Genomic DNA, 55801 nt, shown 5'->3' on the forward strand with positions numbered 1-55801 from the left:
GGTCGGCGCGGTCGTCGAAGCGCCGGACTTCTCGGGTTGGAGCTGCCCGCTCCCGCTGCGCGACTACCCGCGGGTGGTGATGGGCCACGGCGGGGGCGGTGCGATGTCCGCCGAACTGGTGGAGAACGTCTTCGTGCCGGCCTTCGGCAACCGGATCCTCGCGGGCCTCGGCGACTCCGCCGTGCTCACCCTCGGCGGCGCCCGGCTCGCCTTCTCGACCGACTCCTACGTCGTCCGACCGCTGTTCTTCCCCGGTGGCAGCATCGGCGACCTCGCGGTCAACGGAACCGTCAACGACCTTGCCATGAGCGGTGCCCGGGCCGCCTACCTGAGCTGCGGGTTCATCCTGGAGGAGGGCGTCGAGACGGCGGTACTCGGCCGGGTCGCCCAGGCGGTCGGGCGCGCGGCCAAGGCGGCGGGGGTCCAGATCGCGACCGGTGACACCAAGGTCGTCGAGGCCGGACACGGGGACGGGATCTACCTCAACACCGCCGGGATCGGCATCGTCCCGGACGGCGTGGACATCCGCCCCCAGCGTGCCGAGCCCGGGGACGTGGTGATCGTCAGCGGGAACATCGGACTGCACGGGGTCGCCATCATGAGCGTCCGGGAGGGCCTGGAGTTCGGCGTGGAGATCGAGAGCGACTGCGCGCCGCTGGGCGGGCTGGTCGAGGCCATGCTCGCCGTCACCCCGGACCTGCACGTCCTGCGCGACCCCACCCGGGGCGGACTGGCCGCGGCCCTCAACGAGATCGCCGCGGCGGCCGGGGTCGGCGTCGTCGTCCAGGAGCGGCGGGTGCCGATCCCGGACCAGGTCGCCAACGCCTGCGCGATTCTCGGACTGGACCCGATGTACGTGGCCAACGAGGGCAAGCTCGTGGCGTTCGTGCCGCGGGACGCGGCCGAGGAGGTGCTCGCCGCGATGCGCGCGCACCCGATGGGCGCCGGGGCGGCCGTGATCGGCGAGTGCGTGGCCGACCACCCGGGCATGGTCGTCGCCCGGACGCCGCTCGGCGGGACCCGGGTCGTGGACCTTCCGTTGGGGGAGCAGCTGCCCCGGATCTGCTGAGCCGTCGCTGTCCTCCGTGGCGTCCGTGGCGTCTCCGGTGGCCCCGGCCGCGCGCCGGGCCGATCCGGGGGAGTGAATTCCACGCCCTTTCGGGTGAGGCGGGCGTGCGGCGGCAGGAACTGGCGGTTGGCTGGACAGGGATGTCGTCGGAGGGTTCCGCATGGGGCGTACGGCTCGGCTCGGTGGCACCGCGATCCGCTGCGCGCTCGCGGTGCTGCTGGCCGCCGTCCTCGCCCTGCTGACCGGGGCCGGCACCGCCGACTCCCTGCACCGGCTCGCCCTCGACCGCTGCACCACGACCGGGGAGCTCCCCGGCGCTCCCGCCGTGCCCTTCGACGGGGACGACTGCCCGGAGCCCGGCGAACGCCGGCGTGACCACGGGAACGCCCCGGCCGGCGCCTCCACCGACCGGGTCGGGCACTCCCGCGGGCCGCTGCCGGGCCTACTCCCTCCGGGGCCCCGTCCGGCGGCGGGCCCCGCGCCCGGGGCCTCGCCCGGCCCCGCCGCGGACCGGCAGGCCGAGCGCGCCCGCCCCGATGCCGGACGCGGAGTCGTCCTGCGCTGCTGACAGGCCCCGGGCCGCGATCCGGGGGTCCAACCCCGCGGATCGCGGCCCTGTGCGCCCACCGTCAGGTTCACACCGCAGGAGTTCCGTCATGCCCTTCGACGTCTACACGGCCATGGGTGCGCTGGTGCGCGCCGAGGCCAGCCGCAGTGCGGCGCCGCCCGCCGGCCGGTCTGCCGGTCCGTCCGTCGGCGCGTCCGCCGACCCGCCCGCCGGTCAGGCCGGGTTCGAGGGCCCGCCCGCGGGCCGGGTCGACGCCCGCGAGGGCCGCCGGCCGGGTGCGCTGCCGGCCGCGCTCCGCCGGCTGACCGCACGGCTGGGCTGAGCCCCGCCGTCGGCCCGGGTGGCGGTCGAAGCGGCCGCCACCCGGTGGGGGATCGACGGGTGGGGAAGTGCCTTGGCACCTGATCGCACGGGGTGCGCAGGCTCCGGTCCGCAGGATGCGGTGCGGTGGTGGCACCGGTGATTTCCGCCCCGGGCCGGAGGAGGCGTCCGGTCGGCACGGCAGGTGAGGCGCCCGCTCCCGTACCCGCGTGCAACCGGGCCGCCGCGATCTGGCCCTGTCCGGTCCAGTGCCACCCGGCCTCCGCGCGCAGGACGAGCGGCGGTAGCGGTCGGCCGTCAGCCGCGTCGGTGCCGAGGCAGGAGTATGCCGACCACCGCGATGGCCAGGCCGACCCCGGCTGCGATGAGGAAGACGAGGTCGTACCCGGCGGCGAGGGCGGCGGCCGGGGAGCTCCCGTCGGCCCTGGTGGCGGCTCTGGCGTCGGCGGCTGTGGCGAGCACTGCCAGGCCCACCGACCCGCCCACCTGGCCGGCGGTGTTGGCCAGGCCGCCGATGATCCCCGCGTCGCCCCCGGGAACGTCAGCGGTCGACGCGGCCATGAGGGTCGGGAACGTCAGTCCGATGCCGGCCGCAATGAGCAGGGTGGGGAGGAGAACGCCGGTGACGTAGCCACTGTTTGCGTCGGCCAGGGAGAGCCAGCCGAATCCGGCCAGGAGGGCGGCGCTGCCGGCCAGCACCAGGGGACGCACCCCGGTGCGCGGCAGCAGGCCGGAGGCCCACCGTGCGATCGCCATGAACATCACCGCCGCGGGCGTCTGCCCGAGCCCGGCCTGAAGCGCACTGAAGCCGAGGACGTTCTGCAGGAAGAGCGAGGTGAAGTACCACATCGCGATGCCGATCCCGCCGAACAGCAGCAGCATGGCGTTGCCGACGGCGACCCCCCGGATCCTGAACAGCCGCAGGGGCACCATCGGCGGGTTGGCGAAGCGCGCCTCCACCGCGGTGAAGACGGCGAGCAGGAGCAGGCCCGCCGCCACCGGCCCGGCGACCGGCCCGGACGACCAGCCGTGATCGGCGCTCTGCATGACCCCGTAGACCAGCGCGGCCAGGCCCGCCGTCCCCGTGACCGCGCCGGTGAGGTCGAGCGATTCCCGCCGGCCGGTCCGCGCGTCGGCCGGCGATGTCAGGGCCGCCGCGATCAGCGCGGCGCCGATCGGCACGTTGATGAGGAGGACCCACCGCCACGACAGGCCGGTGGTGAGGGCCCCGCCCGCGACCGCGCCGGCCATCCCGCCCACCCCGCCGGAGGCGGCCCATGCGCCGAACGCCTTGGCACGCGCATCCGGCCCGGTGAACGAGGTGTTGATCGCGGCCAGTGTTGCCGGGGCCATCATGGCGGCTCCGGCTCCCTGCGCGGTGCGGGCCGCCACCAGGACCTCCGGAGCGGATGCCAGGCCGCCGACCAGACTTGAGGCGGAGAACAGGAGGAGCCCGGCGACCAGCATCCGGCGTGGGCCGAACAGGTCGGCGGCCCGGCCGCCCGGCAGCATGAGGCCGGCGAAGGTGAGCAGGTAGCCGTTCACCACCCAGGCCAGGCCGGCGGGTGCAAAGCCGAGATCGTCGCGGATCGAGGGCAGGGCGACGTTCACGATGGCCGAGTCCAGGATCACCATGAACTGGCAGGCGCACACCAGCGCCAGGACCATCCGGTTGCGTCCGCTCGATGGTCCCGCGTGGCTGTGCGTCAGGGTCTTCTGGGATGGTTCGGTTGTCACAAGCGCCTCCCGAATGCTGTATGCGAATCCTGCGGATCCGTGGGTGTCGTGCTTCCTGCCGGTTCCGTGCCGCCCCGGCGGGGGCGGGTGGGAACGCGGGCGACGCCGCCGCTCACACGGCCTGCGGGGTTGTTCCGGCCCTGATTCCGCGGGTGGTCCCGTCGGCGTCGGTCTGCGCGAGCGGGTGGACGGCGCCGGCCGTGCGGTAGTGGAGGACGGGGACTCCCACGGTCGTGTCCGGCTCCCCGGCGCCGCGCAGGATTAGTTATGCGCATAATGTTATCCGCGTAACTAACCTGTCAAGGAGAGACCCGTGGACTTCGAGCAAGCCGACGCCGTCAACCAGGCCATCCGCCTGCTGAGCCTGCGCCACCGGGCCAGGACCGCAGCCCTGCTCGCCCCGCTCGGTCTGCACCCCGGCCAGGAGGCGCTCCTGCTCGAACTCGCCCGGACCGGCCCGATGATCCAGGCCCAGCTCAGCGAGGCGCTCGGATGCGAGCCGCCCAGCGTCACGCTCATGGCCCGCAAGCTCGAAGCCTCCGGCCACGTCCGCCGCACACCCGCGCCCTCCGACAAGCGGGCCAGCATCGTCGAACTCACCGACACGGGCAGGGCGCTGACCGAGCAGGTCAAGCAGCTGTGGTGCGCTCTGGCGGAGGAAACCGTGGCTGGACTGCCCGCTCGGACGGTGGCGGAGCTGCCCGGCGTCCTCAAGGCCCTGACCGGCAACGTCGACACCAGGCGACCCGCCACCCGCAGGCAGCCGTAGGGACCACCCCGCGACGCCCGGCGGCCGCCGCCCGGTGACGCCCGGGGCCGGGTTTCCGTGCGCTCGGGCGATGGCGTCCGACCGGACGCGATCGCCGGCGTCCACTGTGGTGCCTGAACGGCCGGGCGGGCCACCGGCCCTGACGTGGGAGCACCCGAACCCGCGCGCTAGTGTGCCGGGGTGAGTCTTAATGTCGTTGTGGGATTCGGGCCCGCCGGGGCGGCCACCGCCAGGCTGCTGGCCGAGCAGGGCCATGCCGTACGGGTCGTCACCAGGTCGGGCCGGAGTCCGGAGCCGGGCATCGAGCACATCGCGGCGGACGCGACCCGGAGCGGCGCACTGGCCGAGGCGGCGCAGGGCGCGGCCGCGATCTACAACTGTGCCGCACCGCCCTACCACCGCTGGGCGGCCGAGTGGCCGGCGCTGGCCTCGGCGGTCGGCGCGGCGGCCGAGGCGACCGGGGCCGTCCTGGTCATGCTGGGCAACCTCTACGGCTACGGTCCGGCGGCCGGCCCGTTGACCGAGGACCTGCCGCTCGCGGCGACCGGTCCCAAGGGGCGGGTGCGCGCCGCCGTCTGGGAGCAGGCGAGGTCACTGCACGAGCAGGGCCGGATCAGGGCGGTCGAGGTACGGGCCTCGGACTTCTTCGGTCCGGGCGTGACCGACGGCGGGTACCTGGCCGGGCGGGTCGTGCCGCGGCTGCTGCGCGGCAAGCCGGTCTCCACGCTCGGGGATCCGGACGCCCCGCACAGTTGGAGCTACCTCCCCGACGTGGCCAGGGCGCTGGTCGAGGTCGCGGGGGAGGAGCGGGCGTGGGGGCGGGCCTGGCACGTTCCGACGGAACCGGCGCGGTCCGTCCGGGAGATGGTCGACCTGCTGGCCGCCGAGTCGGGGACGGGGCCGGTCGCGGTGCGCAGGCTCTCGCCGGCGGTGCTGGGGGTGGCCGCGCTCTTCTCGCCGCTGATCCGCGAGCTGAAGGAGGTCCGCTACCAGTTCGACCGTCCGTTCGTCGTGGACTCCAGCGCCTACCGGGCCGCCTTCGCCCTCCGGGCCACCCCCGTCGAGGAGCAGGTCAAGGCGACGGTGGACTGGTGGCGTGGCCGGGTGGCCGCGGCGGGGTGACAGGCGCGGGGCTCTCCTCGGGGGGATAAGGGGGACGAGGATGGACTTGGGTCCGTCCGGGCCGGGAGGGGAATCGTTTCTCCCAGGCCCGGCCCGGACGGACTCCCGCGGGATCAGCCGTTGGCGAGGGCCTGGATGCGGTCGAAGGCGCCGTTGAAGACGTTCTGGTCGCCCGGGAAGGTGCCGGAGTCGGCGTACTGCCAGATGGTCTGGTAGCTCCAGCCGTTCGGGAGGGTGCCGACCGAGGAGGCGTAGCGGGCTATCCAGAGCGGGTTGGTGGTGCCGAAGCCGCCGTTGTTGCCGGTGCAGGTCGACCACCAGTTGGTGGTGGTGTAGATGGTGGGGTAGCGGCCGGTGCGGGTGTGGACGGTGTTGCTGAAGGAGCGGATCCAGCTGACCATGGCGCTCTGGCTGAGGCCGAAGCAGGTGGCGCCGTAGGGGTTGTACTCGATGTCGAGGGCGGGCGGCAGGGTCTTGCCGTCACGGGACCAGCCGCCGCCGTGGTCGACGAACCAGTTGGCCTGGGCGGTGCCGGAGGACCGGTCCGGCAGGGCGAAGTGGTAGGCGCCGCGGATCAGGCCGGCGTTGTACGAGCCGTTGTACTGCTGGGTGAAGTACGGGTTGGTGTAGGTGGTGCCCTCGGTGGCCTTGACGTAGGCGAACCGGGCGCCGTTGGCCCGGACCGAGGACCAGTTGACGTTGCCCTGGTAGCTGGCGACGTCCAGGCCCGGGGTCTGGGTGACGCTGAGGGCGAGGGAGCCCGGGGTGCCGGCTCTGCCTTCGTGTGCCGCGACGGTGGAGCCGGCGAAGTCGAGGTCGGGGTGCAGGACGGGGCGCTGCGCGCTCTGTTCGGCCTGGGCGGCCGAAGCGGCGGGCTCGGGCTCGGCGGCGGATGCGGGGGCGGCGAGGCCGGTGACCAGCGCGACGGCGGCGGCGAGGGAGCCGAGGGCCGTCAGGTGGCGTCGGGCGGGGTACCGGGGGTGGAGCCTGGCGGAGCGGGAAGTGCTGGGCATGAACACTCCTCTGGTCCGGTGCTGGTGGCCCGTGAGGGCTTGCGGACGGCCGGGTAGTGCGGCCGCTGAGAGAGTAGCCATGTACTCGCCACGACCGCCAGATCTCGCGCGTCACTTCCTGAACCGCCGTCACGTCAGCGCCGCTCAAGGGGACTTGGGAGGTCGAGGTGAAGGCAGAGTTCGCCGTCCGGTCGGGCGGTGGTCGGTCTGTGGCCGCCTCGTGGTCGCGTCCGGTTCGCCCGCGGGGCGCGGTGGGTCCGGGCCGGGCGAGGGCGGCCCTGCCGGGGGGTGTGGTCGGGTCGTGGTCGGGGTGCGGTCGGGGTGCGGTCGGGTCGCTCCCGGGTTGGCGGACCGGGTCGGCGGACCGGGCCGGTGGACCGGGCCGGTGGGGTGTGCCGGGCCCTGTGGCACGATGCCTGGGGGCCGTGCCCCTCGCGTGCCCGCACCACCGCTGTACGGAAAGGACCGCACCACCGATGCCCGAGACGCCCTACGAGACCCGGACCACCACCGAGGACCTCGACTTCCGGACCGCGACCACCGCCGACGTCCCCGCCCTGGTCGAGCTGGTCGAGTCCGCCTACCGCGGCGACTCCAGCAGGGCCGGCTGGACCACCGAGGCCGACCTGCTGGAGGGGCAGCGCACCGACGCCGAGGGCGTCACCGCGGCCGTCACCCACTCCGACGGCGTGGTGCTGCTGGCCGAGCGGGCCGGCGAGCTGCTCGCCTGCTGCCAGCTGGAACGCCGCGGCGAGCGCGCCTACTTCGGCATGTTCTCGGTGCGTCCCGGTCGCCAGGGCGGCGGTGTCGGGCGGCTGGTGCTGGCGGAGGCCGAGCGGGTCGCGGCCGAGGAGTGGGGCGTGGCCGAGCTGGAGATGACGGTGATCGAGCAGCGGTCCGACCTGATCGCCTGGTACGAGCGCCGCGGGTTCCGCCGAACCGGCGTGTACACGCCCTTCCCGTACGGGGACGAGCGGTTCGGGGTCCCGCTGCGGCCGGACCTGCGGTTCGAGACGCTCACCAAGGGGTTCTCGAAGGAGTCGGTCGAGTAGGGGCCGGGGTCCGTCCCCGGGAGAACCGCCGGGTGGCCGTTCAGGAGAACGGACGGTGGGCCTTCAGGAGAACCGGACGGTGGACCTTCAGGAGAACCGCCAGGTGGCCGTGATCCCGCCGTCCACCGGGAGCGTGACACCGGCGACGTAGGAAGCCCGGTCGCTGAGCAGCCAGGCCGCCGCCTCGGCGATCTCGGTGTCCCGGGCGGTCCGGCCGAGCGGGGTGGAACGGGCCACCGTCTCCTCGAACTCCGGCCCCGCGGCGAAGAACCCCTCCGTCGCGGGGGTCCGGACCACGCCCGGCGCGACCGCGTTGACCCGGATCCCGTGGCCCGCGTAGTCGGCGGTGGCCGCCTTCACCAGCCCGGTCAGGCCGTGCTTGGCGGCCTGCTGGACGCCGTCGCCGAAGCCGCCGACCAGCGCCCCCACGCCGCTGTTCAGCACCACCGCCCCGCCGCGCCCGCCCGCTGCCATCACCCGCAGCTGGGCGCGCAGGCAGAGCCAGCTGCCGCGCAGGTTGAGCGCGTGCACCTCGTCCCAGTCGTCCTCGCCGCGCTCGGCGAGCGGCGCGGGAACGGGCCCCGAACCGGCGTTGTCGAAGGCCGCGTCGAGCCGCCCGAACGCGCTCAGTGCGGCCGCCACGGTACGTTCGGCGCCGACCGCGGTCGTGAGGTCGGCGGTCACCGCCACCGCGGGGGCGCCGTCCGCGCGCAGCTCGGCTGCCAGCGCCTCCACCTCGGGCCCGGTGCGGGCGGCCAGCACCAGCAGGGCGCCCTCCCGGGCGAAGAGCCGTGCGGCGGCGGCGCCGATACCGCGCCCGGCGCCGGTGATGATCGTGACCTTGTCGTCGAGAAGTCCCATGCCCCGAGCCTGCCGCCCGTGGGGGCGGTGTACCAGCGGCCGGTCCTTCCGCGGCCGCCCCAGCCTGGGACTGCCAGGTCCTGGTTGCGGGCGCGCGGTTGTGGCAGCGTGGGCGCATGTCCGAGACCCCGCTGGGTGCGTTCCTGCGCGCCCGCCGCCGTCGCCTCGCGCCCGCCGAGGCGGGCCTGTCCGCTGTGGGCCGCCGCCGCACCCCCGGCCTGCGCCGGGAGGAGGTGGCCGTCCGGGCGGGCATCTCGGCGGACTACTACGCACGGTTGGAGCAGGGCCGCCAGCGTGTGCCCACCGGTCAGGTGCTGGACGGCATCGCCGGAGCGCTGAACCTGGCCGCCCCCGAACGGGCCTATCTGCACCGGCTGGCGGAGCACCAGAGGCAGCGGACGGCGGCCGGGCCGGTGACGCCCGCCGAGGAGGCGCCCGTACTCTCCGCGGCCACCCTGGCCCTGCTGGAAACCCTGGACGCCGCACCGGCGTTCGTCACCGGTCCCAGCTTCGACCTGCTCGCCTGGAACCGCCCGGCCGGCCTGCTGATGGCCTGGCCCGAGCAGCGCCCGCCGCACGAACGGAACCTGCTCTGGCAGGTGTTCTGCTGCCCGTACGGGGACGAGACGCCCGCCAACCGGGAGTTGGAGGGTTCGATCGGCGCCGACCTGGTGGCGGGCCTGCGCGCGCACCACGCGGACCGACCCGGTGACCGGGCGCTGGAAGTCCTGGTGCGGCGGCTGTCCGCGCAGAGCCCGGCGTTCGCGGCGCTCTGGGACCGCCACCGGGCCGGTCCGCCCCGGCAGGGCCGACTGCACGTCCGCCACCCCGAGTTGGACGCCGAGGTGCTGGAGTACACCGTGCTCGCCCTGCCCGAGGAGGGCCGACACGTGTTCGTCTGCCTCGCCCCGCCGGGCAGCCGGGCCCGGCGGGTCTTCCGTGCGGCGCTCGCGGACCCCTCCACAAGCGCTCGAGTATGACGCTTCGTCAAAGTCCTGACCTGCGGCAATGCGAAGATGTCATACCTCGTTAACGATTGGTCTAGGCCAATGTGAGAGGCTGGGACGCGAACGGCCACGTTCCGTCCAAGCCCAGGGGGGCTATCTCCGCATGCCCGTACTCCATGGCACCGCCATGCCCGCAGTCGACACCGGTCCACGCCGGATACCCGTCGACGCGTCCCTCCGACTGCCCAGCCCGCCCGACGACCAGGAGCTCTACTGGTACTTCGGCCCGCAGCGCCGCTGGGTCCTGCTCTGCGCCACCCTCTCCTACGCCGGCGCCACCGCGACGCTCGGCCTGTTCGCGCTCAGCCGGCCGCTGCTCTGGCCCTTCCTGGTGATGACCGTGCTCAACGCCGTCACCTGGCTGCTCTCCATCACCGACGGCCAGCGCGTCCGCCGCTTCACCCGCGACTCGCACGACCTGCTGCTGCGCGCCTGGCGGCCCGCCCGGTACCCCGGCGTGGACCTGCTGCTGCCGACCGCCGGCGAGCCGCTCGCCGTCCTCGACAACGCCTACCGCCACTCGGTCGCCGTCCGCTGGCCCGGCGCGCTGACCGTCATCGTCCTCGACGACGCCGCCCGACCCGAGGTGCGCGAACTCGCCGAGTCCTACGGCTTCCAGTACCGCGCCCGCCCCGACCGGGGCCGGTTCAAGAAGGCCGGCAACCTCAACCACGGCCTGGCCGAGGGCAACGGCGACATCATCGCCGTCCTGGACGCCGACTTCTGCCCGCGCCCCGACTTCCTGCACCACCTGGTGCCCTACCTCGACAACCCCGAGGTCGGCATCGTGCAGAGCCCGCAGTGCTTCGACACCGACCCGGACATGTCCTGGCTGGAGCGGGCCGCCGGCGCGACGCAGGAGATCTTCTACCGCTGGATCCAGCCCTCCCGGGACGCCCAGGACGGCACCGTCTGCTGCGGGACCAACGCCCTCTACCGGCGGGCGGCCCTGGAGCGGGTCGGCGGCTTCGCGGAGATCGACCACAGCGAGGACCTCTACACCGGCCTCTCGCTGGCCCGCGCCGGGTGGACCACCCGGTACGTGCCCGCGCTGGTCGCCAAGGGCATGTCCCCCACCGGACTGCCCGCCTTCATCAGCCAGCAGTACCGCTGGTGCCTCGGCTCGCTCGCCCTGGTGAGCGACCCGGGCTTCCGGCGCGGCCCGCTCTCCCGCTCGGCCCGGCTCTGCTTCTGGAACGGCATCCTCGGCTACCTCACCAGCGCGGTGAACGTCTTCGCCATCCCGCTGCCGGCGCTGATCATGCTGTTCTTCGCACCCGAGGAGATCGAGCCCTGGCAGGTCCTGCCCTTCCTGCCGCCGATCTGGGTCGCCCTCGTGCTGCTGCCCGCAATGTCCCGCACCCGCTGGCGGTTCGAGGTCACCCGGGTCCAACTCCTGGGCGGACTCTGCCATGTGGTCGCCATCGCGCACGCGGTGCGCCGCCGAAGTGCCGACTGGGTGCCCACCGGTGCGGTCTCCGGCGGGAGTTCGCTGGGCCGGACGGTCGCCCGGATCGGGGTCGGCTGGCTCGGACTCGTCATCCTCGCCGGTGTCGCCGGGCTCGTCCGCGCCATCGCGCTGCACGGCTGGCAGCCGTACTGGGCGCTGACGGCCCTGCTCTCGCTGACCGCCTACACCATGATCCCGCTCATCCGGTCCCTGTGGCCGCTGCTGCGCGGTGGCAACGGCGCCACCGTCGCCGTCCCCGACGTGTCCCCGCCCGTCCGGCGCGGCTCCGACCTGCGCTTCGGTCACGCGGAGGCGGTCGCGGTCACCGCCGTGCTCCTCCTCTGCGGTGTGCTCGCCTCCGGGTGGGCGGACCCGCTGATGTTCTGACGGACGGCCACGAGCCGACCGGGACGGCCGGACCGGCCGCCGGTTGAGCCGGCCCCCGTGCGGCTGCCCGACCCCTGCCGGCCGCCCGGGCCCCTGCTCGTCCTGCCTTCCTTGCGCGTCGCCCCACCGGCGCGGACTCCGCCGCCCGGCCGCCCCATCGGCCCGGCGGCCCCACCACCGCTGCCAGCCCCCTGCAAGGAGCTCCGCCGTGTCAACGGCCGAACCACCCAGCGCCTCGACGTCAGGCGCCGCCACACCCCCGACCGCCGCGCTGTCACCGACTGCCGCGCTGCCGCCGACCGGTGAGCCGGTCGCCACGGGCCTCGCCGTCGGGGACCTCGTCGCCGGGGACCTCGTTTCCGGCGCGCTCGTCTCGCCGGCGGTCCGCGCCGACCGGGCGCCCGCCGAAGCCCTGCCCGCTTCGGGTGCGACCCTGGTGACCGCTCAGGGCGCCGCGTTGGCGCCCGCTCAGGGCGCCGCCCTGGAGACCGCCACCGAGGAGCCGCGCAAGCGGGCGTCCTTCCGCCCCGACATCGAGGGCCTGCGCGGCGTCGCCGTGCTGTCCGTCCTCGCCTTCCACGCCGCCGTCCCTGCCTTCACCGGCGGCTACGTCGGCGTCGACGTCTTCTTCGTCATCTCCGGGTTCCTGATCACCGGCGTGCTGATCGGCCGGCCCATCGGCCTGTGGGACTTCGCCGCCCGCCGGGCCCGCCGCATCCTGCCCGCCGCCGCCGTCGTCCTGGTCGCCACCGCCGCCGCCGGCGGCGCACTGCTCGACCCGCTGCGCGGCACCGACCTCGCCCGCGACCTGATCGCCGCCGCCGGCCAGTTCGCCAACTGGCGGTTCGTCGGCCAGCAGACCGACTACCTCGCCGCCGAACGCGACCCGAGCCCCCTGCAGCACTTCTGGTCGCTCGGCGTGGAGAACCAGTTCTACCTGCTCTGGGGCGTGCTGCTGCTCGGCCTCGCCCGCTACCTGCGCGGGCGCCACCGCACCGCGGCGATCTCGCTCGCCACCGTCGCCATCGGCGGCGTCTCGCTGCTGCTGTGCGTGCGCTGGACGGCCGGCTCCGCGCCGCTCGGCTACTTCTCCACCGCCAGTCGGCTCTGGGAGTTCGCCGCCGGAGCCTGCGCCGCCCTGCTCGGCTCGGCGCTGGCCGGATGGCTGCCCCACGCGGGCGGCGCGGGCCGGGCCACCGGCTGGGCGCTGCGCCTGGTCGGCTGGGCCGGCGCGACGGCCGTACTGGTCGCCGTCTTCCACTACGACCGCAACACGCCCTTCCCCGGCAGCGCCGCCCTGCTCCCCGTCCTCGGCACCGCCGCCGTCCTGCTGGCCGGCCCCGTGCACCGCGCGCTCGGCCGCACCGACGTCGGCCGGCTGCTCGACACCCGCCCGCTGCGCGCGGCCGGCCGCCTCTCGTACGCCTGGTACCTGTGGCACTGGCCGGTCCTGACGATCGCCCAGGCCCGGTACGGCAGCCTGCCGTGGACGACCCTGGTCGCGCTCACCGCGGCCAGCGCCCTGCCGGCCTGGCTCACCATGCGGCTGGTCGAACAGCCGCTGCGCTACGGCAGCAGCCCCGCCCCGCGCCGGGGCCTCGCGGTCGGCGCCAGCGCCCTGGTCATCCCGCTGATCGCCGGGCTGACCCTCGGCGGCGGCACGGTCCGCGCCCTCGGCAGCGCCGACGCACCCGTCAGCGTCCCGGTCGGCGCGGCGGACGGCCCGGCCCTGCTGGCCCCCGGCACGCGGGTGCTCACCCTGACGCCCTCGCTGGCCCGTGCCCGGGAGGACTTCCCGCCCGGCAAGGGCTGCGAGATCCCGCTCGGCGCCGAGAACAGCCCGCGCTGCCTGTTCGGCAACGAGGCCAGCCCCGACCGGATCGTCCTGATCGGCGACTCGCACGCCGGCCAGTGGATCTCGGGCGCGCTGGGCATGGCCGAGCGGCGGAACTGGGCCCTGGAGGTACTGGTCAAGCCCGGCTGCCCGCTGGCCACGCTGACCGTGCGCAACAACGTCCTCGGCCGCACCTTCGACGAGTGCGACCACTGGCGCGAGAACACCCTGACCCGGCTGGCCACCGGCCCCCGGCCGCGTCTGATCCTGATGGCGGGCCTCAACCGGTACGGCGCCCAGGGGGAGCGGGCCGACGGCTGGACCCGGACGCTGGACCGGCTCTCCGCCGTCGGCGCGCCGCTCGCCTATCTGGGCGACACGCCGATGCCCGGCAAGGACATCCCGACCTGCCTGGCCGCCTCGGACGGCCGGTCCGACGCCTGCTTCTTCCCGCGGGAGTCGGCCTTCGAGCCGGACCCGCTGATCGACGGCGGGCTCGCCGCGCGGTACGGCGTCCGGGTGCTCGACCTGGGCCCGCTGCTGTGCCCGGGGACCGGACCGGACTGCCCGGCGGTCCTGGAGGGGGTGGTGCTGTACCGCGACACCGGGCACATCACCAACACGGTGGCCCAGGTGCTGGTGCCCCGTCTGGACCTGGGGCTGCTGCCGGAGGGATGAGCGGCGCGCGGCTGCGCGTTTCGGTGGCGGGGGCCCGCGTCCGGTGATGCACCGGGGGCGGGCCCCCGCGTTTGTGTGTGGGGCCTGAGTCTTCTTGGGCCTGGGGTTTTGGGGCCGGGGGGGCTTTGAGGCTATGGGGCCTGGGGCCTGGGGTTTCGGGGTCAGCCGTAGATGCTGTGGCAGAGGCGGGCCTGTTCGGAACCGGCCGACCAGCGGCCGAAGTGTTCCGCCTGGTCGCAGATCGAGCCCGGTAGGGCGGTCGCCGCCGCGGGACCGCCGGGGGCCGCGCCGGGTGGCGGGGCCGGCGGCGGCGCGGGTGCGGGCGCCGGCGTTCTGGCGGGTGTGCCCGGGGCGGCGGGGGCGGTGGTTCGAGCGGGCAGCGGGCGGGCCGTCCGGCCGGGTTTCGGCCGGGTGGGGGTGGCTCCGGCGGCCGCACCCGGGTCGGCGCCGGCGGTCTCGGTCCCGGCGGTCCCGGCCTCCGGCGGCTCGGCCGGCCCGCCGTCCGGAGGTACGGGCGCGGACGCCACGGCGTCGGCGACTGTCGGGGGAGCCTCCGGCGACGGGGCGGGCGTCACCCGAAGGGGTGGCGGGGCGGGCAGCAGGCCCGGGGCGGTCGGGGACGGCGAGGACTCCGGCAGGGCCGTCAGCCCGGACAGCTCCGGCTTCGACCCCGGCCCGCACGTCACCAGGACGGAGGCCAGGACCACCGCCGTCCCGATCGCGGCGGCCACCGCCACCCGGCGCGAGCGGCGCCGCCTGGCGGGTGCGGCGGCCGCTCCGGCCGCGGACGGTGGAAGGTACGGGGGCAGCTTGGCCCCGGAAGGCGGCGCCGCGGGGGCCGGGGGCGGCGCGCCGGTCGCTCCGGCCGGAGGCAGGGGCGGCTGCCAGGTCTGCTGCGGCCACTGCCACGGTGTGGCGGTCGACCGGCCGGGGTTCGGCGGTCCGCCGTGTGGGCGTCCGCTATCCGGTCGTCCGGTGCCTGGCTGTCCGCCGCTCGGCTGTCCGCCGCTCGGCCGTGCGCCCGAGGGTTGCCCGTCCATGCCGTTGTCCTCCTGCCGCCGAACCCGTCGCCGTGCTCAACGAGCTGGCCGACGCCGGGACATGACCCGTAAGAGGGTTCCGGCGCATCGCCGTCGGCCGGTCGGTACGCCGTGCGGGCGTCTCCGTCCGCTGCCTGCCACGGCCCGCGTGCGGAGCCAGGAGGGGCGTCACATGCTGGGGGAATGGAAACCAACAGCACGGCAGAGCCCCTGGTCGACATCGCCGAGTTCCGCACCGACAGCCGGTACCGGCTGGTCCACTTCGAGGGCCACGGTTGGGAGCCCCTGGCCCCGGAGGAGCTGGAACCCCGGATCCACCAGCTCTTCCCCGACCTGGACCCGCGCGACCCCGTCCGGGTCCACTGGACCGACCGGCCCTGGGAGTGGCCCGCCTGGCATCCGGGCGAGGCGTGACCCCGGTCCGGCCGGGAGCCTACGAACCAGCCGTGAGGTGATCTTGGAGGTGTGAGCGCCAGGGCAGGGCCCGGCGTTCAGCGCGGAATCACCCAGCCCGGCACCCACGTCCCGGCGGCGTCGTGGCCGGCCGCCGTGGCGGCGAGGTGGGCGCGGAGGGTGGCCAGCGCCGGGTGGGGGTTGTCGCGGTGCCAGAGCAGGGAGTGCGGGTAGACGGGGGACGGGTCGGTCACCGGTATGCGGCGCAGGCCGTGGCCGGTGGGCCAGACAAGGCGGGTGTGCTCGCTCATGAAGGTGGCCAGGGCCGGGGTGTCGGCGATGGTGTCGAGGAGGGCGTCCGAGCCGAAGTTGGGCCCGGTCGCCTCGATGGTGAGGCCGAACTCGGCGACGAGGTCGTCGTAGTAGGCGGTCCACTCGGTGCCGGGGAGGAGGCCGGGCATCCAGATCCGGTGCCCGGCGAGCCGGGCGAGGGTCACCGAGCGGGCGGCGGCCAGCGCGTGGGCGGGGCCGGTGAGCAGCTGAAGCGGTTCGTCGAGCACCCGGACGGACTCGATGTCCTCGGGAAGGGGCCGGCCGGGCGCCGCGACGGCCCGGAAGGACGCGTCGATCGCACCCGACCGGATGGAGTCGACGGCCGTCTCGATGTCGAGCAGCATCAGCACGTCGAGTTCGATCTCGGGGTGCGCGTGGTGGAATCCGCGCATCAGGCCCGACGCCGCGCCGCGCGAGTTGATCACGTCGACGCGCAGGGGACGGCGGCCGGCCCGGACGGACGCGACCGCGCGCTCGGCGGCGCGCAGCAGATCGCGTGCGTGCGGCAGGAACGCCTGCCCGTCGATGGTGAGCTCGGCTCCGCGCGGCGTGCGGGTGAACAGCCGTACACCGAGGTCGCGCTCCAGCGCGGCGATGCGTTTGGAGACGGCCTGCTGGGTGATCGACAGGTCGGCCGCGGCCTTCTGGAACTGGCCCGCTTCCGCGACGGCGGCGAACGTGCGTACGGCTTCGAGGTCCATGCCGACCCACCTTAGTGAACAACTCCTGGTTGTGGAGACACGGTAGGACGGTTGTTTGACGTGCGGTTGTGCTGCCCGCTTGGCTCTCACCGGTCAACGAGGGTTTGTCCGGGTGGGATGTCGAGGGGCGCGCTGAGCATGATGGGCAGAAGAGCGTTGGGCCGACGGTTCGGCTGGCTGTGGGCGGCGTACGCGGTGAGTGCGTACGGGTCCGGGTTGGGGTTCGGGGCACTGCCGCTGGTCGCCGTGCTGGTGTTGCGGGCCGGCCCCGCGGAGGTGTCCACGTTGTCCGCGGTGGGGCCGGCGGTGGGCGCGCTGATCGCGGTGCCGTTCGCGCCGTGGGTGGAGTTCCGGCGCAAGCGCCCGGTCATGATCGCGATGGACCTGGCCCGATTCGCGGCCATGGCGACGATCCCGGTCGCGTACGCGTTCGGCCGGCTCGGTTTCGCCCAGCTGCTCGTGGTCTCGGCCGTGGTCGCCGCGGCCAGGATCGCGTTCGGCGCGGCCTCCGGCGCCTACCTCAAGGCCCTCGTCCGGCCGGAGGACCTGATCATCGCCAACGCGCGGTTCGAGTCCACGAACTGGAGCTCCATCGCGGTCGGACCACCGCTGGGCGGGGCGGCGATCGCCCTGTTCGGGCCGGTCGCCACCGTGGTGGCCGACGCGCTCAGCTACCTGCTCTCCGCGCTGGGCCTCACCGCCATCCGCGGCCGGGAGGAGGCGCCGCAGGCAGGCGAGAGGAGCCCCGTCCGGGCGCGCGGACTGCTCGACGGGTGGCGGCACATCATGGGCGATGCCGCTCTGCGGGCGCTCTACCTCAACAACATGCTCGTCTCCGGCCTGATCATGGCCACCGAGCCGCTGCTCGCCGTGCTCCTGCTGCGCCAGCTCGGCTTCCCGCCCTGGCAGTACGCCCTCGCCTTCGCCGCCCCATGCCTCGGCGGACTCGTCGGCTCCCGGCTGGCCCACCGCGTCGTGGCCCGCTACGGCCGGCACCTGGTCTTCCGGACCGTCGGCACCCTGCGAGCGGTCTGGCTGATCGGCCTGGTCCTCGTCCGCCCAGGCGTCGTCGGCCTCGTCACCGTGATGGCCGTCGAGCTGGCGATCATCGTCAACATGAGCCTGTACACCCCGGTGCTCGCCGCCTACCGGCTCGAACGCACGCCCAAGCACCTCGTCGCCCGCACCCTGACGGCCTGGTCGATCGGCCAGCAGGCGTCCATCGCCCTCTGTACCGCGCTCGGCGGGCTGCTCGCCGGCGTCACCAGCCCGCGCACCGCCATCACGGCGGCGGGACTGCTCATCCTGGCCACCCCGCTCCTGCTTCCCCGCCAGGACCGGACGCCGCGGCCCGAGTCGTCGCTCAGCCGCGCATGACACACCGTGACAGTCCGCCCCGGAGCCGGCAGGCGGGTGCGCCAGTGCGCGCGTCCGACCCGATCGGGCACAGCACCATCAAGATCGGGCACACCATCAACAAGGAGGACACCCGTATGAGCGCCGCCCCCGCACTCGGCCCCGCGCACACCGCTCTTCTCGTCCTGGACTGCCAGCCCGCGATCCTGGCCGCCCTCCCCGCAGACGTGGACCGCGAGGCCCTGCTCGACCGGACAGCCGGAGCCATCGCCGACGTCCGGGCGGTGGGCGGCACCGTCGCCTACGTACGAGTCGGATTCACCGAGGCCGACTGGGACGCGATCCCGGCCGCCAACAGGTCCTTCGGCCCGCTCGCCCAGCACCGTGTCCTGCACCACGAGGATCCCGCCGCTGCCGTCCACGAGCGCCTGGCCCCCCGGGACGGCGACATCACCGTGCGCAAGACCCGCCACAGCGGGATGTCCACCACCGACCTCGACCAGCGGCTGCGCGAACGCGGCATCACCTCTCTGGTCGTCTGCGGCGTCAGCACCAGCGGCGCCGTCCTGTCCACCGTCCTCGACGCGGCCGACCGCGACTACCGGCTCTACGTCCTGTCCGACGGCATCGCAGACCCGGCCCCGGAGGCCCACCACGCCCTGCTCCGCCACGTCCTCCCCGCACGGGCCCACATCATCGACACCGGTGAACTGCCCGACCTGCTCCGGGCCGACTGACCCGAACCCCACATCCCGACCCCACCCACGGCCGCCGCACCCGCTTTGGGCGCGGCGGCCGCCCGGTGGTGTGGGCTCCATCCAGGACGCCGCGCGGGGTGAGGTGGGTGAACACCGCGAGGTGGGGTGTCGGCGATTTCGCACGGCACCAGAGCTCATCCTGCGAGCAGGACTCGCTTCCTCATCAGCCGGCGGCCAGCCGGCCGTACATCCGGCGCTTGATCATCCTGATCCGGTTGGCGTGCCCTTCGACGACGCCGGAACTCCAGGGCGGAGTGAGGCCGCCCGACCGGCGTACGGTCGGGACTTACGGTCAGAACTCCAGCACCTCGCGGTCGAGCGGATACCGCGCGCGGTGCGGGCCATCGTACGGCGAGGGCGTGATCGGCAGGACGCCCGTCGGCTGCAGGCCCAGGTTGTCGTCCCAGAGCCGGGGTTCGACGTGTCCGACGACGCGGAACTCCTGGAAGGTGAACGGCGGGCTGTCGGTCGGGAAGAACTCGGCCGTGGTCGTCACCTGGAAGTGCAGGTGCGGCGTGGTGGAGTTGCCGCTGTTGCCGATCAGCCCGAGGAGCTGGCCGGGTTCGACGCAGTCGCCCTCCCGGACGTTGAGCGTGCCGGGCTCCAAGTGGGCGTAGAGCAGATAGCGGCCGGGCGCGACCTCCAAGGTGACGTGGTTGCCGACCGTGTCCTCGATCGGCGGGACGGGCGGCGTGACGGGCGGCGGGTTGTCCGGGACGCCGTCCTGGACCTCCACCACCCTGCCGCCGGCCGCGGCCACGACCGGCTGGCGGTAACTCAGGTAGCTGGTGAGCTGGGCGGGGTCGCCCTCCCAGGTCTGCCCCTGCTCGCCGACCCGGTACCAGTCGATCGCGAAGCGCTGCGGCACGTAGAACCGGCCGTTGATCGGGCCGAGGCCGCGCCGGTGGTGGGTGTTGCCGCAGCACGACTCGCTGGCGTACCAGGCGCCGGGGCGGACCGGCGGGGCCAGGTTCAACGGTGCGGTGCGGCCGGTCGGGGTGGTCTGCACCGTCTCCTCGAACGGGGAGGGGCCGGAGGGGGTCAGGACGGCACCCGAGAGGTGGTGTTCGAGCTCCTCGGGCGCCGGCTGACCGGGGTCGAGGATCAGGTCGATCCAGATGATCCACTGCTGGGAGCCCTGGATGACGGTCGGCGTCGGCGCCGGGGGCGGCGGGGTGTAGGCGTCCGCGCCCGGCAGGGGGTCGCCCACCGGATTGGCGGCCTCGGCCAGCGCCTGCCCGCTCAGCGAGCCGATGACCTGGTGGGTCCGGGCGTCCTGGACGTCGAGCCGGTCGAGCCGCACCTGCGTGCTGGTGGACAGTGCGCTCGTGGTGAGTAGTTCGTACGAGAGGTGCGTCCTGCCGTCCGTGGCGTCGAACGGCGTGGGTTCGGTCATCACCGCCGCCGTCAACGGCGTGAACTGGGTGCCCGGCGCCAGAGCGGCCGCGCCGGTCCCGTGTCCGGATCCCGCGGAGGCCGCCAGCATGACGGCTGCGAACGCGGCAGCGGCGAGGCCGCGCAGCAGAGGTCTGCGGCCGGTGGGGTGTTGAGGGTCACGCTCTGCCATGGTGCTCTTTCGTTCGTCGGGTCCGGGGCCGCCAAGGACACCGGCACGCCCCGCGCCGAGACGCAGGCCCATGTAACCCGGCGGCGCGCCGCTCCAGGCGGAGGCCGCCGCAGTCGGGTGCCGAACTGCACCCGTCCAGCCGCATCGACCGCCGGGTGCCGCCGCCTGCGAGAAGAGCCGATTGCTCAGGGTCTCGCGCGTCCGTGGGCGGCGGCCCGCGGGCCGGCGGCACCCGGCTTCGGTGTCACGAGGGCTTCGTCATCGGTGGGGGGTGGGGACGCCCGCCGCGCGGAGTTTGGCCTCGGTGAGTGCGGTGAGTCGGGCTGAGACCGGGGCCTGGTCGTCGCGGTGGTTGTTGATCAGTTTGTACTGGGCGGAGGCCTTGGCCCATGCCTGTCGGCTGGCGGGGCTCCCCAGGAGTGCGGGGTTTGCGAGGTAGCGATCGGCCATGGCGGTGGCGAGTTCCTCGACCCTCGGGTCGTCCGGTTCCCAGGTCTCGGCCTCCTGGCCGCGCCTGGTCAGGTCGATGTACTCGGGGTCGTCCAGCCCGTGTTCGAGCTGGGCCAGGAAGCCGTCGAAGCCCTCTGGTACCAGGGCCCGGGCCAGTACCAGGGCCTCGCGTTGCGCGGCCACGTAGTCGGGGCCGAAGCCGAGGCCGGGCATCCGGTCCAGGATTGCGCAGGCGCGGTCCGGCAGCAGGGCCCGGTCGCCGTCGGCGAGTCGGTGCAGCATGTCGCGGCGGGCGGCCAGCTCGTCGATGCGCTCGGTGAGCTGCCGCTCGACCTCGGTGAGCGCGGTGCCGAACCGGGCGGCGTCGGCGTCGAGCATCGGCCCGATCTCGGCCAGCGGCACGCCCGCGGCGGCCAACGTCCGTACCTGTACCAGCTGCAGGAGCTCCTCGGAGCCGTAGCGCCGGTAGCCGGAGCCGTCCCGTTCCGGCTCCGCCACCAGGCCGAGCTTGTGGTAGTGCCGCACCGTCTTCACCGTGACGCCGACGAACGCCGCCGCCTGCCCGATCGTGACCCCGTTACTCATCCGCCCAGCCTGCCGCAGAACACCTCGTCGAGGAAGCGCTGCTGGGCGGTCTGGAAGGCCGGCGCTATCGACAGGTCGGCGTCGTCGACCCAGGTCATCCCGGCGGTCAAGGTCCTGCTGCCGTCGGGGCTGCTGTACATCAGTGCCGCCGAGCCCATGGTGGCGCCGTTGTGGTGGAAGACGGTGCCGCCCGGCGTCTCCTGGGCGAACACCCCCAGGCCGTAGCCGACCGTCGCCTCCGGTGTGCGCATCTCGGCCAGCAGCCCGGCCGGCAGGAGCCTGCCGCCCATCAGCGCGGAGAAGTACGTGTGCAGGTCCCGGGTGGTCGAGATCATGTCCCCACCGGCCCCCACCCAGGACGGGTTCTGCCGGGTGACGTCGATGGTCCGCTCCTGCCCGGCGTCGTCGTAGCGGTAGTAGCCGTGGTTGTGCGGCTCGGGGACCTCCGGCGAGGTGCCCGGTGCCACGGTGCCGGTCATCCCCAGCGGCCCCAGGACCAGCCGCTGCAACTCCTCGGCGAACGGTCGGCCGGTGACCTTCTCGATCACCAGGCGGGCCAGCACGTAGTTGGTGTTGGCGTAGCTCCAGCCGGTACCCGGTGCGAACCGGGCCGGCTTGGACAACGACAGCCGCACCAGCTCCTCGGGCGGGTAGGTCCTGAAGCGGTTGTCCACCCACTCCTTGCCCTGCCAGGGGACCCCCCGCACGATCGTCCCGTCCTCGTAGAGCTCGCCGGTGTGGTTGAAGATCCCGCTGGTGTGCTGCAGCAGCATCCGCACCGTGATCCGCCGGTCGAGCCCGAACTCGGGCAGGTAGTCGGCGGCCGGGACGTCCAGGCCGATCCTGCCCTCGGCCACCAGCAGGAGCACCGAGGTGGCGACGAAGCTCTTGGTGCTGCTGCCGATGCGGAAGTGACCATTCGTCAGCGCCTCAACGCCCTGACCCAGCTCACGGACCCCGGCGCCGCCGACCCACTCTCCCCGCTCGTCGTTCACCCGGAGTTGGACCCCGAGGAAGCCGGACCCGGCCAACTCATTGATCGCCTTCTGCAGCTCCGGACGGTCCTGCCCCTGGACGGAAGCCTTGGTGGACATGCTGGTGACTCCTTCGCATCGCTGTGTACCGGTCGGCGTCCTGCCGATGCGAGAAGCCTCCACCCTGCCCCAAGGTCAACCTCAACTGTGATCTGGCCCACAGGGGCCTCCGCCCGGCGCGGCTGACTTCGGGAACTCAGGGCAGAGGGCGAGGAGTTGTGGAAGATCGGGATCGAGGGTGCCCGCGAGGGGGTGGCGGCGTGGGCCGGATCGGTTGGCTGTGGCGCAACCGCTTCGTGCCGCCGTCTCTGGACGGCTGTGGCTGAGGCTGAGAGCCGGCGCGGGGTCAGGCGCGTTTGCGGGTTCGGTAGCCGGTGACCTTGGCGAGGTTGCCGCAGCGGTCCATGGAGCACCAGCGGCGGCGGCGGGCCTGGGAGTCGTCGAGGAAGAGCAGCGAGCAGTTGGGGTTCTCGCACTCCTTGACGCGGTCGAGCAGCGGTCCGCCGACCAGTAGTGCGGCGTCGCGTGCGACCGCCGAGAGGGCGGCCCGGACGCCGTTCGTGGCTCGCCAGGTGAGCTCAAGACTGGCTGACTCGCTTGTGGTGATGGCGAGTTGGGGGGCCAGGTCGGGATCTGCCGCCACCTTGTTGACCTGGGCGACATCCTCCGGCAGGGGCTGTTGACCGTCCATCGCCGCGCGCAGCAGCCGGTACACCGCCTCGCGCAGTGATCGCGCGTCGGTCAGTTCACCGGTCGTGGCGCGGGTTGTGGTGGTGAGGGTGGTGGGGGTGGTGGGGGGCGGGGCGTCGGTGGCGGCCTTTGTGTCGCCGGCCGCCGGGACGAGGTGGGCCTCGGTGAGCCAGCGGGTCAGGGCGTCGGTGTCGGGCAGGCGCTCAAGCGGGGTGCCGTGGCGTCGGCCGAGGGTGGCGACGAAGTTCAGGCAGGGGCGTCCGCCGATGAGCGGAAACGTCGACTGCGGGTCGGTGGTGGTCGTCGCGACCTCGGGAGTGCTGCGGGGCATGGCACGACCTTACGCCCGTCGGCCCTCTTGACACCAGTTGATCCGGTGTCGCATGGTGACACCTGTTGAACCGGTGACATCGCGAAAGGTGGGTGCGCGAGCATGCGCGCAGTACGGATCGAGGAGTTCGGCGGCCCTGAGGTGCTCGTCCCGAGGGAGGTTCCCGACCCGGTGCCCGGGCCCGGCGAGGTGCTGGTGCGGGTGGCCGCGGCGGGCGTCAACCGGGCGGATGCGCTGACCCGTTCGGGCTCCTACCACCGGGCCAGGCGCCCCCCGCTGATCCTCGGCATCGAGGCGGCCGGAACGGTGGCGGCGGTGGGCGAGGGCGTCACCGGGCTGAGTGTCGGGCAGCGCGTGACGGCCATGGGTGCGGGCGGCTCCGGCTTCTATGCGGAACTGGCGGTGGTGCCCGCCGAACGGGTGGCCGTCCTGCCCGACGGCGTAGACCTGCTGGACGCCGCCGCGCTGCCCTCGGCCTGGTTCACCGCCTGGTACTGCCTGCGGCGCCTCGCGCGCCTCGCGCAGGGCGAGACCGTGGTGGTGCAGGCCGCGGCGAGCGGGGTCGGCAGCGCGGCGGTGCAGATCGCGGCGGACGCAGGGGCGCGGGTCATCGCGGTCGCGAGCTCGGCCGAGAAGGCCGCCTGGGCCGCGGGCCTCGGCGCCTACGCCTCCGTCGACACCTCGGCCCACCCGGACGACGCCGCGGTGGACGAAGTCCTCCGACTCACCGGCGGGCGCGGCGCCGAGGTGGTGCTGGACACCGTGGGTGGGCGGGTGTTCGGGCAGAGCCTGCGCCAGGTCGGCCAGGCCGGGCGGGTCGTCGCGCTCGCCAACGTCGCGCTGGAGCCGAGCACCATCGACACCCGGCACTTCTACCCCAAGAACGCCTCCATCCACGGCTTCCAGATCACCAACCTGCTGGACCACGGCTACGACCCGCGCGCCGACCTGCGGGAGATCGCCGACCGGGTCGCCGCCGGGGCCTACCGCGTCCCGGTCGAGTCGGTCTTCCCGCTGGAGCACGCGGCCGACGCCCACCGGCAGTTGGAGCGGCGCGAAAACCGGGGGAAGATCGTTCTGACCGTGGCCGGGGGGCACTGACCCCGCGGCCGCTCCCGCACCCACCGGAGGACGAGTGAACCACCTTGCGAGCAACGCCGGTTACGGCGAGGCGGCCGATGAACTCGCCGTGCAGTACGAGGGCGTGACGTTCGAGGAGGTCCATCGGGAGGTGTTGCACCTGCTCCCCGGGGAGCCGGGAGCGGTCCTCGACATCGGCGCCGGCACCGGCCGGGACGCGGCGGCGCTGGCCGCGCTCGGCCACCGGGTCGTCGCCGCCGAACCCACCGCGGAACTGCGCCGGATAGGGCAGCGCCTCCACGCCGACCGGGACATCCGGTGGGTGGACGACGCCTTGCCGGCGCCGGCGTCACTCGGGGCAGGCGGTGAGCGGTTCGACCTGATCCTGCTCACCGCCGTCTGGATGCACCTCGCCGAGGAGGAGCGGCCGCTGGCGATGGACGCCCTCGCCGGCCTGCTCGCCCCGACCGGCCGGGTGTTCATCTCCCTGCGGCACGGGCCGGTGCCGACCGGGCGGCGGATGTTCGACGTCTCGGCGGACGAGACGGTCGAACTCGCCCGGGAGCGCGGCCTCGACGTGCTCCACCGCACCGAACGCCTTGACCTGCACAACCGTTCGGGCGTGCGGTGGAGCATCCTCGCCTTTCAGCGGTCGAGGGTGCGGCCGAACTCGGTGATGGTCTGAGCGAGTTCCTCGGGGTGGAGGAGGCGCAGATGGCGTCCGTCGCCGGGGACGGTTAGGCTGCCGGGATGCTCCAGCGGGCCGTCCGACTCGCCGACCACCAGTAGGACGGGCACCGGACAGGTGTGCAACAGGCCGACCAGCGCAGCCCGTTCAGCGGGGCGCCGGGCGTGGCGGATCCACTGCGCGGCGCGTCGGTCGGCGCCGGGGCGGTGTGCCTGGTCCCGGTCGGTTGCGGTTGCGGCCGCGAGCGGTGGACTGGCGGTCCGGGTTCGGGGCTGGAGGAACGGCGGCGCTATCAGGACGAGGCCGGCCACCTGCCCCGGGTGTGCGGCCGCATACCGCAGCACTGGGGCGGCGCCCGCTGCGTGCCCCACCAGGACGGGTCGCGAACGGAGTTGCGCCAGCAGCTCGGCGAGCCAGTGGCCGGGCGCCATGGCGGCGGGGGAGGAGCGGGCGAGTCCGGGCAGATCGGCGAGCAGTGCGGGCGCGTCCAGGCGCTCCGCCGCCGGGTGCCACGCGTCCGCGTCCTCGCCCGGGCCGTGCAGCAGCACGTATCCGGGGGAGTACCGCTCGCCGGTGAGGTAGGTCCGGCTGCCCGCGATGGTGGTGAAGTCGCCGGGGTGGGGGGTGGTGGGGGTGGTCCGAGGGGTGGCCGGGGTTGCCCGGGCTGGGGCTGGGGCCGGGGCCGGGGTCGTTCGGGCGGCGGTGTTCGGGTGTGCGCCGGTCGGGGGCGGGCCTGCGCCGAAGCGGTCGGCCACCAATCGGGTGGACCAGCGTCGCAGCAGGTCCGCCACGGGTGGGTGGACGAGCCCGGCGGCCGCGGCCAGGTGGTCGGCGGAGGCGGTGGAGTAGGTGTCCTCGGAGAGGAAGGAGAGCGTCTCCGGGTCCGCTCCGGTCAGCGCGCGCGGCAGCCGCCGCACGAGGCCGACCGGGACCAGCCGTCGCGGCGCGGGCACCCCGAGGTGCTCGGCGAGTAGGGCGATCAGGTCCGGCAGGTGGGGGGTGGCGGGGTCGAGCACGGCGTGGGCGTGAGCTGGCCCCTGGTCGAACTCCGGTACGGCGGCGAGGAACCCGGCCAGGTAGTCGACCGCCACCACCGGCAGGAACGTACGCGCGGTGCCCGGCAGTGCGGGCAGCCGGCCGCGCCACAACTGGCGCACCAGCTCGGCCGGACCGATGTACTGTCCGGCCTCCCCGGTCACCGAGTGTCCGATCACGCTGCTGGGGTTCACCGTGGTGAGCGGTACCCCGAGCCGGTGGGCGCTCACTCGGACGGCCGCGTCGCCCAGTTGCTTGGAGGCCTCGTAGGCGCCGAGCCGGGCGTAGAGCGCGTCGGTCTCGGCGGCGGGCAGCGGGTGGCGCGGGGAGGCGTCCCGGCCGACCCGGTAGCCGGACAGGTGTACCAGCCGCCGTAGGCCCGGTCGGCTCGCCGCCCAGTGCAGCGCGTGCAGGGCGCCGTCGACGTTGGCCGCCTCCGCCTCGGCGCGCCCGAGTCCGAACCGGTACAGCGCGGCGAGGTTGTGGATGTCGCGGACGGCGCCGAGCCGGGCGTCGTCCGCGGCCGAGAGCCCGAGCCCGGGGCGGGTGATGTCGGTGGCGACGGTGGTGAGGGTGCCGTTGTTGGCGCCGTGCCCGCGAAGCCACTGGCGCAGCTCGCGATCCCCGGCGCTGTCGCGGCCGCCCCGGACGGCGGCGGCCACGGGCTCGCCTCGGTGGAGGAGCTCAAGCGTCAGCCAGCGGCCGAGGAAGCCGGTGGCGCCGAGGATGAGGGTGCGAGGTTGGGGTTGGGTGTTGGGCACCTGAGGCGCTCCTTTATGTAGACCGGTCTGTATATTTTTCGACCGCATGGGGTGAGAGGTGTCGGTGAGGGGGGATCTAAGTGGACCGGTCTACATATTTTGAGTCAGTAGACCGGTCTACATATTTTTTGGCCGAGGGTGTCTGCGTGTGCTGGGTCGAGCCTGGCGAGTCGCGAGGCGAGGCGTGGGTCTGGCGCGGCTGACCCGCGTCAGCCCCGGGCTGCGCGCCTCACTTGGCGGCGAGCAGGTGTTTCACGGCGTGCTGGGCGTCGTCCAGCGGTGCGCGGCTGCGCTGCACCCGGGCGACCAGCACCGCGCCCTCCAGGAGGGCGAGCAGCTGTCCCGAGGCGACCTCGGCCGAGGCCGGGCTGTGGCCCTCCGTCACCAGGCGGTCGGTGAGGATGCGCTGCCAACTCCCGTACACCTCGACACAGGTGAGGCGCAGCGCCTCGTTGCCGCCGGACACCTCGAGGGCGACGGTCGCGATGGGGCAGCCCTTGGTGTAGCCGGACTCCTCCATGCGGTCGCTGAACAGGCCTGCGAGTCGGCGGGCGATGGCCACGGTGTCGAGGCCCTCGCCGACCAGGGCCTTGAGCTGCTCCTCGATCTCCTGGCCGGCCTGGATGAGCGCGGCGGCGACCAACTGGTCCTTGCCCTCGGGGAAGTGGAAGTAGAGCGAGCCGCGGGGGGCGCCACTCTCGGCCACTATCTGGTTCAGGCCCGTGCCGAAGTAGCCCTTTGCCTCGATCAGTGCGCGCGTGCCGGCGATCAGCCGGGAGCGCGTCTCCTCGCCCTTGACTCCCATGCGGAAAACAATAGACCGGCCTACATATTTTTGTCGACGAGGACTTCTCTGCGGGCGTTGCGGCAGACTCGTCGGCATGGTGCGGCTGCGAGTTCTCACGAAAGACGACTGGCCGTTGTGGCGGGAGGTTCGCCTTGCTGCGCTGAGACGGGTCGGCCGCGGGAGGCCGGCCACCTGGCTGAACAACCGCGGAGTCCGCGCCGACTGCGCCAGAATCGCCGCCGACGCCCCGGTGACCGCCGCTGAGGCTCAACACACGGCCGTCGCCGCAGAGAAGACCTTCGCGCGGATGGTCCATGCCCTGGCCAGGGAGGTAACGGCCCCCGAGGAGATCGCAGAACTGGACGCCATGATCGAGACCAGGTTCCGCGAGCACCCGACGCCGAGGTGATCACCAGCATGCCCGGGATCGGCAACCTCCTCGGCGCCGAGTTCATCGCCGCCACTGGCGGCGACGTGAACGCCTTCGGAAGTGCCGACCGCCTTGCCGGGGCCGCAGGGCTCGCCCCTGTCCCTCGCGACTCCGGCAAGATCGGCGGAAATCTGCGTCGGCCAGGCGCTACAGCCGGCGCCTGCTGCGAATGTGCTAACTCTCGGCCCAGGCCGCTGCCATTCACTGCCCCGAGTCCAGGGCCTTCTACCAGCGGAAGCGCGCGGAGGGAAAGTCCCACGAGCAGGCAGTCCTTGCACTCGTCAGGCGTCGCCTCAACGTGCTCTGGGCTCTCATACGCGGCCACCGCACTTTCCAGGCAGCCTCCGAGCGCATGACGGCCGCAGCGGCGTGATTGAGCGCTTCAGCTGGCGGTCGATCGGGGCCCAGACGGCGTGCTTCGGGCCCCGTCATTTGGTCGCCGCGCTTGTGACCTGCCTCCACTGGTCGTTCTACCCGTCATCGCTGCTGGGGAGGCCGGCGTTAGGTGTGATGGGTGTCGGGTGGGGAGTGTTCCAGCTGGCGAGGAGGTTGAGGGCGTCGGCGTCGCGGCTGCCGGGCGGGACGCCGCACAGGATCAGGTACAGCCCGTCGTCGGTGGTGAGCTGGGTGGTCTCGTAGGTGAAGGTGAGTTCGCCGACGAGGGGGTGGTTGATGCGCTTCGCGCCGGCGCGGTGGTGGTGGACGTCGTGCCGGGCCCAGCGTTGGCGGAAGGTGTCGCCGCGGGTGGACAGCTCGCCGACCAGATCGGACAGGGCCTTGTCATAGGGGTTGCGGCCGACCTCAGCACGCAGGGTGGCCACGTTCTGGTCGGCGACGGCGTTCCAGTCGGGGTAGAACTCGGGGGCGGCGGGGTCGAGGAAGGTGAAGCGGGCGGAGTTGGCGGGGCGGGCCGGGCTGTCGAAGACCGGGGCGAACAGGGCACGGGCCAGGGTGTTTCCGGCGAGCAGGTCCAGGCGGCCGTTGCGGATGTAGGCGGGAACGCCGCCGATGGACTCCACCAGGTTCCGCAGCCCCGCACGGACGGGCTGCCGGGTAGGCCGGGGCGGGGTGCCGGTGGCCGCGCCGACGGCGTTGGCGGCGCGCACCAGGTCGAAGAGGTGAGCGCGTTCGGCGTCGTCGAGCAGCAGTGCGCGGGCGATGGCGTCCAGGACCGCGTCGGTGGCACCGCGGGCGTCGCCGCGCTCCAGCCGGGTGTAGTACGGGACGCTGACGCCGGCGAGCTGGGCGACTTCCTCACGGCGCAGGCCGGGGACGCGGCGGGCGCCGGCGAGCGGGGAGAGGGTGAGGCCGGCCTGCTCGGGGGTGACGCGGGCGCGGCGGGTGGTGAGGAAGTCGCGGATCTCGCTGCGTCGGTCCATACCCCGACCCTACGGCCGGGCACCGCACACGGCGGAGGCATGGGGGACCTCGTCAGGGTCTCCTTCCATGCCCTGCGGACGCGGCGGGTGGTGTTCGCTGGAGGACATGCAGCCCTGTGTGCACAGCACTGTGCCGACGCTGCTCGCGCAGCAGATCGCGACTCGCCCCAGGGCTGCCGGGCGCCGGGGGGGGTCACTCTGGGAACGGCGCCGGAAGACCCCGACCGGGAGGGGCACAGCCTCCCGAACGATATGGAGAACACCGTGCAGCACGTCACTTTGAACAACGGCGTCCGGATGCCGATCCTCGGCTTCGGCGTCTACCAGATCCCGGCCGAGCAGACCGAGCAGGCCGTCACCGACGCCCTGGCCGCCGGCTACCGGCTGCTGGACACCGCAGCCGCCTACGGCAACGAGGAAGCCGTCGGCCAGGCCGTCAAGAACAGCGGCATCCCCCGCCAGGACCTGTTCATCACCACCAAGCTCTGGGTCCAGGACGCCCCCGCCCAGGACAACACCCGCCGCGCCATCGAGACCTCCTTGACCAAGCTCGGCCTGGACCACGTCGACCTCTACCTGATGCACCAGCCCTTCGGTGACGTCTACGGCCAGTGGCGCGCGATGGAGGCCGCCAACCGCGAGGGCCTGGCCAGGGCGATCGGCGTCGCCAACTTCCACCCCGACCGCCTCCTGGACCTGATCTTCAACAACGAGATCGTCCCGCAGGTCAACCAGATCGAGACCCACCCGTTCTTCCAGCGCACCACCGACCACGCCCTCATGCGCGAGCACGGCGTCCAGCACCAGTCCTGGGGCGGCTTCGCCGAAGGCAAGAACGACCTGTTCACCCACCCCGCCCTCAGCGAGATCGGCAAGGCCCACGGCAAGTCCGTGGCCCAGGTCGTGCTCCGCTGGCTGATCCAGCGCGACATCGTGACCATCCCCAAGTCGGTCAACCCCGACCGGATGGCGCAGAACATCGACGTCTTCGACTTCGAACTCACCGCCGACCAGATGGCCGCGGTAGCCGCCCTCGACACCGGTACCACGCTGTTCTTCGACCATCACGACCCCGAGATGGTCGCCTGGCTCAGCAAGCGCCGCCTGGACGGCTGAGCACGGAGGCGGAGCGTCGACCGCGTACCGGCCGCAGGCGCCCCAGCGGTACGAGGCCGGGGTGTCCACTCGTTTCAGCCGCCGGTCGCAATCGGGCGGCGCCGGATACTGCGACCAAGTGACACCCGTCTCGACCAGCGCACCTCCCTCGACCGCCGGGGCTCAGCTCGCCAAACGCTCGGTCACAGCGATGCCGTCACGAGAAGTCACTTCTCAGGCTTGACACCATCATTGGGAACCGTTGCGCTGCTGGGTGGGCGAACCATCGCGATGGCCTTCCCTAATAGGTCCTACCGAGGCTCCATCCGGAAGACTCGGTGCCCGGTAGCCGTCGGCGGGTGAGCACTGTTTCTTCCCTGGACTTCGAGTCCTGTTGACAGATCGTGCCCCTGTCGGTCGGCCAGGAGCGAAATCGCTGATGGGATGTCGTGCCCGCCCGGTTGCGGCGTGAGCACAGCCTTATTAGGTCGCTGATGGTTCTCCTGCGGGCTACTGCCTATCGAGGTCGATGACGGAGGACGAGTTGCTGTTCGTTGGGGACGACTGGGCCCAAGACCACCACGACATCGAGTTGATGGACGCCGCGGGCCGTCGGCTGTCCAAGGCTCGGTTGCCGGAGGGCGTCGCGGGAATCGAACGGTTGCACGCGATGATCGGTGCGGAGCTCGGCGAAGACAGCAAGGCCGAGGTCGTGATCGGGATCGAGACCGATCGGGGCCCGTGGGTGCAGGCGCTGATCGCCGCCGGCTACACGGTGTACGCGGTCAATCCGCTGCAGGCCTCCCGGTACCGGGAGCGCCTGGCGGTGTCGGGGGCTAAGAGCGACGCGGCCGACGCGCACATGCTCGCTGACATGGTGCGCACCGACTCTCACCAGTTCCGCCCGATCGCCGGGGACACCGCCAACGCGGAAGCGGTCAAGGTTGTGACGCGTGCCCATAAGACCTTGATCTGGGAACGTACCCGCACCACACAGCGGCTGCGGCACGCCCTGCTCGACTACTTCCCCGCCGCCCTGGAGGCGTTCGACGACCTGGACGCCTCCGACACCCTGGAACTGCTGGCCAAGGCACCCGATCCGGCCGTCGCTGCGAAGCTGACGGCCACGCAGATAAGCGCGGCCCTCAAGCGCGCCCGCCGACGCGGCATCCCCGACAAGGTCACCAAGATCCAAGCCGTACTGCGCGCTAAGCACCTGGGCCAGCCCGACGCTGTGACGGCTGCCTACGCCGTCTCCGTGTGCGCGCTCATCGCGATGCTGGTCACCTTGAATGAGCAGGTCAAGTTCCTGCATGAGCAGGTCGAGGACTTCTTCGGCCGGCACCCGAAAGCCGAGATCATCCGGTCCCAGCCCGGACTGGGACCGATGCTGAGTGCCCGGGTGCTCGCAGAATTCGGCGACGACCCTCACCGTTACGCCAGCGCCAAGGCCCGCAAGAATTACGCTGGCACCAGCCCGATCACCCGCGCCTCGGGGAAGAAGAAGGTCGTGACGGCCCGGCACGTGCGCAACGACCGGCTCATCGACGCGCTGATCGCCCAAGCCTTCTCTGCGCTGCGGGTTTCTCCTGGCGCCAGGGCCTACTACGAGAAGCAACGGGCCCGCGGCATCGAATTCAACGCCGCCCTACGCCAGCTCGCCAACCGGCTCGTCGGCATCCTGCACGGCTGCCTGAAAACCGGCACACCGTACGACGAGGCGACAGCTTGGTCCCACCGGGCCCATGCACTCGCCGCTTGACAGTCCAGTTCGTGGGTGGCGCGGTCCCTCGTGGGCCCCAGGTCGCCGCATCATCGCTCTTTGATCCAGGGCATTTCCGTCGACCCGGTGGGTTGGTACCAGGTGATGCCCCACTCCGCGCCCCAGTCCTTGCCGGTCCAGTCGTAGGCCGGCGTCCAGAGCGGTCGGGCCGGTTGTGGTCCCCACTCTTCCGGGTCCGGGCGCACCAGCAACTCGTCCTCATGGGCGTAGCCGCCGGTGAGCACGGTCGCCACGAACTCCGCGAAGCCGCCGTCGAAGTGGTCGAGCTCACCGTCGTCGACGCCGTCGAAGTCGCAGAAGACTGCCACCGGCCACTGGTCGGGGTCCGGGTCGGTGGTCAGCCAGCAGCAGTAGACGTGGTTGCTGTTCATGCCCCAGGGCAGCAGTCCGCCCGGCTCCGGGAACACAGGGGTGTGCTCCCGGTTCCAGAACTCGTCCTCGCCCTCGACCTGCACCCGGAATTCGGTGTCGGTATGGAAGCGCCATCTCGCCAGGCCGCCCGGCGAGCCGGCAACGTGGGAGTGGTCCGTCGGTGACCGCACGCCCCACTCGCCGTTCAGGTTCACCGCGCCGTACAGGTCGACGAACGCTCGGTAGTCCGACGGTAGCTGGACCCCGAGTTCGGTTGGTGCCAGCTCCCACGGCACCCGCGCCGGGGTGTACACCGGCTCCCCCATGATCGCCCGCAGCCGGTCCCATGCCTTGGTCACCGCCCGACCCCTCTCTGTCCGTCAACCTGTCAGAGGCTGCACTTTAGGCGAAGGCTCCGACAGGCCACGACCCGGCCCGAAGACCGCAGGCGACGGGCCTCGCTCGATTCACGGGAACGATCGCCGGTTTAGCGATCGGCAGCTACGGGACGGGACAATCCATTGCCCGGTCACGCCCCACGAACTTGCTGTTTGACACGCCAGCTCATGGGATGTCTGTCAAGTCAGCGTGTCGGGATGAAGTCCTTTGCAAGTGGTGCTGGCTCAAGGCTCCGGCAAAGTGGCGGATCGTCCGGTTGGTGACGGTCTGTGGCGGGCTGGCCGCCCGGATGTGAAGCAGGCACGGCCTTCCAAGATCATGGAGTTCTCTACGCCCCGTGATCCCGCTGGAAGACCGTGCCTGCTGCCACATCATCACCGATCCCGCCTGCTCTTGACCAGCTCCGCGACCAGTCGTCGGTCGGGCTCGACGACTTCCCCGGCCTGCTGGAACGCCTCGCCGAAGTCCCCGACCCGCGTGATCCACGCGGAGTCCGGCACGCTCTCGTCCACATCCTCGCCTTGGCCGCGACCGCAGTCCTAGCCGGCGCGACCTCGCTGCTGGCGATCAGCGAGTGGGCCGCCGACGCCCCTCAGGATGTCCTCCTCGCGCTGGGAGCCCGGCACGATCCGCTGATCACGCGTCACAAGGTGCCCGGCGAAGCGACCATCCGCCGGGTCCTGGTCCGCGTCGACGCCGATGCGCTCGATCGAGCCGTGGGCAACTGGCTCGCCGACCGTCAACCGAAGAAAGCACAGGCCACAGCCCTGCGGGCGATCGCCGTGGACGGCAAGAGCCTGCGTGGTGCTGCCCGTGCGAACGGCCGGAGGATCCACCTGCTCGCCGCCCTCGACCACACCGGCAGCGCGGTGCTCGCCCAGCTCGACGTCGGAGAGAAGACGAACGAGATCACCTGCTTCCAGCCCCTGCTCGACACCGTCGCCGGCCTCGCAGGTGCCGTGGTGACCAGCGACGCGCTGCACACCCAGTGCGAGGACGCCCACTACCTGGTCACAGGACGGGCCGCGCACTACATCCTGATCGTCAAGGGCAACCAGAAGAAGCTCCGCAGACAGCTCAAATCCCTTCCCTGGCGTGCGATCCCGCTCCAGGGCCGCACCCGGGAGGTCGCTCACGGACGCGGCGAGATCCGCCGCATCAAGGTGGCCACCGTGAACAGCCTGCTGTTCCCGCACGCCCGTCAGGCCATCCAGCTCAAACGCCGCCGAACGAACCGCAAGACCGGGAAGGTCACCATCAAGACGATCTACGCGGTCACCAGTCTGCCCGCCGACCGCGCCGCACCGGCACAGCTCGCCGCCCTGATCCGAGGCCACTGGTCCATCGAAGCCCTGCACCACATCCGTGACGTCACCTTCGCCGAGGATGCCTCCCAGCTCCGCACCGGCAACGCGCCCCGAGCAATGGCCACCTGGCGCAACCTCGCCATCGGCGCACTCCGCCTCGCAGGCGTCAACAGCGTCGCCGCCGGCCTGCGATGCAACGCCCGCGACCCCCAACGACCGCTCGCACTCCTCGGGCTCACGTGATCACAAACCAGACATTCCGCGACTTTGCGGGGGCCTTGGGTCCCGCAGGCGTTGCAGGTGATTTCGTCCGGCCGATCTGTCAGATTTCTCGGAGATTCTGAGCCGGGGCTTGGCAGGCTGTCCGATCGGCTTTTCGTTGGTTCCGACCGAGTGGCTTGTCGTTCACGAGCAGTTTGTGCGCTCTCCCGAAGGCTGGTAGATCTGCGGCCATGCCTGCCAAAGACACCGATCGCATTGACCACTTCGCAGTTGCCCTCGCTCACTTAGTTAGCTAAGAGAACATGGTTGCCATCGGCAAGCCTGGACGATCTTGGTAGGCAAAGAACAAGCTCAGCATTGGTCTGTACAGATCCCTGGCGGGTCGATGTACATTCCGACGCAATTTTCGTTTTCATCTTCAAATACGGTGACGTCCGGAACGAGAACCTTCGCGGCGTTTTGGGTGCCTGTCCTATTCGAGCTGGTAAATCGGAGCTTGACCCCTCCCAGCGAAAACGTGACCTCCGTTCCATGGAGCCGTGGAATGACCAACTGCATGAGGTCGTGCAGGGCGAGAGATACAGCTTCCCTGGCCGCCCGAATTTCCTCTAGGTCCTTACCCTGCAGCTGCACACTCTTCTTGCTAGCCGTCATGAATCAGCCCTTCTGCGATGATGTGAAACTAGCGAGTTCCACCATTGGTAGCAGTAACAACCGCCCTGCGCCACGCAGACTGATAGCGGGAGAAGCTCATACCGCCACCCGCCTGATGATGCCAACGGCGCAACGCGAGTCGCCGGGGAGGGGTCACGCGGCGAGACTGGCAACGAAGAGCCGTGCTGAGGAAGCACTCGACGGAGGTCTGGCAGCGTGAGCAAGGTCAAGGGTTTGCGAGTAACCGTAGAGGGTGACATGCCTTCGCATGTCATGACAGACATTGCGAGCGCGGTGCGCCGAACAGTCCTCAGTGAGATCGCCCACCTCGACATCGCTCCACCGTTGCACGAGGTACGGCTCACGGCGGCTGACTTCGGCGAGGATGGCCACGGAGACGAGCCCCTAGACCTTGGCGGACTCGATGGAATCTGGCTACGGCAGGACGAGGGGCTGCCGTTGTGATCGACGCCTCGGACCACCAGGCGACCTGTCCGAGCAGCTCCTGCAGCCCAGGGAACCTGCTTCTGGGTATCGTTCGTCCCGACGGGAAGATCGCTGCCCTCTACCCGCCGATCGCCGTCGATCAGCACTTCGTTGAGAAAGCGTCCGGTCCAGGGCTGCGGCCCCCCGAATCCCGATTCCGCTTCGCAGGCCCCTGCGTCACCTCGGCTTGCCGCCACTGGCTGAACAACCGCTGCAGCCTCGGTGACGCGGCAGCCCGGGCTGGAACTCGGGTCCCTGCGGATCGTGTCCCTCCGTGCACCGTCCGGACGTCGTGCCGATGGTGGTCGCAGTCCGGTGTGGCAGCGTGCCGAATCTGTCCCACGATCGTCCACACGCCGACACGCACAAACCAACCTCCGAGCCAGGATGAGGGTCCGAAAAGCTTCTCCCCAGCCATGGAGATCCTTCAAATCACGACAAAATCATCCGAAAACAAGGTTAACCCGTGACGAAGCCTGCAATGCTCCAGGAGAGGTGACACCGATCGATGACCGCACCGTTGAAGTGAACCTCAATGGAGAACACTTCCGTTTTGAACGCACGAAAGACACCTGGTTGATGGCAACTCAACCGGAAACTGGCAGATCCAACTGGAACCTAAGCCGTGTGCCGCTACGGCCGGGTGGCGCCTGCAAAGTCGGCGGTGGGCATCTCGCTGAGCGGGCCGTGCTTGACGACATCCCCGGTCTTCGGTGCCGAGACCATGTTGCCGTCGGTGGTGTAGAGCGCGACATGGTAGATGCAGCCGTTATTTCGGCGCCAGAAGAGGAGGTCTCCGGGCTGAAGGTCGGCCTGGGTGATGGGGCGGTTGGCGGTGGCCAAGGCTCCGGCAAAGTGGCGGATCGTCCGGTTGGTGACGGTCTGTGGCGGGCTGGCCGCCCGGATGTGAAGCAGGCACGGCCTTCCAAGATCATGGAGTTCTCTACGCCCCGTGATCCCGCTGGAAGACCGTGCCTGCTGCCACATCATCACCGATCCCGCCTGCTCTTGACCAGCTCCGCGACCAGTCGTCGGTCGGGCTCGACGACTTCCCCGGCCTGCTGGAACGCCTCGCCGAAGTCCCCGACCCGCGTGATCCACGCGGAGTCCGGCACGCTCTCGTCCACATCCTCGCCTTGGCCGCGACCGCAGTCCTAGCCGGCGCGACCTCGCTGCTGGCGATCAGCGAGTGGGCCGCCGACGCCCCTCAGGATGTCCTCCTCGCGCTGGGAGCCCGGCACGATCCGCTGATCACGCGTCACAAGGTGCCCGGCGAAGCGACCATCCGCCGGGTCCTGGTCCGCGTCGACGCCGATGCGCTCGATCGAGCCGTGGGCAACTGGCTCGCCGACCGTCAACCGAAGAAAGCACAGGCCACAGCCCTGCGGGCGATCGCCGTGGACGGCAAGAGCCTGCGTGGTGCTGCCCGTGCGAACGGCCGGAGGATCCACCTGCTCGCCGCCCTCGACCACACCGGCAGCGCGGTGCTCGCCCAGCTCGACGTCGGAGAGAAGACGAACGAGATCACCTGCTTCACCTTCGGCGGCGGCAGCGCCGACCAACTCCCTGCCCGCGGCGCGCTGGGCCAGGCCGCCAAGGCCGCTGTCGAGAACGGTCACGCCAGCGCCCTTACTGGCTTCCGCACCGCCGCCGTCGAGCAGGCCGGCGACAAGCTCGCCCTCGTCTCCGAGGACGGCCACCGCGCCGAGGACCTCAACGAGGTCATCGTGCTGACGGGCCTTCGCCCCGATCTGTCCTTCCTGGACGAGCTGCGGCTCCACCTGGACGAGCGCCTCCAGGCCCCGGCCGCGCTCGCCCCGCTGATCGACCCCAACCAGCACTCCTGCGGCACCGTCTACCCGCACGGCGTCGCCGAGCTCTCTCACCCCGAGGAGGGTGTCCACCTGGTCGGTATGAAGTCCTACGGCCGCGTGCCGACGTTCCTCGCGATGACCGGCTACGAGCAGGTCCGCTCCGTCGCAGCGCACCTCGCCGGCGACCACGAGGCCGCCGCCCGCATCGAGCTCACCCTCCCGGAGACCGGAGTCTGCGGCGGCGCCGGCCTCTTCGACGAGCCCGCCGCCGAGCAGGGTGAGGGTGGCGGCTGCTGCGCGGCCCCGGCCGTCGCACCCGTCCCGGTCGCGATCAGCATCGGCGCGCCCCTGGAGCAGGCGGCTCCGGCCGCCGGGGGCTGCTGCTGACCCGGCACGCCCGGCAGGGCCGCGACCGGTGGTGCGGTCGCGGCCCTGCCGGGCGCGCTCATTCATCTCGCGGCCGCATCCCCCGTGGAGACGGAGTGGGATCCCGCGGACGGCGTCCGGTCGACGACGGGGCCGGTCATCAGCCGGTGGCTGGTCGAAGCGGCGTGACGTTGGTGGTGTGGCCACTGAGGATGTCCCGGAGTTCCTGGTTCTCCAGGGTGAGCCGGGTGTTCTCGGCGAGGAAGCCCTGGACGTCGGCTCTGAGGGTGGCGATTTCGTCGTTCTTGTTAGCGATGGTCGTCTTGAGGTCGACGATCTTCTTGCGGAGACGGGTCTCGACTTCCGGGGTGCCCCCACGGGCTGTGACGTGTGCGTAGAACTCGTTCTTCAGGTCGATGTGCCGCTGGGTGAGGGCGTTTCTGGGCACGTCGGCTTCGATGGCGAGCGCAACGACGGTGAGAGCGCCGTTGGACCGTTCGCAGGTGCCGGCCAGGACGCGGTCCATGGCGGCGCGGATGCGGTCGCGCTCGTCCGCGGCGGGAGTCATCGGCTGGGCTCCTGGTGGGTGAAGCGGGTGCGGTCGTGTTCGTCGGCGCGTTCGCGTAGGCGGGTGGCGGTGGCATGCCAGCGGTCACCGAGCGGGCCGGGAGTATGGGAGGCCTCGGTGTCGAGTTGGTCGGCGCGTTCGCGTAGGCGGGTGGCGTGCTGGTCGGTGCGGACGGTGTTGGGGCAGCCGGGGACGCATTGGTCGAGGCTGGGGGCGCCGTGCTGGCCCTCCTTCGTGCACAGGGCGCGATCGCTCTTGTAGAGGCAGAGCAGCAGGGCGTGGGGGTTGTCGTACAGGACGGTGCCGTCGCGGGCGAGGTGGCGGCGGGCGGCGGCGTGCTTGCGGGTGAAGTCGAGGCCGACCAGGGCACCGTGGAAGGCGGGGCCGTGGGCGGCGGCGAGGATGGCCTGGCGGGCGGCCGGTCCGGAGATGGCTTCGCCGGCCTGCAGGCGCTCGTGGAGGTCGGCTGCGGTGTCGGCGGTGGCGAGGGCGCTCTCGATGTCGATCAGGGTGTGGATGCCGCCGCGGGAGCGGGTGCCGTAGCGGCCGGCGGTGTCGGTGTCGAGGGCGGTGCGCAGGTGGCCGTATTGGATGGCGAGGGCGACCAGGCCGCCGGGGCGGCGGGCGATGTGCCAGGCGAGGGTGCGGCGGAAGCGGGCGGTGCCGATCGCGCCATGGGGGTCGGGAGGGATCGTCTCGCCGGGCAGGTGGTGGGTGCGGGCCTCGGTGTTGGCCCAGGCGGCGAATGCGTCGATCCGCTCGGCGAGGGTGCCGACGGCCAGGGCCTGGCTGCGGCGGCGGCCGCCGCGGCGGTTGTGGGTGGCGGCGGCGAAGAGCAGTTCGCCGGGCTCCACCAGGCGTTCGAGGACCCGGATGGCGTTGACCACGGGGGTGATGGCGACCCAGGGCACGGGTCGCTCGGCGCCTGCGGGCGGGTAGAGGCCGGTGTCGGGGTCGGTGGCGGTCTTGAAATGGCGGCCGCGGATCAGCAGGTGCGGCACGTCCTCGCCGGCCCTGTCCTCGTCGTCTTCGCTCGGGGTGAGGTCTTCGGGGCGCACGCGCAGGATGTGGCGTCCGGCGGCGCCGGGTTCGGGGTCGGGGCAGCAGCCCGAGCGCAGGGCCAGGATCTCCTGCGGGCGGGCGCCGGTGAGGTAGCTGCAGACGACGAACGCGGCGGCGACCAGGTGCCGCAGGAGGGTTTCTGCCTCGGCGTGGTCCAGGTGGCGGCGCCACGGGCGGCCGGCGATGCGGCCGGTGACCGGCAGGTCGAGCGGGCAGGGGCCGGGGTTGGCCGCCACCAGCGCCGGCAGGCCGAGGCGCTCGCTGGCGTGCCCGACCTGGCCGAGGGAGGTGCCGGTGAGGTGGCCGATGTAGGTCAGGGCGGTCCGGTTGTCCCGGGTGGCGGCCGGCCGGAGGCGATTAGCTCGGCGAGGTAGGTGTCGAGGGTACGTCGTCCTGCCGCCGTCGCGGCGCAGGTGCGGGCGGCTTCGTTGATCCGGCGGGCCTCGGTGTGGGCGGCAAGGATGTCGTCGGTCAGGTCCTCGACTAGGCGGACCGCCCAGATCAGCAGCGGGCCCATCGTCTGCTCGGCCAGCGGCTCGCGCTTGTTCTCCGCGCCGGCGGGGGTGGCGGCGGGCAGGTAGTCGTCCAGGCCGTCCTCGTCCCACGGTGGCAGGGCGATCCCCGCGCGGGCCGGGGCGAGTTGGTCGAACGCCCACAGCCGGGTGATCGTCAGCAGGATGTTCCGCACGCTGTGCCTGTCCCTGCCCGAGCCGCGTACGTGCAGCCCATAGGCGTGCAGTACGGCGCGGTCCGCGCCGGCCAGGGTGCGGTGGCCTTGCTGCTCCATCCAGCGCGCCAGGCGCATCCACTCCCACACGGTGTCCCGGGCGGTGGTCGGAGCCAGGCGGGCGCGCATCCGGTTGCCGCGCTCGCGCACGAAGCTGTTGGGTAGCTGCCCGTTCAGCATGGTCCAGGCGATCAGGCGCAGCTCGGGGCGCACGGCGGGCGGGCAGCGACGCCAGTCGATGCCGGGCAGGCGCTGGGCGGGGTTGTCGATGAGCGGGGCCAGCGACCAGAGCTGGTCCGCGTAGCGGCTGGCCAGGTGGGCGTGGCGCTCGACGACCAGGTGTGCGGGGATGACCGGGGTGTCGGGTGAGGGCGCGGCGAGCCGGCCGGTGCCGGCGAAGCTGGGGAGGGGTGTGGTCACGGGTTGAGTTCTCCGTTGAGCAGGGCCTCGACGATGCGGCGGTCGGTATCGGTGACCTGGCGGCGGGCCGCGGTCCAGGCCCTCTCGCCGACCTGGCACCGCAGGTCCTCCAGGCGGGCACGGGCCTGGGCCCAGTCGCGCTCCCAGCGCGGAGTGGACAGGACCGAGCGGGCGTTGGTCAGGGCCTGGTGAAGGTGCGCCAGGCGGGGGTGGTGGCCGGGGTGGATGCGGGCGTTCTCGCAGGCCAGGCAGAGCAGGAACGAGGCGCCGCAGCCCCCGCCGGGCAGTGGCACGGGAGCGGCGCGGGTGCCGGTGCAGTCGGCGGTGGCGGTCGGCAGGTGGCCCGGGTCGGCGTCGGCGGTGAGCAGGGCGACGGTGCTGCGGGCCCGCTGGAGCGCGTCGTCGGCGGCGGCCGCGATCACGGGCTGGGCCTGCTGCTGGACCCGCTGGTCCGGGAGCACGTAGACACGGTCGTGGACGCCTTGGGTGTGCTGCAGGGCGTGGCCGCGCTCGGTCACCACGGTGCGCCGGCCGCGCCTGAACGGGGAACCGGTACCGGTGGTCTTGCCCCACAGCGTCGCGTCGTTGCGGTCCAGGCCGAGTCGGATGGGGCCGAGCGCGGTACGCCGGGCGGTCTCCCGCATTGCCTGCTCGCCGTGGGCGCGCCAGGCCATGAGCCGGTCGGTGCCCGGGGCGAGCTGGTGGGCCAGGGCGCGGGCGAAGCGGGTGGCCGCGAGGGCCTGGGTGAGGAGGCGGCCCGGTGAGTCGGCGCTTGCGTCGGTGGCGTTCTCCGTCTCCCGGCGGTGGCCGCGGACCTTGCGCACCGACACCCGGTAGGTCGGGCGGCCGTCCGGCCCGGGGTCCGGTGCGGCCTTGGGGGCGGGCATCGCGCTGATCACCGACAGGTTCCAGCCGAACTCGCACATCAACAGCACTCCGAGCGCGGTGGCCTCCATCCGGTCGAGGTAGAGCCGCTTCCACGTCACCTGCGCGCTTCCGCCAGCGCCCTCAGGTAGCGGTGCTGGCGGTGCCCGCCGGCAGTGCGTGGCACGTCACCGCTGCGGGTGAGCACCTCCAGCGCCTCGCCCAGCGCCCACTGCTCGCTGTCGGGCTCGAAGACACCGGCGCGCCACCGGTCGAGGTGGTCGGCGTTTTCCTCGATCCGCAGCAGCGCGACCCGAAACGCCCTCCGCGCCTCGATGCGGATCCGCTCGAACTCCCCGGGGGCGTACGACTCCCTCACCGCGGGCAGCTGTGGCACCCGGCGGGCCAGCTCCTCCAGAACCGGTCCAGACTGCAGCCGCTCGTCCTCGCGCAGCAGCGAGGCCACCGCCTGGAACGCGTCCCGTCCACCCCAGGTGTGCTTTTGCTGCTGCCACCCGGCCTTCACCAGCGCGGTGTTGACCTGGTGGAGGTCGCGGGGTGGGTGGGCGCGCTGGTCGGCGAAGGTGGTGAAGGCCTTCAAGTAGCGGAACATGCCGTCGGCGGCGCCCAGGGATCCCCAGCGCGCGGAGCGGGTGGCGAAGAGGGCTGCGAGCGAGCGCCGCAGCGGCTCGGCGCCCGGCAGGGTGGAGAAGTCGAAGACGCGCTCGTGGCCGTCGCGGTCACGATGGTGCACCAGCAGCCCGTCGAGCGGGTCCCGGGTGGGCGGGGCGGTGAAGTCGGCCGGCGGCAGTGCGGCTCTGCGGCCCGGGCCTGGCGCGGGTGTGCCGCTGAGGCTGTCCGTGTTCACCAGGCCGCGTCCATGCTTCGGGCGGTCAGCCGGCTGTCGATGTCCTGGATCCCGTCCGTCTCCCGGGCCACCTGGGCGAACAGCGTGTCCAGGTCCGGCAGCGGACCGGTCGGCAGGACGTCGGTCTGGGCCAGCAGCGACTCCAGCCGCAGGTTGCGCACCGGCGCGAGGTAGATGTCGATCGTGACCTGCCGGGTGGCGTGGCCGAGCAGACCCTGTACCAGGTGCCACGGGTCGCCGTAGAGCAGGGCGAAGTCGCGCCGCTCGCCCTGCGTCAGGCCGAAGCGGCGGTCCAGCAGAGACTTCAGCACCACCAGCATGATCAAGGCCATGCTGTGCCGGGCGCTGTGCACTGTGGCGTAGGGCGAGTAGATCCGGTGCGGGTCCAGCCGCCGGTCAGCGTGCGGCTCCAACGCGCTGCGGCATCGCTGGTTGGCGGTGCGGAACACGGCCTCCCAGGAGTGCGGGTGGAACGGCAGGCCGGCCTCGTTCAGCCACAGCCACAGCGGCTCAGGGCCGTCGATGCCCTCGGTGAACAGCAGCATCCGATCCCGCCAGGTCAAGGTGTCCAGCCCCTGTTCGAACGTCCGGCCCGTGCGCTCCGTCCAGCGGACCTTGCGTCCGGATCCCTGGGTGACCTCGGTGACCATCCGCATGCCGACGATCTGCTCGTAGCGGCCCTTCTCCTGTGCCTTGCGCACCGCCCAGGCCCGTGAAGACTCCACGTACGACTCGATGTCGCGCACCGATCTGGCCGAGGCGTAGAACGTGCGCGAGGCCTTCGAGCGGGTCACCGCTCCGGCGACGCGCCCGCGGCAGTACCGGCTGCCTGACAATCGGGCTGCCGGAACTTCGAAGGTCAGCAGCGATCCCGCCTCCTGGCGCCGCAGCCCGGAGGAGAGCACCAGCGCGACGAAGGAAGCGTTGCGGTCCTCCAAGCGTCCCGCCCACGCCGGATCCAGCGCACCGTTCGCCATACGGCCGCGCAGCCCGACGTCCGTCCAGAGTGTCCAGGTCCGCGGTGTCAGTGCATGTCGGATACCGGCGACTTCACCAGGTGCGCTGGGACTTCGCGGGCGATGCCGTACACGTCGCTGACCTGGCGCATCGTCACAGGGTTCGCGTACAGGTACCCCTTCCGCTTGGCCCAGCTGTACAGCGTCGTGAACGCGGCCAGCTCCCGGTTCCACTTCGCGGGACCCACCCGGGCCGGGTTCGCCGATGCGAGCAACCGCCAGCTGCGAAAGTCCTCCAGATCCACCTTCCGCGCCTTCGTCCAATGCCGGCCACGGGCCGACAGGAACGTCAGGAGCAGGCAGATGTCGGTCGCGTAGTTGCGGCGGGTCTCTACCTCGAAGCCGCGGAACCGGGAGGACTGCCCGAACCGGCACAGGAGTGGGTCGGTTCGGTGGCCCGGCCCCACGAAGACCGCGTCGCCTTCCCGCATGCCGGTCTCCGACCAGGCGCCTCCGGTCGACACAGGCAAGGGCAGCCAGCTCGACCTCACCCAGAACACCCTCCAAGACGACACTGTGCCTCCGCTCTCGGTACGTTCACCCCGTACCCTCCCGCTCCCTGGCCTCCGGCGGGCTGACGGCCCGTGCCGCTGCCGCCGCCCGGGCCCGGCATCGTGGGAAGGGTGCGCCAGGCGGCCCGGTGGGCCTTACGGCGCCGGTCGCGGAAGTCCGGCTGCCGCCGGACCCGGGCCCTCGTGTGAGGGAACAAGTGCCAGCCCCAGTCGGCTGGATGAAGACCTTCACCGACCCCCGTCTCTGCGCGGCCAACACCTCTTCTGGGCCGCCAGCGCTTCGCGCGCAGCCCCTTCGGACGCCTACGCGGCATCGGCCTTTCGGATCAACATGCCGTCATCCTGCTACGGGCCGTGCTGTCCCCGCACGCGGTCGCCTCGGGCCCGCGCCACTTTGAGTGCTCTTACTTCTCACCAGCATTCATGCACTCTCCGGACGACGAGTGATGCCGGAACTCACCAACATGTGCTCTCGCTTAACACCTACGTAGCCGGCCGGCAGGCCGTGGTGGACGAGGGGGTGCGGGGGCGCGGTGGTGTCAGGTTCGGGGTCCGGTGAGGCCGCCGTTGGGGGCGATGGCGGCGATGCGGGTGAGGTCGGCGGGGGTCAGGTCGAGGTCGGCGGCGGCGGTGTTCCGAGTGACGCGGTCGGTGTTGCGGGAGCCGGGGATGGGGACGATGTAGTCCTTCTTCGCCAGCAGCCACGCGAGTGAGAGCTGGGCGAGGGTGGCGCCCTTGCTCGCGGCGAGCGCGGCCAGCCCGTCGGCGATGGCGGTGTTGGTGTCGAAGTTCTCCGGGTTCCACCAGGCGATGCGCCGGCGGAAGTCGTTCGCGTCGTAGTGGTCGCGGGGCCTGACGGCGCCGCTGAGGAAGCCGCGGGCGAGCGGGGAGTAGGCGACGAAGCCGATGCCGAGTTCCTCCAGGACGGGGAACAGGGGTTCGGCGTCGTGCGGCGCGAAGAGGGAGTACTCGTTCTGGAGCGCGCTGACGGGGTGGACCGCGTGGGCCCGGCGGACGGTGTCGGGGTCGGCGTTGGACAGGCCGAGGTACCTCACCGTGCCCGCGTCGACGAACTCCTTCATCACGCCGACGACGTCCTCGACGGGCACGTTCGGGTCGGGGGCGTGCTGGTAGAGCAGGTCGATCGTGTCGAGGCCCAGGTTCCGCAGGCTGTTCTCGACGACCTCGCGGACGTGCTCGGGGCGTGAGTCCCGGCCGAAACCGGGGGTGAGGCCGAACTTGGTCGCGATCGTCACCTCGTCGCGGATCGGCGCCAGCGCGCGGCCGAGCAGCTTCTCGCCCTCGCCCCAGCCGTACATCTCGGCGGTGTCGAAATGGGTCACGCCCAGCTCGTGCGCGTGCCGGATCGCGGCGACCGACTCGGTGTCGTCCGAGGGCCCGTAGCCGACCGCGGTGCCCATCGCGCCGTAGCCGAGGGCCGACACGACCAGTCCCTGGGTGCCCAGCGCCCTTGTCTGCATGACGTCCTCCCGTACCCGAACCAGACTGTTCGGCCCTACCGTATGCCCGGACCGGCGACGGGCGGGTCGCGCGGCACGGCAGGCCCCCCCGGCGGGGCGGGGGCTGGGACGGTCGGCCGGGCTGTCAGCGGTCGCGTGTGGACGAGGGCAACGGTCAGGCGGGCTGCCACAGTTCGATGCGGTTGCCCTCGGGGTCGGTGACCCAGCCGAATCGGCCGACGCCCTCCATGTCCTGGGTCTCCTCGGCCACGTCCGCGCCCTTGGCGCGCAGCTGCGCGAGCATCGCCGCCAGGTCGCGGACCCGGAAGTTGAGCATCGTCTGCTGGGCGGGGGACCCGAAGTAGTCCGTCCCGGACTCGAAGGTCGCGAACACCGTCGGCCCGGCGTCCTGACGCCAGAGGCCGTGCTCGTCGGCGTCCAGGCCCAGGCAGTCGCGGTACCACGCGTTCAGGGCCGCCGGGTCGGAGGCGCGCAGGAAGTATCCGCCGATTCCAAGTACACGTTCCATGCCGCCATCTTGCCAGGAGGGTGGTCAGGTGGGCGGACACCACACGAACGACCGCTTCGCACCCCGAGTCGCGCCCCCGTGTCGGGGTCGGCGGCGTCGAGGGCGGGGCCGCGCCGGGCCCGGTAGGGGTCGGAGATCGGTGCACGTCCAATTGTCATGGCCGGTTGTCGGAGTCGTGGCCTCCGGTTTGATCGGTGTCCCTAGCGTGCTGGGCATGACACACGGTCACCATGCCTTCCGCCCAGCCCAGTCCGACGCCGATGGCCACGAGGGCGGTCGCGAAGTCGGTCACGACGACGGCGCCCGCCGGCCGCGCCGGGTGAACGTCGGGCTGATCGCCACGGTGCTCGCGGCCGCGCTGAGCGTCACCTCCGTCGCCCTGACCGCCCCCGCCGCGGTGTCGGCGCCGGTCGCCGACGAGCCGGCCGCCGCGGCAGTCGCCCCGGCCGCTTCGACCGCCCAGGCCCCCCAGGCCGCCCAGGCCGCTCAGGCCGCAGCGTCGAGCACCCCCGTGCCCGGTGAGGTCGTCCTCTCCGAGGGCTTCTCCGGCGCCGCCCTGCCCGGCGGCTGGACCCCCGTCGAGGGCGACTGGAAGGTGGAGGACGGACGCCTGGTCGGCACCTCCGCCAACTCCGGTCAGCAGAGCCGGATCACCTTCGGCCGCCACCTGGAGGACTTCCGCTTCGAGGCCACCGCCCGCTTCGAGAGCGCCCAGGACGCCGCCCGCTGGACGGCGCTCGGCCTGGACGTCCCGGCGAACGGTGCCACCCCGTGGTCGATCGCCACCATGCGCACGGGCACCACGGCGGCCAACGGGCTGGAGTTCGCCCAGCGCACCACCGCCAACGCGTGGACCGTCACCAACACCGCCGCCGCCCCGACGGCCGCCGGCACCGGCCGCGACGTGCGGATCGCCGTCGAGGTGCACGGCACCACCGCCCGCTGGATCTTCGAGGGCAAGGAGGCGATGCGCACCACCCGGGTCGCCCGCAGCGCCGACGGCGGCCTGGCCCTGGTGGTCAACGGGGCGAAGGTCTCCTTCGACGACGTCCTGGTCACCGCGCTCGCCCCGGGTGCGTGGATCCGCCCGGCCGGTTCGCCGTTGACGGTCATCGCCCACCGCGGCGCCTCCTCCGCCGCCCCCGAGAACACCCTGGTCTCCGACGAGATCGCCCGCCGCGGCGGTGCCGAGTGGATCGAGAACGACGTCCAGCCGAGCAGGGACGGCGTGCCCTACGTCCTGCACGACGACACCGTCGACCGCACCACCAACGGCAAGGGCCGGATCCGCGACCTCACGGCGGCCCAGCTGGACGCCCTCGACGCGGGCGCCTGGTTCGGCCCGGCCTACACCGGCACGCACGTCCCGACGCTGGCCGCCCAGCTCGACGACCTGCGCACCCGCGGCGGCAACCTGCTGCTGGAGATCAAGGGTCGGCACAGCCGCGAGGAGGTCGCCCGGATCGTCAAGGAGGTTCGCGACCACGGCATGGCCAACCGCGTGTTCGTGCAGAGCTTCGAGGTCGACGCGCTCCGCCACACCCGCGAGTTGGCGCCCGAACTGCCGCTCGGCCTGCTGCGCAGCTCGCTCGACGCCGACCCGGTCGCGCTGGCCCGGGAGTTGGGCCTGGCCGCCTACAACCCGTCCGACGACGCGCTCGCCGGCCGCCCGAACGCGGTCGGGGACCTGCACGCCGCCGGGGTGGCGGTGATGGTCTGGACGGTCGACAGCGCCGCCCGCTGGAAGGCGCTGGACGGCCTCGGAGTCGACGCGGTCATCACCAACCGCCCGGCGGAGCTGTCCGGTTGGAACTCCGGCCGGCTCCAGGGCGGCGGAGTCCAGCCGCCGGCCGCGCCGAAGTTGTCGATCACCTCGCCGGCCGCCGGAGCCGTGCTGGACCGTGCCCAGCGGCCGGTCGCCGCGGTGCAGGCCACCGGCGCCGACACCGTTCGGCTGACCCTGGACGGCAAGGAGATCTCGGCCGGCACCGCGCTGGACACCGCCGCGCTCGCGCTCGGCGGTCACACGCTGCTCGCCGAGGCCGCCGGCCCCGGCGGCAGCAACCGGGCCACCACCGAGTTCACCGTCGCCGCCACTCCCACCGGCCTGGCCGCGCTGATCCTCGGCTCGGGCGCCGACCGCAACGCCGTCGCCACGCTGACCGTGATGCTCGGCCAGGGCCGCTACCAGCCGCTCGCCGAGTGGGCGGACAACCAGGCCGGCCGTACCGTGGCCGCCGACCGGGCCCGGCTGATCGCCGCCGACGCCCGGGCCCTCGACGGGCGCTGACCCGAGGTCGAGCCGACCCTGACCGGCCCCGGCCGTGCTACCCCGGTGGCCGGGGCTGGTCAGGGTCGGCCGCTGCCTGTCAGAGCCAGGAGCGTGGGTCGGTAACTGTCAGAGGTGCTTGCTAGCGTCGTCGCGTTACGAAGATCCAGAACTCAGGGGGTTGTTGTGGACGACCACGGCATACGCGCGTTCGGTATCGGCCTGTTCGACCAGTGGACGGCCATGTGGAACGGTGACCTCGATCTCGCCAACGAGATCATGGCGCCCGACTTCGTGCTGCGTTATGCACAGGCGGGCACCGACGCCTTCGACGAGATCCGCACCCCACAGCAGCTTGCCGAGATCATCGCTGCCTGGCACAAGTCCCGCACCGGGCTGCTCTTCGCGGCGGAGGGCACCGCTGTCGTCGATCTCATGCCTGCCGACGGCGCACCGACAGGACTGGTCGCCCGCCCCTACCTCGCGAGCTACGTCACCGAGGACGGTGGGGAGGTCGCCAGGAGCGGAATCGACATCCTCAGGGTCTCCGGCGGGTCGATCGTCGAGGTCTGGTCGGTCTCATCCGGCACCGCCGGCCGGACTTTCTATCGCTAGAACGCGCCCGGATCGAGGCCGAGACCGACGCCGCGGACAGGCCCCGCACGTAGGCCGAGGACAAGGAACGTCGCCACCGGAACCGCGCCGGTACCGAGGACGAACAGGCGATCACCGGTGTCGGCGAGGCGGCTGCCGCCAAGGCCCGGCCCACGGCTCTTGACGGTTACCGAGACACGCCCTGGTGCTGCCCCGCGCAAGTTCGGGGAGGGGCGCCGGAGGACGGGTCCGGACACGTCGGTTGTGTCAGACGAATGAGAAGTGCGCGGCGGCTTCGGCGGGCGTGGTTGCCTGGCGGCGTCCGGGGACGTCGTGGACGGCGGTTGCGCCCTCGGAGCGCAGGTGGTCGGCGGTGGCGTGTCGGGCCATGGTCGCGGCGTAGGCGCGGACGTCCGTGGCGGTGGTGTCGGTGCGGCCTCGCTCCGCGTGTTGTTGGAGGAGGTCGGTGACGTCCGGGTTGAATCGCAGCATGGTCACCGGGGCGTTGTAGCGCCTGGCGATGGCGATGAGTCGTGCGCGCGCCTGCGGGGTGACGTTCGTGGACTCGGCGACTGCGCTGTGCCCGGTCGCGAGCCTGGCGGCGATTCTACGGTCGCGTTCCTCGAAGATCCGTCCGTCCGCCGCCTCCGAGTCCGCGTCGGCGGGTGACGTGCCGAAGAGTTCCGCGCGGATCTCGTCGCTGGATACCACGGTTTCCCTGGTGATCTGCCGACGCTCGATCAGTGCCCGTACGAAGCTGGTCTTGCCCGAAGCGGGAGGGCCGACGAGGACGACCAGTCCCGCGGGCACACGGATGGGCCCGGAGCCGGCAGGCGCGAGAGCGTCGAGGTGGAGGTTGCCTGCGCAGTCGAGGGCCTCCTCGGCGGAGCCGGCAGGCAGGCCGCTGGGCAGGATGCTGTCCTTGTAGGTGTTGCCGTCGGCCAGGTAGAGGGCGAAGCCCCAGGTGTGCAGCACGCCGGTGAAGCGCAGACGGCACAGCGGGAGGATCTGCTCGCCGGGCAACTCGGCTGCCACGTAGGCGAATCCGGAGTGGAAGCGGACCGTGATGGCGTTCACCTGCGGCCATCGCTCACGGGCGCGGTGGTTCAGGCGCCGGCGGAGGTGGTGCTGCATCGGTTCCGGGGGGTTCTTCGGCACGGGTCCATCCTGCCGTGCGGCGCGTTGACCCGCCCTGATCATTGACCGTGCGTGGGGAGGGGGACAGCCCCCGTAGCTCCTGAGAGCCACCCGGTAGGACGTGATCGTGATGGACATCCGGATGCCCGGCCTCGACGGCATCGAGGCCACCCGGCGGGTCGCCGCGAGCCCGGGGGAGTCTGCGAAGGTCCTGATCCTGACCACCTTCGACCTCGACGAGTACGTGTACGAGGCGCTGCGGGCCGGCGCCTCGGGCTTCCTGCTCAAGGACGCCTCCGGCGTCCAACTGGCCGAGGCGGTCGAGGTGGTGGCGCGCGGCGAGGCACTGCTGTCGCCCGACCTGACCAGGCGGCTCATCGCGGAGTTCTCCCGGGTGGGCCCAGGAGCCAAGCGCCCGACGAGGGTTCGGATCGAGGCCCTCACCGACCGCGAGACCGAAGTCCTCACCCAGGTGGCCCAGGGCCTGTCCAACGCGGAGATCGCCGCGGCACGCGACGCCGGCGCCGACGTCTCCCTCGGCCAGGTCTTCGGCCAACTCGGCTACCCGGACGCCGAGCCGGACACCACCGGCACCTACGCCGTCCGCGACGGCGAGGCGCTCGGGGCCGACCTCTACCTGCCCGCGGCGGGCGGACGCGGGAAGGCGCCGGCCATCGTGCTCGCCCACGCCGGGGGCTTCCACACCTTCGACAGGAGCGACCTGCGCGGCACCGGCCGGTGGCTCGCCGAGCACGGGGTGGCCGTGGTCGCCGTCGACTACCGCCTGGCCGCGCCCGGACGCCCCACCTGGGACAAGGCCCCGCAGGACCTCGTCTCAGCCCTGGGCTGGGTGCAGGAGCACGCCGAGCAGTACGGCATCGACGCCTCCCGGATCTCGTTGGGCGGCATGTCGGCGGGCGGAACCCTCGCGATGAACGCCGCCTACCGCCTCCGGAACGGCACCATCAAGGCCGCCGACGGGCCCGCACCCCGCCCCCCGTCCTCCGTGGGTCGGCTTCTACCCGGCCACCGACGTCACCCGCATGTGGGAGCAGGACGTGGCCGGCACCCGCGAGGCCGCGGAGCTGTTCACCGGCGGCACTCCCCGCCAGTACCCGGAGCGCTGCCGCGAGGTCTCGCCGACCGCCGACGTCCGCAGCGGGCTGCCGCGCACACTGCTCGTCGTGGGCGACCGCGACCGCAGCGCCCGGCCCGGGACGGTGCGCGCCCTCGGCGACGCGCTGCGCGCCAGGGGCGTCGACACGACGGTGCGGGAACTGCCGTTCGCCGAGCACGCCTTCGACGACGCCTACGGCAGTCTCACGTCCCAGACCAGCCGCCGGATCCTGCTCGACTTCCTCACCGTCACCGGGAGCGCGTGACACCGCCCGGCGCCCCGCACAGGCGGTCCGGACCACCGGCGACCGCCCCGGAAGCCCCCAGCGACCGCAGGAAGCCCCCCCAGGAGGCCCTGGAAGGGCCCCAGGACGGCCCGGGACGTGCCGACAGCCCCACCCATGGTTCGGACGGGGCTGTCGGTGGGTCGCCGCCGGAGTTACGCGCAGGGCCACCCGTCGCCTCGGAGTCGAGACGCCGGGTGTTCCAGGGCACCACGGCGTGGTCAGAGTTTGAACATCATGTCGTACGGCTGGGTGATCCGCTCCTGCCGTGAACCGAAGTCCACGAGTACCGCGATGTCGCCGTCGCCCTCGACACTGATGGCCCGACCGAGGCCGTACATGTCGTGGGTGACCCGGTCGCCTACGGCGAAACGCTTGCGAGGCGCTTCGACCGGGGCTTTGAAGGGGCTGGTGGGCAGGGGTCGCCGGACTGCTGGTGGTTTTGTCATCAGGTCCAGTATGCGCCGGATCCGACGGCCGTGGACCCCACCTGGCGGCTCGAACTTTCCGGTGCGTCCGAAAAAGGCCTCCGCGGGAGGTCCCTCACCGGCCCCCAGGTGCCCGGGGGAGGCCGCGGACCTGGCCGGTCAGGGGCCGGTTCAGCGCTGCGCCGGGAGTGAGACGAGGCCGATCGCCACCGCGTTGACGCCCGCCTGGAACCGGCTGGCGGCGTTGAGCGCGTGGAGGATGGCCGCCACGTGGCGGCGGCAGGTGCGCAGCGAGATGCCGGTGCGGCGGCAGATCGCCTCGTCCTTGGCGCCCTCGGCGAGGAGTTGCAGGATCTGCAGTTTGAGCGGGTCGTCGGCGATGCTCGCGGTGTCCGCGGCGGGCTCCGGGCCCCGGTCGGCGGTCGGCGGCGGCGCCGCGGCCGACCAGGAGGTCTCGAAGAGGTCACGGGCCAGGCCGATCGCCGCCGGTTCGCGGAAAACGGCGATGCAGAGCCCGTCGAGGCCCCCCGGGGGCCGGGGGACGAGGACGACCGCCTCGTCCACCAGGAGCACCTCCTGGGGCAGGTCGGGGCTGGTGCGCACGGCCGTCCGGCCGCGGTCCGGCCGGGTGGCCAGTAACCGCGCCGCCTTGGCCGCGCCGTGGTCGGAGTCCAGCAGAGCCCGCACGGAGACGTGGGCGGCCAGCCCGGCGACCTGGCCGCCCAGGAACGGTTCGAGGCTCGACGTGCCGTCCGGCGCGCACCGCATCCAGCGGACCTCCGACCGGCAGCCGGCCGCCAGCGAGCCCAGCAGCGCCGCCAGCGCGGACCGGTCGACCACCAGGTCCGCAGCCGTGCCCTGCGGCGGCGCCAACCGCGCCTGCAGCTTCACCAGGGAGTCCAGCCGGCTGCCCGCCAGTTCCAGTACCGACCGCCAGTGCGCGCTCTCGTCGGCGAGTACGGTGTCCAGCGCGGGCGTCACCACCTCCCCGGTCTCCCTGAGCTCCCTGGTCTCCCTGACCTCCCTGGTCTCACGCGCCTCACGCACCTCACGCGTCTCCGCGGTCGTCGGGGTCTGCGGGGTCTGCGGGGTCGTCGGGTTCTGCGGGCATGGGGTGGCCGCCGTCGCGGCCCGTTCGGTCGGCCGGCCCGCCGCCGGGCCGGGAGTGGTGAGTGCCGGTGCTCTTCCCGGCGTGGCGGGGTCGTCGACGGGGGTCCGATCCGCGGCTGCCGCGCGGCGATGGGTCATTCGGGCTCTCCTGGCTCAAGGGTGACGGGCCGAGGTCGAAAGCGGCACCCCTGTGGTGAAAAGGTGTCGTAGCGATGATTCTTCGCACGTCGACCTTCACCTGATATCCGTACGAGTACCTAGAAGTACTCAGTTTTGACTCACTGCTGACGGTTCGTCATTCACGGCCGGGGTGATCGGGGGGGCAGCGCCCGCAGGCCGGCTCACAGCCGCAGGTCGAGCATCGGCTCGGCGTACCGGGAGCGCCCGCAGACCGCCATCAGGACGGGCGACTCCTCCGGCGGCAGCCGCAGCAGGGCGGCGAGGTGGTGCTCGTCGAAGGAGCGGGCCGGCCGGGCGAACAGACCGTGCGCGGCCGCCCCCAGGCTCAGCCCGTGCGCCACCCAGCCGCACCGGACCTGGAGCAGCCCCCAGGCGGTCGGCCCCAGCCGGGCGGTCAGCGCGCGCAGGTCGACGGAGAGCACGACCAGCGCGGCGGCGTGCCGCACACCGCAGTCGTTCGCCGGACCTAGCGGGTAGCCGAAGACCTGCTCGATCCGGCGCGGCAGCTCAGGATCGGCCTCCACGGCCCGGAGCCCGCCGTCGGCCACCTCGTAGCGGCCGGTGGGCAGACCGCCCAGCCGCTGCGCCACCACCGTCGTCCGCACCCCCGCGCCGGCCTCCTGCAGCGGGCCGCCGGGCGCCGGTACGCCCGCCCAGGCGAGCAGGTCGCGCAGACAGTCCTCGCCGAGGACGGCGGGCCGCGCGGAGAACCCGCTCAGCGGCAGCGGGACCCGCCCGGCCGACCGCTGCCACCAGACCCGGGCCCAGTCCGGGCCGTCCGGCGCGGCCGGCAGGTCGGGCACCCCCGGCCCGCGCCCGGCCGGTGCGGCGGCGGCGGTCAGCCGGGGGGCGACCACGGCGGCGGTCTCGGCCAGGCTGGGATGGGCGCTCTCCCGGGCCAGCAGCGCGTCCAGCTCGGCGTCGAGCGCGCCGCCGCCCGCCTCCTCCAGCGCCGCCGTCGGCGGCAGCGGACCCACCCCGCGCAGGGTGACCACCACCGGCGCCGCCCAGCTGCCCGGCCCGGCCGCGGCGACCAGCCGGGCCGCGTGCGCGACCTCGGGCCCGGTCACCTGCACCTCGGCGGCGACGGCGCGCAACTCGGCCGCCACCAGCAGGCTGCGCAGCTGGACACCCGTCTCCAGATCCGCCAGCGCGCACCGCAACACGCCGTACGGGGTGGGCAGATCGGTGTGGCGCCCGGCCAGGACGACGGTCAGGTCGCCGCGGGCGGGTCGTAGCGGCCCGGACACCTCGTCGGCGGCCGACAGGTCGACCAGGGCGTGCCGGTACGGGTCCAGATAGCCCGCCGGGCCCTGCGGCGGCACGGCGAACACGTGCACCGGGAACCTGCTGCGCACCGAGGCCGTCACCCGGTGGTCGTTCGCCGGGTTGGCGGGCTCGCGGCGGAGCAGTCCGAAGGCCGCGGCCAGCACCTCGCCGGCGGTCGCCCCGCGGATGCGGCCCGCCGGGTGGCGGGCGGTGGCGAGCCGGTCGGCCGTCCCGGTCGGCAGCGGGCGGCCGAGGTTGCCGCGGGCGGCCTGCGGCGGCATCCCGGACGTGGTCGCCACGCGCTCGTCCACCTCGATCGGCTCGTGCAGCAGACCGCGCAACGGGCCCTGCCGCAGGGCGAAGCGGTAGACGTCGTCGGTGCCGGTCATGCGTCCTCCAGCGGGTCGGGGTCGGTCAGCCAGACGGGGCCGCAGGGCAGCGGGAGGGGACCGAGGACGGCGTCGTCGGGGCAGCGGCGGTGGCCCGGGGTGCGGCCGCGCAGCACGGCGGGCGTGTGGAGCGCGGCCCACAGCGCGGTCAGCTCGGCCGGGGCGGCCCACTCCAGGGCCCGGGTGCCGATGGCGGGGTCGGGCGTGGCGGTGTGCTTGCCCTGCTGGAGGACGGCCAGTGCCCGGGCCAGGGCGGCCTGGGCGGCGGCCGGGGCGTTCGGGCCCCACTGGGCGGCGAGCCGGCGGCCGTCCGCCGGGTCGACGGCCTCCACCAGGCACCACGCCGTCCCGGGCAGGGGGTGGCGGCGGAGCCGGACCGGCTGGTCGTGGTAGTCGGTGAGGGCGCGGCGCAGGGCTCGCGTCCGGGGGCCGTCGACCTCCGGCCACGGCAGCGCGGACCACGCGGCGGCCTCCGCTCCGAGCAGGCGCAGCAGGCCGTCGAGCAGCCACCGCTGCTCGCTGGTGCCGGCGGCGGCCACGGGGGCCGCGGCGGTCGGGGCTGCTGCCGTTGCCGCCGCCTGGGCCCGGAGCAGGCCGAGCAGCGCGTCGCGGCGGGCGTCCTGCGGGTCGGTGCCCCAGCCGGTGAGCACCGGTCGGCCGGGCAGGGTGAGGGACTCGATCGCGGCCAGCCGGAACGGCAGTTGCGGCAGGGCGAGGTCCTCCCGCCAGCGGCCGGGGCCGAGCCACGGCTCGGTGAGCACGGTGACATCCGGCGGCTCGCCGGGCCGGAGTGCGGAGGGCGGCGGCTCCGCCGGGCAGTCGGTGGTGTGCAGGGTCCGCCCGTGGATGATCCGCAGTGCCCCGGGGTCGGCGCCGGTCGCGCCGAGCAGGTCGAGGAGCCGCCGGGCGGCGAGCGCCCCGGCCAGGGTGGCGGCGGCCAGGGCCGGGGCGCGGCCGACCGGGTCGACCCGGCACCAGGCGCCGACCCTGCACGCCCGGGCGAGGAACGGCTCGACGGCCGCCGGCCCGTCCAGGACCGGGCCGACCACCGCGTGGCCGGCCGCCGTCAGCACCGGTACCCAGGGCGTTCCGGGCGCGAGGGCGGCGGCCTGGGCGCGCAGCCGGTCGGGGTCGTCGGCCGAGACCACGGCGGCGGTGGTCCGCGGGCCCGGCCGCCCGGGCACCGCGCCCGCGCCGAGGGCGGTCAGCGAGCGGGCCGCGCTGCGGGCGGCCGGGCCCGCGCCGACGACGGCGGT

Annotated in this window: 53 protein-coding genes and 2 pseudogenes (2 of these 55 running past the window's edge); 26 read left to right on the forward strand and 29 right to left on the reverse strand. The window is 72.8% G+C overall.

Annotated elements, in window-relative coordinates:
* From hypE to ACGFZP_RS16300, 3 genes are all read left to right on the forward strand, one after another.
* On the forward strand, window positions 1-1069 hold the 3' portion of the coding sequence (hypE, locus tag ACGFZP_RS16290; protein WP_392933484.1) for a hydrogenase expression/formation protein HypE. 17 nt of this gene lie to the left of the window's left edge; the window shows 1069 of its 1086 coding nt (coding positions 18-1086); the start codon falls outside the window, past its left edge; it ends in the stop codon at window positions 1067-1069.
* A gap of 160 nt (window positions 1070-1229) precedes the next feature.
* Complete coding sequence (locus ACGFZP_RS16295; protein WP_392932868.1) at window positions 1230-1637, forward strand: hypothetical protein; 408 nt, start codon at window positions 1230-1232, stop codon at window positions 1635-1637.
* 88 nt (window positions 1638-1725) lie between these two features.
* The gene (locus ACGFZP_RS16300; protein ID WP_392932871.1) at window positions 1726-1959 is read left to right on the forward strand and encodes a hypothetical protein; all 234 of its coding nucleotides are present in this window, start codon (window positions 1726-1728) and stop codon (window positions 1957-1959) included.
* 296 nt (window positions 1960-2255) lie between these two features.
* On the opposite strand, the gene ACGFZP_RS16305 is transcribed toward ACGFZP_RS16300, so the two are convergent.
* Entirely contained in the window at window positions 2256-3695 is a 1440-nt protein-coding gene (locus ACGFZP_RS16305; protein ID WP_392932874.1) for an MFS transporter, read from the reverse strand.
* 313 nt (window positions 3696-4008) lie between these two features.
* Between ACGFZP_RS16305 and ACGFZP_RS16310 the strand changes: the two genes are divergently transcribed.
* Window positions 4009-4464 (forward strand): MarR family winged helix-turn-helix transcriptional regulator, encoded by a 456-nt coding sequence (locus ACGFZP_RS16310; RefSeq protein ID WP_392932877.1) that lies wholly within the window; start codon window positions 4009-4011, stop codon window positions 4462-4464.
* A 180-nt stretch (window positions 4465-4644) separates the two neighbouring features.
* A complete protein-coding gene (locus ACGFZP_RS16315) occupies window positions 4645-5586 on the forward strand; it encodes an NAD-dependent epimerase/dehydratase family protein (protein ID WP_392932879.1) in 942 nt (313 codons plus the stop codon).
* A gap of 113 nt (window positions 5587-5699) precedes the next feature.
* Here ACGFZP_RS16315 and ACGFZP_RS16320 read toward each other — a convergent pair whose 3' ends face one another.
* A complete protein-coding gene (locus ACGFZP_RS16320) occupies window positions 5700-6599 on the reverse strand; it encodes a lysozyme (protein WP_392932881.1) in 900 nt (299 codons plus the stop codon).
* A gap of 476 nt (window positions 6600-7075) precedes the next feature.
* Here ACGFZP_RS16320 and ACGFZP_RS16325 point away from each other — a divergent pair, with 476 nt between their 5' ends.
* Window positions 7076-7651 carry a GNAT family N-acetyltransferase gene (locus tag ACGFZP_RS16325; protein ID WP_392932884.1) on the forward strand — a complete coding sequence of 192 codons (576 nt, stop codon included), beginning with the start codon at window positions 7076-7078 and terminating at the stop codon, window positions 7649-7651.
* Between the two features lie 87 nt (window positions 7652-7738).
* Here ACGFZP_RS16325 and ACGFZP_RS16330 read toward each other — a convergent pair whose 3' ends face one another.
* Window positions 7739-8512: an SDR family NAD(P)-dependent oxidoreductase gene (locus ACGFZP_RS16330; protein ID WP_392932887.1), complete on the reverse strand. Its 774-nt coding sequence runs from the start codon at window positions 8510-8512 to the stop codon at window positions 7739-7741.
* 116 nt (window positions 8513-8628) lie between these two features.
* On the opposite strand from ACGFZP_RS16330, the gene ACGFZP_RS16335 reads away from it, so the two are divergent.
* The 3 genes from ACGFZP_RS16335 to ACGFZP_RS16345 all read left to right on the forward strand — a co-directional run bounded on the left by ACGFZP_RS16335 (window position 8629) and on the right by ACGFZP_RS16345 (window position 13868).
* A complete protein-coding gene (locus ACGFZP_RS16335; RefSeq protein ID WP_392932890.1) occupies window positions 8629-9492 on the forward strand; it encodes a helix-turn-helix domain-containing protein in 864 nt (287 codons plus the stop codon).
* A 154-nt stretch (window positions 9493-9646) separates the two neighbouring features.
* Complete coding sequence (locus ACGFZP_RS16340) at window positions 9647-11356, forward strand: glycosyltransferase family 2 protein (protein WP_392932893.1); 1710 nt, start codon at window positions 9647-9649, stop codon at window positions 11354-11356.
* Between the two features lie 208 nt (window positions 11357-11564).
* Window positions 11565-13868 carry an SGNH hydrolase domain-containing protein gene (locus tag ACGFZP_RS16345; RefSeq protein WP_392932896.1) on the forward strand — a complete coding sequence of 768 codons (2304 nt, stop codon included), beginning with the start codon at window positions 11565-11567 and terminating at the stop codon, window positions 13866-13868.
* Window positions 13869-14029: 161 nt separating this feature from the next.
* On the opposite strand, the gene ACGFZP_RS16350 is transcribed toward ACGFZP_RS16345, so the two are convergent.
* Complete coding sequence (locus tag ACGFZP_RS16350) at window positions 14030-14599, reverse strand: hypothetical protein (RefSeq protein ID WP_392932899.1); 570 nt, start codon at window positions 14597-14599, stop codon at window positions 14030-14032.
* Window positions 14600-15091: 492 nt separating this feature from the next.
* Here ACGFZP_RS16350 and ACGFZP_RS16355 point away from each other — a divergent pair, with 492 nt between their 5' ends.
* On the forward strand, window positions 15092-15322 hold the full coding sequence (locus ACGFZP_RS16355; RefSeq protein ID WP_392932901.1) for a hypothetical protein: 231 nt from the start codon (window positions 15092-15094) through the stop codon (window positions 15320-15322).
* Between the two features lie 77 nt (window positions 15323-15399).
* Here ACGFZP_RS16355 and ACGFZP_RS16360 read toward each other — a convergent pair whose 3' ends face one another.
* A complete protein-coding gene (locus tag ACGFZP_RS16360) occupies window positions 15400-16335 on the reverse strand; it encodes a LysR family transcriptional regulator (RefSeq protein WP_392932904.1) in 936 nt (311 codons plus the stop codon).
* Between the two features lie 138 nt (window positions 16336-16473).
* Here ACGFZP_RS16360 and ACGFZP_RS16365 point away from each other — a divergent pair, with 138 nt between their 5' ends.
* Window positions 16474-17712: an MFS transporter gene (locus tag ACGFZP_RS16365; RefSeq protein ID WP_392932907.1), complete on the forward strand. Its 1239-nt coding sequence runs from the start codon at window positions 16474-16476 to the stop codon at window positions 17710-17712.
* Window positions 17713-17756: 44 nt separating this feature from the next.
* A complete protein-coding gene (locus ACGFZP_RS16370; protein ID WP_392932910.1) occupies window positions 17757-18428 on the forward strand; it encodes a cysteine hydrolase family protein in 672 nt (223 codons plus the stop codon).
* 313 nt (window positions 18429-18741) lie between these two features.
* Here ACGFZP_RS16370 and ACGFZP_RS16375 read toward each other — a convergent pair whose 3' ends face one another.
* The 4 genes from ACGFZP_RS16375 to ACGFZP_RS16390 all read right to left on the reverse strand — a co-directional run bounded on the left by ACGFZP_RS16375 (window position 18742) and on the right by ACGFZP_RS16390 (window position 23106).
* Window positions 18742-20016 carry a M23 family metallopeptidase gene (locus ACGFZP_RS16375; protein WP_392932913.1) on the reverse strand — a complete coding sequence of 425 codons (1275 nt, stop codon included), beginning with the start codon at window positions 20014-20016 and terminating at the stop codon, window positions 18742-18744.
* A gap of 258 nt (window positions 20017-20274) precedes the next feature.
* The gene (locus tag ACGFZP_RS16380) at window positions 20275-21051 is read right to left on the reverse strand and encodes a MerR family transcriptional regulator (RefSeq protein ID WP_392932916.1); all 777 of its coding nucleotides are present in this window, start codon (window positions 21049-21051) and stop codon (window positions 20275-20277) included.
* Complete coding sequence (locus tag ACGFZP_RS16385; RefSeq protein WP_392932919.1) at window positions 21048-22145, reverse strand: serine hydrolase domain-containing protein; 1098 nt, start codon at window positions 22143-22145, stop codon at window positions 21048-21050. The genes ACGFZP_RS16380 and ACGFZP_RS16385 overlap by 4 nt, the downstream gene beginning before the upstream one ends.
* Before the next feature lie 286 nt (window positions 22146-22431).
* Window positions 22432-23106, reverse strand: coding sequence for a CGNR zinc finger domain-containing protein (locus tag ACGFZP_RS16390; RefSeq protein WP_392932922.1), 675 nt, complete (start codon window positions 23104-23106; stop codon window positions 22432-22434).
* 102 nt (window positions 23107-23208) lie between these two features.
* Between ACGFZP_RS16390 and ACGFZP_RS16395 the strand changes: the two genes are divergently transcribed.
* Window positions 23209-24207 carry a zinc-binding alcohol dehydrogenase family protein gene (locus ACGFZP_RS16395; RefSeq protein ID WP_392932924.1) on the forward strand — a complete coding sequence of 333 codons (999 nt, stop codon included), beginning with the start codon at window positions 23209-23211 and terminating at the stop codon, window positions 24205-24207.
* A gap of 34 nt (window positions 24208-24241) precedes the next feature.
* A complete protein-coding gene (locus ACGFZP_RS16400; protein WP_392932925.1) occupies window positions 24242-24871 on the forward strand; it encodes a class I SAM-dependent methyltransferase in 630 nt (209 codons plus the stop codon).
* Here ACGFZP_RS16400 and ACGFZP_RS16405 read toward each other — a convergent pair.
* Both ACGFZP_RS16405 and ACGFZP_RS16410 read right to left on the reverse strand, forming a co-directional pair.
* Window positions 24832-26670 (reverse strand): alpha/beta fold hydrolase, encoded by a 1839-nt coding sequence (locus ACGFZP_RS16405; protein WP_392932928.1) that lies wholly within the window; start codon window positions 26668-26670, stop codon window positions 24832-24834. The two genes, ACGFZP_RS16400 and ACGFZP_RS16405, sit on opposite strands and share 40 nt — an antisense overlap.
* Window positions 26671-26899: 229 nt before the next feature.
* A complete protein-coding gene (locus tag ACGFZP_RS16410; RefSeq protein ID WP_392932931.1) occupies window positions 26900-27475 on the reverse strand; it encodes a TetR/AcrR family transcriptional regulator in 576 nt (191 codons plus the stop codon).
* A gap of 76 nt (window positions 27476-27551) precedes the next feature.
* On the opposite strand from ACGFZP_RS16410, the gene ACGFZP_RS16415 reads away from it, so the two are divergent.
* Both ACGFZP_RS16415 and ACGFZP_RS16420 read left to right on the forward strand, forming a co-directional pair.
* Window positions 27552-27866 carry a hypothetical protein gene (locus ACGFZP_RS16415; protein WP_392932933.1) on the forward strand — a complete coding sequence of 105 codons (315 nt, stop codon included), beginning with the start codon at window positions 27552-27554 and terminating at the stop codon, window positions 27864-27866.
* 8 nt (window positions 27867-27874) lie between these two features.
* Window positions 27875-28243: a transposase gene (locus ACGFZP_RS16420; RefSeq protein ID WP_392933487.1), complete on the forward strand. Its 369-nt coding sequence runs from the start codon at window positions 27875-27877 to the stop codon at window positions 28241-28243.
* 114 nt (window positions 28244-28357) lie between these two features.
* On the opposite strand, the gene ACGFZP_RS16425 is transcribed toward ACGFZP_RS16420, so the two are convergent.
* Window positions 28358-29266 (reverse strand): helix-turn-helix transcriptional regulator, encoded by a 909-nt coding sequence (locus tag ACGFZP_RS16425; RefSeq protein ID WP_392932936.1) that lies wholly within the window; start codon window positions 29264-29266, stop codon window positions 28358-28360.
* Window positions 29267-29530: 264 nt separating this feature from the next.
* Here ACGFZP_RS16425 and ACGFZP_RS16430 point away from each other — a divergent pair, with 264 nt between their 5' ends.
* Together ACGFZP_RS16430 and ACGFZP_RS16435 are read left to right on the forward strand one after the other, a co-directional pair.
* Complete coding sequence (locus ACGFZP_RS16430; RefSeq protein ID WP_392932938.1) at window positions 29531-30382, forward strand: aldo/keto reductase; 852 nt, start codon at window positions 29531-29533, stop codon at window positions 30380-30382.
* Window positions 30383-30905: 523 nt separating this feature from the next.
* Window positions 30906-32123, forward strand: coding sequence for an IS110 family transposase (locus ACGFZP_RS16435; protein WP_392933490.1), 1218 nt, complete (start codon window positions 30906-30908; stop codon window positions 32121-32123).
* Window positions 32124-32173: 50 nt separating this feature from the next.
* Here ACGFZP_RS16435 and ACGFZP_RS16440 read toward each other — a convergent pair whose 3' ends face one another.
* Together ACGFZP_RS16440 and ACGFZP_RS16445 are read right to left on the reverse strand one after the other, a co-directional pair.
* Window positions 32174-32854, reverse strand: a complete 681-nt coding sequence (locus ACGFZP_RS16440; protein WP_392932941.1) for an SMI1/KNR4 family protein — start codon at window positions 32852-32854, stop codon at window positions 32174-32176.
* 414 nt (window positions 32855-33268) lie between these two features.
* Window positions 33269-33406: a hypothetical protein gene (locus ACGFZP_RS16445; RefSeq protein ID WP_392933521.1), complete on the reverse strand. Its 138-nt coding sequence runs from the start codon at window positions 33404-33406 to the stop codon at window positions 33269-33271.
* Here ACGFZP_RS16445 and ACGFZP_RS16450 point away from each other — a divergent pair.
* Window positions 33341-34444: an ISAs1 family transposase gene (locus ACGFZP_RS16450; RefSeq protein ID WP_392933492.1), complete on the forward strand. Its 1104-nt coding sequence runs from the start codon at window positions 33341-33343 to the stop codon at window positions 34442-34444. The two genes, ACGFZP_RS16445 and ACGFZP_RS16450, sit on opposite strands and share 66 nt — an antisense overlap.
* An 849-nt stretch (window positions 34445-35293) precedes the next feature.
* Window positions 35294-35542 (forward strand): hypothetical protein, encoded by a 249-nt coding sequence (locus ACGFZP_RS16455; protein WP_392932944.1) that lies wholly within the window; start codon window positions 35294-35296, stop codon window positions 35540-35542.
* A 654-nt stretch (window positions 35543-36196) separates the two neighbouring features.
* Here ACGFZP_RS16455 and ACGFZP_RS16460 read toward each other — a convergent pair.
* Window positions 36197-36553 carry a C40 family peptidase gene (locus ACGFZP_RS16460; protein ID WP_392932947.1) on the reverse strand — a complete coding sequence of 119 codons (357 nt, stop codon included), beginning with the start codon at window positions 36551-36553 and terminating at the stop codon, window positions 36197-36199.
* On the opposite strand from ACGFZP_RS16460, the gene ACGFZP_RS16465 reads away from it, so the two are divergent.
* Complete coding sequence (locus ACGFZP_RS16465; protein WP_392932950.1) at window positions 36535-37764, forward strand: transposase family protein; 1230 nt, start codon at window positions 36535-36537, stop codon at window positions 37762-37764. The two genes, ACGFZP_RS16460 and ACGFZP_RS16465, sit on opposite strands and share 19 nt — an antisense overlap.
* Window positions 37765-37903: 139 nt before the next feature.
* Here the strand turns inward: ACGFZP_RS16465 and ACGFZP_RS16470 are convergent, their stop codons facing one another.
* From ACGFZP_RS16470 to ACGFZP_RS16510, 9 genes are all read right to left on the reverse strand, one after another.
* Window positions 37904-38311 (reverse strand): hypothetical protein, encoded by a 408-nt coding sequence (locus ACGFZP_RS16470; RefSeq protein WP_392932952.1) that lies wholly within the window; start codon window positions 38309-38311, stop codon window positions 37904-37906.
* Window positions 38308-39609: a hypothetical protein gene (locus ACGFZP_RS16475; RefSeq protein WP_392932953.1), complete on the reverse strand. Its 1302-nt coding sequence runs from the start codon at window positions 39607-39609 to the stop codon at window positions 38308-38310. Before ACGFZP_RS16475 ends, ACGFZP_RS16470 begins: the two co-directional genes overlap by 4 nt.
* A 77-nt stretch (window positions 39610-39686) precedes the next feature.
* Window positions 39687-40520: a hypothetical protein gene (locus ACGFZP_RS16480; RefSeq protein WP_392932956.1), complete on the reverse strand. Its 834-nt coding sequence runs from the start codon at window positions 40518-40520 to the stop codon at window positions 39687-39689.
* The gene (locus tag ACGFZP_RS16485; RefSeq protein ID WP_392932958.1) at window positions 40517-41506 is read right to left on the reverse strand and encodes a hypothetical protein; all 990 of its coding nucleotides are present in this window, start codon (window positions 41504-41506) and stop codon (window positions 40517-40519) included. Before ACGFZP_RS16485 ends, ACGFZP_RS16480 begins: the two co-directional genes overlap by 4 nt.
* Window positions 41503-42252, reverse strand: a complete 750-nt coding sequence (locus ACGFZP_RS16490; protein WP_392932961.1) for a hypothetical protein — start codon at window positions 42250-42252, stop codon at window positions 41503-41505. Before ACGFZP_RS16490 ends, ACGFZP_RS16485 begins: the two co-directional genes overlap by 4 nt.
* Complete coding sequence (locus ACGFZP_RS16495) at window positions 42249-43190, reverse strand: hypothetical protein (RefSeq protein ID WP_392932963.1); 942 nt, start codon at window positions 43188-43190, stop codon at window positions 42249-42251. Before ACGFZP_RS16495 ends, ACGFZP_RS16490 begins: the two co-directional genes overlap by 4 nt.
* Window positions 43191-43276: 86 nt before the next feature.
* The gene (locus ACGFZP_RS16500; RefSeq protein ID WP_392932966.1) at window positions 43277-43699 is read right to left on the reverse strand and encodes a site-specific integrase; all 423 of its coding nucleotides are present in this window, start codon (window positions 43697-43699) and stop codon (window positions 43277-43279) included.
* 620 nt (window positions 43700-44319) lie between these two features.
* Window positions 44320-45261 (reverse strand): aldo/keto reductase, encoded by a 942-nt coding sequence (locus tag ACGFZP_RS16505; protein WP_392932969.1) that lies wholly within the window; start codon window positions 45259-45261, stop codon window positions 44320-44322.
* 154 nt (window positions 45262-45415) lie between these two features.
* Entirely contained in the window at window positions 45416-45769 is a 354-nt protein-coding gene (locus ACGFZP_RS16510) for a VOC family protein (RefSeq protein WP_392932972.1), read from the reverse strand.
* A gap of 214 nt (window positions 45770-45983) precedes the next feature.
* Between ACGFZP_RS16510 and ACGFZP_RS16515 the strand changes: the two genes are divergently transcribed.
* Together ACGFZP_RS16515 and ACGFZP_RS16520 are read left to right on the forward strand one after the other, a co-directional pair.
* On the forward strand, window positions 45984-48059 hold the full coding sequence (locus ACGFZP_RS16515; RefSeq protein WP_392932974.1) for a glycerophosphodiester phosphodiesterase: 2076 nt from the start codon (window positions 45984-45986) through the stop codon (window positions 48057-48059).
* Between the two features lie 165 nt (window positions 48060-48224).
* On the forward strand, window positions 48225-48653 hold the full coding sequence (locus ACGFZP_RS16520) for a hypothetical protein (RefSeq protein ID WP_392932976.1): 429 nt from the start codon (window positions 48225-48227) through the stop codon (window positions 48651-48653).
* Between the two features lie 246 nt (window positions 48654-48899).
* Here the strand turns inward: ACGFZP_RS16520 and ACGFZP_RS16525 are convergent, their stop codons facing one another.
* A complete protein-coding gene (locus ACGFZP_RS16525) occupies window positions 48900-49790 on the reverse strand; it encodes an AAA family ATPase (protein ID WP_392932978.1) in 891 nt (296 codons plus the stop codon).
* A 97-nt stretch (window positions 49791-49887) separates the two neighbouring features.
* On the opposite strand from ACGFZP_RS16525, the pseudogene ACGFZP_RS16530 reads away from it, so the two are divergent.
* From ACGFZP_RS16530 to ACGFZP_RS16540, 3 genes and pseudogenes are all read left to right on the forward strand, one after another.
* Window positions 49888-50340: pseudogene (locus ACGFZP_RS16530) on the forward strand (response regulator); the annotation flags it as partial.
* Window positions 50341-50409: 69 nt separating this feature from the next.
* Window positions 50410-50718: pseudogene (locus ACGFZP_RS16535) on the forward strand (alpha/beta hydrolase); the annotation flags it as partial.
* A 94-nt stretch (window positions 50719-50812) separates the two neighbouring features.
* Window positions 50813-51151 (forward strand): alpha/beta hydrolase, encoded by a 339-nt coding sequence (locus ACGFZP_RS16540; protein ID WP_392933524.1) that lies wholly within the window; start codon window positions 50813-50815, stop codon window positions 51149-51151.
* Between the two features lie 239 nt (window positions 51152-51390).
* Here the strand turns inward: ACGFZP_RS16540 and ACGFZP_RS16545 are convergent, their stop codons facing one another.
* The 4 genes from ACGFZP_RS16545 to ACGFZP_RS16560 form a co-directional block, all read right to left on the reverse strand.
* Entirely contained in the window at window positions 51391-51618 is a 228-nt protein-coding gene (locus ACGFZP_RS16545; protein WP_387947559.1) for a hypothetical protein, read from the reverse strand.
* Window positions 51619-51768: 150 nt separating this feature from the next.
* Window positions 51769-52845, reverse strand: coding sequence for a helix-turn-helix domain-containing protein (locus tag ACGFZP_RS16550; protein WP_392932981.1), 1077 nt, complete (start codon window positions 52843-52845; stop codon window positions 51769-51771).
* A gap of 203 nt (window positions 52846-53048) precedes the next feature.
* Window positions 53049-54545: a hypothetical protein gene (locus ACGFZP_RS16555; RefSeq protein WP_392932984.1), complete on the reverse strand. Its 1497-nt coding sequence runs from the start codon at window positions 54543-54545 to the stop codon at window positions 53049-53051.
* Window positions 54542-55801, reverse strand: partial view of a hypothetical protein gene (locus ACGFZP_RS16560; RefSeq protein ID WP_392932986.1) — the 3' portion only. Its footprint extends 372 nt past the window's final position; the window shows 1260 of its 1632 coding nt (coding positions 373-1632); its start codon lies off the right edge, out of view; the stop codon is at window positions 54542-54544. Before ACGFZP_RS16560 ends, ACGFZP_RS16555 begins: the two co-directional genes overlap by 4 nt.

The sequence above is a fragment of the Kitasatospora sp. NPDC048239 genome, from assembly GCF_043202015.1.
Classification (GTDB): domain Bacteria; phylum Actinomycetota; class Actinomycetes; order Streptomycetales; family Streptomycetaceae; genus Kitasatospora.

Coding starts and splice junctions, on each gene's coding strand:
- ACGFZP_RS16295 (WP_392932868.1), top strand. CDS start 1,230: ATGGGGCGTACGGCTCGGCTCGGTGGCACCGCGATCCGCTGCGCGCTC.
- ACGFZP_RS16300 (WP_392932871.1), top strand. CDS start 1,726: ATGCCCTTCGACGTCTACACGGCCATGGGTGCGCTGGTGCGCGCCGAG.
- ACGFZP_RS16320 (WP_392932881.1), bottom strand. CDS start 6,599: ATGCCCAGCACTTCCCGCTCCGCCAGGCTCCACCCCCGGTACCCCGCC.
- ACGFZP_RS16325 (WP_392932884.1), top strand. CDS start 7,076: ATGCCCGAGACGCCCTACGAGACCCGGACCACCACCGAGGACCTCGAC.
- ACGFZP_RS16330 (WP_392932887.1), bottom strand. CDS start 8,512: ATGGGACTTCTCGACGACAAGGTCACGATCATCACCGGCGCCGGGCGC.
- ACGFZP_RS16335 (WP_392932890.1), top strand. CDS start 8,629: ATGTCCGAGACCCCGCTGGGTGCGTTCCTGCGCGCCCGCCGCCGTCGC.
- ACGFZP_RS16340 (WP_392932893.1), top strand. CDS start 9,647: ATGCCCGCAGTCGACACCGGTCCACGCCGGATACCCGTCGACGCGTCC.
- ACGFZP_RS16355 (WP_392932901.1), top strand. CDS start 15,092: ATGGAAACCAACAGCACGGCAGAGCCCCTGGTCGACATCGCCGAGTTC.
- ACGFZP_RS16360 (WP_392932904.1), bottom strand. CDS start 16,335: ATGGACCTCGAAGCCGTACGCACGTTCGCCGCCGTCGCGGAAGCGGGC.
- ACGFZP_RS16365 (WP_392932907.1), top strand. CDS start 16,474: ATGATGGGCAGAAGAGCGTTGGGCCGACGGTTCGGCTGGCTGTGGGCG.
- ACGFZP_RS16375 (WP_392932913.1), bottom strand. CDS start 20,016: ATGGCAGAGCGTGACCCTCAACACCCCACCGGCCGCAGACCTCTGCTG.
- ACGFZP_RS16380 (WP_392932916.1), bottom strand. CDS start 21,051: ATGAGTAACGGGGTCACGATCGGGCAGGCGGCGGCGTTCGTCGGCGTC.
- ACGFZP_RS16385 (WP_392932919.1), bottom strand. CDS start 22,145: ATGTCCACCAAGGCTTCCGTCCAGGGGCAGGACCGTCCGGAGCTGCAG.
- ACGFZP_RS16390 (WP_392932922.1), bottom strand. CDS start 23,106: ATGCCCCGCAGCACTCCCGAGGTCGCGACGACCACCACCGACCCGCAG.
- ACGFZP_RS16395 (WP_392932924.1), top strand. CDS start 23,209: ATGCGCGCAGTACGGATCGAGGAGTTCGGCGGCCCTGAGGTGCTCGTC.
- ACGFZP_RS16410 (WP_392932931.1), bottom strand. CDS start 27,475: ATGGGAGTCAAGGGCGAGGAGACGCGCTCCCGGCTGATCGCCGGCACG.
- ACGFZP_RS16415 (WP_392932933.1), top strand. CDS start 27,552: ATGGTGCGGCTGCGAGTTCTCACGAAAGACGACTGGCCGTTGTGGCGG.
- ACGFZP_RS16420 (WP_392933487.1), top strand. CDS start 27,875: ATGCCCGGGATCGGCAACCTCCTCGGCGCCGAGTTCATCGCCGCCACT.
- ACGFZP_RS16425 (WP_392932936.1), bottom strand. CDS start 29,266: ATGGACCGACGCAGCGAGATCCGCGACTTCCTCACCACCCGCCGCGCC.
- ACGFZP_RS16460 (WP_392932947.1), bottom strand. CDS start 36,553: ATGATGTGGCAGCAGGCACGGTCTTCCAGCGGGATCACGGGGCGTAGA.
- ACGFZP_RS16470 (WP_392932952.1), bottom strand. CDS start 38,311: ATGACTCCCGCCGCGGACGAGCGCGACCGCATCCGCGCCGCCATGGAC.
- ACGFZP_RS16500 (WP_392932966.1), bottom strand. CDS start 43,699: ATGCGGGAAGGCGACGCGGTCTTCGTGGGGCCGGGCCACCGAACCGAC.
- ACGFZP_RS16505 (WP_392932969.1), bottom strand. CDS start 45,261: ATGCAGACAAGGGCGCTGGGCACCCAGGGACTGGTCGTGTCGGCCCTC.
- ACGFZP_RS16510 (WP_392932972.1), bottom strand. CDS start 45,769: ATGGAACGTGTACTTGGAATCGGCGGATACTTCCTGCGCGCCTCCGAC.
- ACGFZP_RS16515 (WP_392932974.1), top strand. CDS start 45,984: ATGACACACGGTCACCATGCCTTCCGCCCAGCCCAGTCCGACGCCGAT.
- ACGFZP_RS16540 (WP_392933524.1), top strand. CDS start 50,813: ATGTGGGAGCAGGACGTGGCCGGCACCCGCGAGGCCGCGGAGCTGTTC.
- ACGFZP_RS16545 (WP_387947559.1), bottom strand. CDS start 51,618: ATGACAAAACCACCAGCAGTCCGGCGACCCCTGCCCACCAGCCCCTTC.
- ACGFZP_RS16550 (WP_392932981.1), bottom strand. CDS start 52,845: ATGACCCATCGCCGCGCGGCAGCCGCGGATCGGACCCCCGTCGACGAC.
- ACGFZP_RS16555 (WP_392932984.1), bottom strand. CDS start 54,545: ATGACCGGCACCGACGACGTCTACCGCTTCGCCCTGCGGCAGGGCCCG.